At 60.4% G+C, this 45790-nt stretch carries 22 protein-coding genes, 1 tRNA gene and 2 pseudogenes; 9 read left to right on the top strand and 16 right to left on the bottom strand.

What is annotated here, in order from left to right; translation table 11 throughout:
* Nucleotides 1-1262: AarF/ABC1/UbiB kinase family protein (locus tag DQW77_RS14780; RefSeq protein WP_147094985.1), on the bottom strand; the 1262-nt coding region annotated here is incomplete at its 3' end.
* A gap of 182 nt (nt 1263-1444) precedes the next feature.
* Here DQW77_RS14780 and DQW77_RS14775 point away from each other — a divergent pair.
* Complete coding sequence (locus DQW77_RS14775; RefSeq protein WP_258523871.1) at nt 1445-2410, top strand: aldehyde dehydrogenase family protein; 966 nt, start codon at nt 1445-1447, stop codon at nt 2408-2410.
* Here DQW77_RS14775 and DQW77_RS14770 read toward each other — a convergent pair.
* A pseudogene (locus DQW77_RS14770) lies at nt 2335-2805 on the bottom strand (IS21 family transposase); the annotation flags it as partial. The gene DQW77_RS14775 and the pseudogene DQW77_RS14770 overlap by 76 nt on opposite strands.
* Before the next feature lie 451 nt (nt 2806-3256).
* A complete protein-coding gene (locus tag DQW77_RS14765; protein ID WP_113258997.1) occupies nt 3257-4333 on the bottom strand; it encodes a tyrosine-type recombinase/integrase in 1077 nt (358 codons plus the stop codon).
* An 846-nt stretch (nt 4334-5179) separates the two neighbouring features.
* On the opposite strand from DQW77_RS14765, the gene DQW77_RS14755 reads away from it, so the two are divergent.
* The gene (locus DQW77_RS14755; protein WP_181711287.1) at nt 5180-6160 is read left to right on the top strand and encodes a tyrosine-type recombinase/integrase; all 981 of its coding nucleotides are present in this window, start codon (nt 5180-5182) and stop codon (nt 6158-6160) included.
* Nucleotides 6161-7018: 858 nt separating this feature from the next.
* Complete coding sequence (locus DQW77_RS14745; protein WP_113258993.1) at nt 7019-8668, top strand: hypothetical protein; 1650 nt, start codon at nt 7019-7021, stop codon at nt 8666-8668.
* Between the two features lie 125 nt (nt 8669-8793).
* On the opposite strand, the pseudogene DQW77_RS18600 reads toward DQW77_RS14745, so the two are convergent.
* The 3 genes and pseudogenes from DQW77_RS18600 to DQW77_RS14730 all read right to left on the bottom strand — a co-directional run.
* A pseudogene (locus DQW77_RS18600) lies at nt 8794-8883 on the bottom strand (3-keto-5-aminohexanoate cleavage protein); the annotation flags it as partial.
* 37 nt (nt 8884-8920) lie between these two features.
* Nucleotides 8921-14233, bottom strand: a complete 5313-nt coding sequence (locus DQW77_RS14735) for a sacsin N-terminal ATP-binding-like domain-containing protein (RefSeq protein WP_113258992.1) — start codon at nt 14231-14233, stop codon at nt 8921-8923.
* Between the two features lie 211 nt (nt 14234-14444).
* On the bottom strand, nt 14445-15140 hold the full coding sequence (locus tag DQW77_RS14730; RefSeq protein ID WP_220124970.1) for a HEPN domain-containing protein: 696 nt from the start codon (nt 15138-15140) through the stop codon (nt 14445-14447).
* 390 nt (nt 15141-15530) lie between these two features.
* On the opposite strand from DQW77_RS14730, the gene DQW77_RS14725 reads away from it, so the two are divergent.
* Nucleotides 15531-18851 carry a TM0106 family RecB-like putative nuclease gene (locus DQW77_RS14725; protein WP_220124969.1) on the top strand — a complete coding sequence of 1107 codons (3321 nt, stop codon included), beginning with the start codon at nt 15531-15533 and terminating at the stop codon, nt 18849-18851.
* Nucleotides 18848-19258: a hypothetical protein gene (locus DQW77_RS14720; protein WP_147094984.1), complete on the top strand. Its 411-nt coding sequence runs from the start codon at nt 18848-18850 to the stop codon at nt 19256-19258. Before DQW77_RS14725 ends, DQW77_RS14720 begins: the two co-directional genes overlap by 4 nt.
* A 259-nt stretch (nt 19259-19517) precedes the next feature.
* On the opposite strand, the gene DQW77_RS14715 is transcribed toward DQW77_RS14720, so the two are convergent.
* The gene (locus DQW77_RS14715) at nt 19518-21968 is read right to left on the bottom strand and encodes a hypothetical protein (RefSeq protein ID WP_113258989.1); all 2451 of its coding nucleotides are present in this window, start codon (nt 21966-21968) and stop codon (nt 19518-19520) included.
* Complete coding sequence (locus tag DQW77_RS14710) at nt 21965-23461, bottom strand: hypothetical protein (RefSeq protein ID WP_113258988.1); 1497 nt, start codon at nt 23459-23461, stop codon at nt 21965-21967. Before DQW77_RS14710 ends, DQW77_RS14715 begins: the two co-directional genes overlap by 4 nt.
* 561 nt (nt 23462-24022) lie before the next feature.
* On the opposite strand from DQW77_RS14710, the gene DQW77_RS14705 reads away from it, so the two are divergent.
* From DQW77_RS14705 to DQW77_RS14695, 3 genes are all read left to right on the top strand, one after another.
* Nucleotides 24023-26302: an ATP-dependent RecD-like DNA helicase gene (locus tag DQW77_RS14705; protein ID WP_181711286.1), complete on the top strand. Its 2280-nt coding sequence runs from the start codon at nt 24023-24025 to the stop codon at nt 26300-26302.
* Nucleotides 26299-28230 (top strand): DUF7017 domain-containing protein, encoded by a 1932-nt coding sequence (locus DQW77_RS14700; protein ID WP_113258986.1) that lies wholly within the window; start codon nt 26299-26301, stop codon nt 28228-28230. The genes DQW77_RS14705 and DQW77_RS14700 overlap by 4 nt, the downstream gene beginning before the upstream one ends.
* 195 nt (nt 28231-28425) lie before the next feature.
* Nucleotides 28426-29286 carry a hypothetical protein gene (locus DQW77_RS14695; protein ID WP_113258985.1) on the top strand — a complete coding sequence of 287 codons (861 nt, stop codon included), beginning with the start codon at nt 28426-28428 and terminating at the stop codon, nt 29284-29286.
* Between the two features lie 42 nt (nt 29287-29328).
* Here DQW77_RS14695 and DQW77_RS14690 read toward each other — a convergent pair whose 3' ends face one another.
* The 7 genes from DQW77_RS14690 to DQW77_RS18065 form a co-directional block, all read right to left on the bottom strand.
* Nucleotides 29329-31947, bottom strand: a complete 2619-nt coding sequence (locus tag DQW77_RS14690; RefSeq protein WP_113258984.1) for an AAA family ATPase — start codon at nt 31945-31947, stop codon at nt 29329-29331.
* Nucleotides 31944-33074 (bottom strand): metallophosphoesterase, encoded by a 1131-nt coding sequence (locus DQW77_RS14685; protein ID WP_113258983.1) that lies wholly within the window; start codon nt 33072-33074, stop codon nt 31944-31946. Before DQW77_RS14685 ends, DQW77_RS14690 begins: the two co-directional genes overlap by 4 nt.
* 40 nt (nt 33075-33114) lie before the next feature.
* Nucleotides 33115-38235 carry an AAA domain-containing protein gene (locus DQW77_RS14680; protein ID WP_113258982.1) on the bottom strand — a complete coding sequence of 1707 codons (5121 nt, stop codon included), beginning with the start codon at nt 38233-38235 and terminating at the stop codon, nt 33115-33117.
* Between the two features lie 407 nt (nt 38236-38642).
* A complete protein-coding gene (locus DQW77_RS14675; RefSeq protein WP_113258981.1) occupies nt 38643-39047 on the bottom strand; it encodes a hypothetical protein in 405 nt (134 codons plus the stop codon).
* 355 nt (nt 39048-39402) lie between these two features.
* On the bottom strand, nt 39403-40920 hold the full coding sequence (locus DQW77_RS14670) for a tyrosine-type recombinase/integrase (RefSeq protein ID WP_181711285.1): 1518 nt from the start codon (nt 40918-40920) through the stop codon (nt 39403-39405).
* Between the two features lie 152 nt (nt 40921-41072).
* Nucleotides 41073-42953, bottom strand: a complete 1881-nt coding sequence (locus DQW77_RS14665; RefSeq protein ID WP_113258979.1) for a site-specific integrase — start codon at nt 42951-42953, stop codon at nt 41073-41075.
* A 255-nt stretch (nt 42954-43208) separates the two neighbouring features.
* A complete protein-coding gene (locus tag DQW77_RS18065) occupies nt 43209-43757 on the bottom strand; it encodes a hypothetical protein (RefSeq protein WP_147094982.1) in 549 nt (182 codons plus the stop codon).
* 282 nt (nt 43758-44039) lie between these two features.
* On the opposite strand from DQW77_RS18065, the gene DQW77_RS14655 reads away from it, so the two are divergent.
* A tRNA-Ser gene (locus tag DQW77_RS14655) sits at nt 44040-44129 on the top strand.
* Between the two features lie 340 nt (nt 44130-44469).
* Here the strand turns inward: DQW77_RS14655 and DQW77_RS14650 are convergent.
* Nucleotides 44470-45402, bottom strand: a complete 933-nt coding sequence (locus DQW77_RS14650) for a DDE-type integrase/transposase/recombinase (RefSeq protein ID WP_113258977.1) — start codon at nt 45400-45402, stop codon at nt 44470-44472.
* Nucleotides 45403-45790 lie beyond the last annotated feature (388 nt).

The following is a 45790-nucleotide window of genomic DNA, read 5'->3' as shown; positions in this document are numbered from 1 at the left end:
AGAAGGTAAATCCCCCCGATCTTGCGGTGCAGAAAGAGGGTTTCCGCCGGCGGTACATGGGTCAGATCACGCTCCGCTCCCAGCGCCATGCCGATATCACGCAGGCGCTCCGGAAGATCGGCGGTGCTGAAATCGAACGGGTCGGATCGGCGCAGCGGGGCCATGGCCGTCTCGAACATCGTTTGAATGATGGCCTGGTGCCGGGGGGCGGTTTGCGCGTTGAAGTACCCTGTCCGCTCCATCGCCGCACGCGTCTCTGCCGGGTCGTTTTCGAGCCCGGCATTCAGCAACCGGCGGAAATCCCGGGCCAGATCCGGCCGGATCTCCATGACCGCACCGAAGTCCAGCAAGACAACCGCATTGCGATCCGGGCAATACCCGTAATTGGCCAGGTTCGGGTCTGTCTGCATCAGCCTGAAAACAAACAACTCCTTCAGCACCAAGTCGATCAGGTGCCGAACGAAACCGTCGCGCCGATCCCGGGATGCGTTCATGAGCGCGTCCATCGGCTGGCTTCGGACAAACGACATCGCCAGTATTCTCGGAGTGCTCAGGTCCGGATGCAGGTCCGTCAGGCGGAAAGCCGAGGTTTCTGACAGAAGGCTGCGGAAACTGTTCAGGTTGCGTGCCTCTGCAGCATAATCGGCTTCCTGATGGAGCTGTTGTCTGGCCTTTTCAAGGAGCGGTGCCAGATCGGTGCCGCGGGGCACCACCCCGGGAACGCGCAACAGCATCCCCAGATTGTTGATGTCGCTGTCGATGCTGGCGCGCACGCCCGGATATTGCACCTTGATCGCCATCTCGTGACCGTCACGCGACTGCGCGCGATGCACCTGACCGATGGAGGCGGACGCGAACGGGCGCACATCGAAACGGTTGAACTCCCGGCGCCATCCCTTGCCCCATTCCTGGTCGAGCACGGTTCGCAATTGCGTGGGTGGCATGTGCGGCGCGTCGGACTGCAGAGCCGACAGTATGGACGTCATTTCAGGTGGCAGGATTATTCCGGCATCCATCGAAAGCATCTGGCCCAGCTTCATGGCGGCGCCGCGCATCCGTCCAAGATCCCGGGTGACGCGATGTGCCGTGCCTGGCGTCAGGAGGGTCTGCTGCAGGTTTGGCCGCGTGCCCCGGGCCACCTGCCGCACGCCTTGCGACACCGCACCGCCCAGAATGCCCGAGGTCATGCCGCCGATGCGCAACAACCGCCCGAGACCGCCCGCCGGTACCGGAAATTCCCTGTCGGACCCGTCGTCGCGCATTCCATCCCTCTCTTGACTTCAACCCATGCGGTCTTGTTCACAAGGGCTTTGGAGAGGATCAAGAATGCCTCAAACCCTGCCGCCTTTCCTCGGACACGATATGGAGCGCTTGTGCGGAATGTCATCTGCAGTATCCGTTTGATGAGTGGCGGACATGCACGGGTTGTCGCGTGGGCGCGTTGATGGACGGCAGTGGCGTTTATCAGGCCAGCCCGATAAAACGGAACAGGGCGACCAAGGCGGAGATGGCCGAGCGCGCTGCGTTCTTGATCGACTATGCAGAACGGCGCGGGCCGGTGACGGTTCGACAAGAGTTCTGCGCAGCAACCGTGGCCGGGCTGATCGAGAAATCGGAGAGCGGCTATAACAAGGTGCAAGCCCGGGTGCTGAAACTCCGACGCGAAGGCAAAATGCCGTATTGCGTCATTGCCGATGCGACCCGCTACATGCGCAAGCCGCGGATCTTCGACGGGGTCGAGGATGCGCTTCAAAGCACCGCACGGCTTTATCGCAAGGCTTTATGGTCCGACGCTCCAGAAGAGGTTGAAATCTGGATCGAGAAATCGGCGCTGGCCGGTGTCATCTACCCGGTGACGTCAAAATATGATGTGCCGCTCATGCCGACGGGCGGTTACACGTCCGAGACATTCGCGCACGAGGCCGTCGAGGTTCTGGGCGTGATCGCGGCGATGACGCCCTGGAACTCGCCGCTGCTGCTGCTGTCCTTCAAGCTGGCGCCGGCCCTGGCGGCGGGAAACACCTTCGTCGTCAAGCCATCCGAATTCACGTCCACGTCCACCCTTCGTTTTGCGGAACTGGTGGCCGAGGCGGGTTTTCCGCCCGGAGTGTCCAATGTGGTCACCGGCTACGGGGCCGAGGCCGGCGCGGCCTTGGTCCACCATCCTGACGTGGCCAAGGTAACCTTCACGGGCGGTGTCGATACCGGCAAGCGGGCCTATCAGGACGCCGCGAAGCAGATGAAGCCTTGCACGCTGGAACTGGGCGGCAAATCGCCCAATATCGTGTTCGGGGACGCGGATCTCGACAATGCCGTCAAAGGGGCCGTGGCCGGCAGGCGCACATGCGCCACCTTCACCGTCGTGGTCACGCCATCAATCAGAACAACCTCATGGCTCCAGTCGAACTGATAGGCTTCGCCCGGATCGAAGCTGAGCGGCACATAGGCCGCCGCCGAGGCTTCCTGCGTCGCCTTCGACCAACGCGCCGCATACCGCCGCACCGCATCGTAGCTGCCGTCATAGCCGCGGTTGCGAAGCTTTTCGTAAATCCGGACCAGGGTCAGCCGTTGGCGTTTGGGTTGCCGGGCGTTCTCGGCCAACATCTCATCCAGGTCGGACCGCCACGGGTCAATCTTGGGGCGAGGTTGGCTGGTTCGATCATAACTGAACTCGGTCGCGCCGGTCCGGATCACCTTGCGCACCGTGTTCCGCGATACCCGCAGCTCACGACAAACCTGCTTGATCGACTTCCCCTGGATAAAATGTGCCCGCCTGATCTTCGCAATTGTCTCCACAACCAACATCCCCGACTCGACCCCCTCAATCCGTCGAGGAAGCTTCTGAACAGAAATATCAGGAGGATCACTTTTGGACGCCGATTATCCCAATACTGGGGTCAATTTTGCATGCCGGTTCACACCCGTGCTGGCCGTCGACGCACCGATGAAACCGCGTGTGAACATCGCAGCCGCGCCAGTCGCGCCCGCGCAAGGGGCAGACCGGATACTGACCGCCAAGCCGCCACGGGAGTGTCTTGTCACCGCCTCCCAAGGCTGCGGAGGCTTCCGGTCGCGCACTCTAGGTTTTCGAAATTTCGCCTTGTAAAACTCCGGTTTGCCCGGCTATACGCGTCGGCGGAGACGTGGCCGAGCGGTCGAAGGCGCTCCCCTGCTAAGGCCGCGCACTCTTTGGGTAAGTCGCTGAAAAACAGCGACTTTTCCCCTCCCTTAATCCGGGATTCCCAAATTCTTCCCCTCATGGTTTGAAGTTCCAACCATGGGCGCGAAGCCGATCCGCGAGATCCCCGGGGATGCGTTTGCGGTATCGTCCTGCCATGCGGCCATCCCTCCAGCCGCCCCGTTGGATCAGGGCATGTTCCGAAGCAACCTGCGAGGCAAAGGCTGTCGCCCACGTATGTCTGAGTGAATAAAACACGACCGGCTCGGGATTTTCCTTGTCCGGGGTCAGTCCCGCAGCGTCACAGAGCTTGCGAAACTGGCGGATCGCGGTGCTCCCGCGCTTTCCGTCTGGAATGATTTCGCGCCCTGTGGTGCTCAGAAAAACCCGCCCTTCGGAAGGAAGATCTCCGATCAGTTGCCAAGCGCGGTCAGGCAGACGCACCATGCGCTGGCGGTACTTGGTCTTACCGGCCCCCACATGTTCGCCGCTGATCCAGATCTCGCCGGTCGCCCGATTGACATCGCTCGCCATGATGCAGAACATCTCTCCCGGTGTTACGCCTGAGCCGAGCCCTAATGCAATCATCTTCAACAAGCGTCGGTCAGGGTCCCTGACGCCGGACGGCGGATTTTTAGCCACGTAGATAAGCCGTTCAGCTTCCTCCGGGGTCAAGTAGCGCTCACGTACATTGTCGATCTGAGGTTCTGCCCTCAGGCCCTGCGCATTTCTTATCACTGCCAGCAATGGTGTTTTGATCTGCCGCCTTCTGGTCTGTGGTTGTACATCTGAGTTCGCGAGTTCAACGCCACATCGCTTGATCTCAAGGTAATCAATCTCGTCGATCTTTATGTGCGGCCCGTAATGACCGACGATCTTTTCAAGCTCGGTTTCGTGAACTCCGAACTCCGCAAGGTAGAGCTCTGCCGCGTCCTTGAGTGTCGGTGCGTCCGAGAGGGCCCGCGCCCAGGCGGCATCGTGCACAGCTTTTGCAATGCCTTCAGCTATTTTAATCGACGCTTTATCACAGACGTTTGTCGACTGACGGTACCTTTGCCCCTCGACGTAAAAGTCATAGCAGTACGACCCGCCATACCAGAACGGGTACCAGCAAGGTTCCCCTTTGATCTTTCGTGGTTGTTTGGGCTTTCGCATTTCATGGCATTCCTTAAATTGGAAATGTGTTTCTTGTAGAAGACGGGCTTTCGGCCTCGCCACTCACAGACCTCAAGCCAACCTGAATATGTCCTTCTGATAATTTGGAAATAGCGCTCGGATACTCCGAGATGCGCTGCAGCCTCTTTCAAAGAGAGAGGGCGTTCCGAAAGATCGTAGTCTTCAGTGTCGGTTTTGCGGACCATTCCTGGACTGTCCTGTTGCTGTGCCTTCCATGCGGTCCGAATGACCGCTGCCACTCGACGGGTTTGCGCCAGTTTGGACACGAGCCGCCGGGGGCCCTTTCCAAAAGCGTGACCAATTTCTGGATGTCAACAAAGAGTACTTGGGGGCGTATTCAGGCGAATATTTGACCAAAGCAGTCGGAAATAGACCTATAGGGCTATCTGATAGCCCTATAGGTCTATCATGTTGTTTCTTTTGTATTTTCTACTGACATGATTAGCTTCTGTCATTTTATGGCGGGAAATTCCCGACCCATTTGGCTGTCTTGGAAAAAGTTGCGGACGCAAAATTCCCGACCCTCCCAAGTTCTGACTTCTCACATTGGAAACTTCCAGAAATGTGACGCCTCGCCGGATACGCTGATGTGTTTTTCCCTACCGAAATTCCCGAAACAGAATGCCAAAGATTTTTCCGGAAAAATTCCTTCGTGACGTCGGGAATTGGCCAATTTCCCTTCCGCCAAGAAGATGAAGGAAGACGATCTTGAGAAGAGAAAATCCATGGATGCCGACCTGGTCATCCGAGAAAAAAGACTGGGTGATTGATTTTCGTGTGGACGGGAAAAGGATCAGAAGATGTCTCGGGATTCGGGACAGGACTTTGCGATCCGCGGCCGTGAAGAAAGCGCAGGACATCTATAAGGACGCATGGAAGAACGCGGGAAACTCCCAAGCGGAAAAAGACGTCACGACCTTCAAGGAAGCCGCTGAGCTTTACATCCAGCAAGGTGGAGAGGAACGGTTCCTGCCGAAGATCGTGAAACACTTCGGTCCGCACATCCGCGTCGATGAAATTTCCCATCTCGACATCGCACGAGCTGCTCGCGCCATCTATCCGGATGCGAAGCCGGAAACGGTCCGTCGACAGCTTCGCGTTCCGATCAAGGCCGTCCAGAATTTTGCCGCCGGCAACAGGCGGGAGAAGATTCCGGATACACGCCGCACGCGCTGGTTAACCCCCGAGGAAGCCGAGAGATTACTGGTCGCCGCGGCAAACCCGCAGGCCATCGGACTGCGCGACCCCAATTTCGAGACGTTGCGCAAGATCGCATTCATGCTGGGGAGCGGTGCCGGTCCGGGTGAGACCATGGCCGCCCTCGGGGAAAACTGGAATCCCGCCACGCGAGAATGGTGGCTGGAAGGGACCAAGACGGTCTTTCGCGCACGCTACGTCCTTCTGCCAACACGCGCCGTCGAATTGATCGGGAAAATCCCGGACAGTGGACCAGCGTTTCCCGCCCCGGACGGGCAGCCGTACACGTTCCAGAAAAACCGGGGTGGACAGATGGCCGCCGCCTTCAACAAGGTTCGTGATGCCGCCGGACTCGGAAACGACGTCACACCCTATGTTCTCAGGCACACACGACACTCCTGGATGTACGCGATGACAAAAGACTGGGGCGACCTGCTGGACCAAGGGGGCTGGAACCGGTCGGACACCGCCAACCGTTACCGCAAGATCACGCCGGATGACCTCGGTCATCGGCTGCTCGAACATGGATGGGATTTCCGGAGAAATCCCGGATTGCCCGTGCGCTTCGGAGAGAAGGTGTCTCTGCGATTTTCCCCCGGCTCTTCCTGAAATGTCCCGACCCCGCTGGGAAGTTTTCCGGGTGGGTGGCGGCGGGAATTTTCGCGGTCGTCACATCAGCCATACGCTCTCGTGTGATGGTTTCCCGGCGAAGAAAACGCCGCCGGAAAAGTATGGGATTTTCCCACCAAGTCGCTTCTTTTTTTCCGCCTTTGAGGCCGCAGAGTTCAATCGATGAAGGCCCGCGCTGAATGCCAAAGACAATCGAGGCTTAAACTGCAGTATGCGTCAGAATGTCGCGTACAAGAGTCATCTGCAGAACCGACACGGCTGTCGCCGAAAGCCCTTTGGGGAGCTCCGGAGTGATCATGATTCGCACTTGCGCTCGCCGGTTTGGAGCAGAAAAGACGAGTTGAGGGCGTTCCCGTCTGATGCCGAGACGCAGCATTGCCGTACATTGCGACTGCATGAGTTCAGGCCCGAGCATGAGGCTCTCAACAGGGGCACCTTTGGGCCGAAAGCGTCGAGCCGGGACTTCGAAGACGTCGACGCATGGCGGCAGTTCATCGCGTAGGTGGTCGCGCTTCACAACGCGCGTCATTGCGACAAGGTTGGGATGGAAAGGTCGCACCTCAAGCAGCTGCCTCGCCTGCGCTGCTGCGATTACGACGAGGTTGGTGTGCGCGTCACGTCTCCGGGCTGGTGCGTCTTGCGCAAGGTCTTCGGCCTCAGGCGCCTCGAACTTCATGAACCCGCTTATCCATGAGAAAATCATGTGAAAATGTAGTTCCTGAGGCACATCAGGGGATCTCTTCGAGGTATCGCCGGAGGTGTTTGCGGCCGAGGTTGTGGTAGACACCTACCGAGGCCTGCTGCAACTGGGCAATCACCGCCGGCAAGGAGGAAAATATGACAACGGTCGAACAGGAAATCTGTAACCTGATCTACGAGCAAGCTCCCGAATTTGGCGGACGTCCGAAAAAAGGCAATGGCGCAGGTGCGAACGCTGATCCGATGGAGGCTGAAGGAGATCTCCCCGGTCCCTCCGAAGAAACGCTTGCCCAAGCAATTGAGCGGCAGGAACGCAATGCCCACTTTGCCCTCGACCGCTTCGGCTTCGGCTCCATGTTCTGGCCCACCCTTCAGGATATGGCCGACCGCTACGACGGGCTGGGCACCCGCGAGCGGGTGCGACAGATCCTCGACAAGCTGGTTTTCCAGCGCATCGAGAACGATCAGCGGCCCGTCGCCCGGCAAATCGCGCAGCTCGTGCAGGCGCGTGCCTTCTGGGCGGAAGACGAGCTCCTCGAAGCCCTTAATGATGCTGGCCTCGTCGACAGCCTCGACTACTTCCAAGGTCTTCTCGAATACCTCCAACACCAAGACCTCTTGGCGGACTGGAAGGTCGTGAAACCCGACATGGCCGCGGTGACCCGCAAGACCTACCACGAGCACGGTCAGTGTTTCGTCGTCAGTCCGGAGCGAAAGAGCCACCTCAAGCGAACGATCAAACGCGCCCGCAAGATCGTCGGCCTAAATGGCCTGTGCCAGTTGTCGCACCTCGCCGTCGACCCGGAAACGAGCGCCGAGATCCTTGCGCTTCTCAAGGCCCATAACGACGCCTGGGTCACGTTTTCGAAAGGGGCCTTCTGGTATACCTTCGACGATCGCCACAGCACCCTCGTCAGCCACGCGCAGAAGATCTTCACCCTGGTCGATCATGTCGATCTCGAGGATCTCGCCACCCTGCTGCAGAACTCACTCTTCCATCGAAGCTCGAGGTTCAAGGAATACCCAGATGCCGAGATCGTGCGAGAGTGGATCGTCCGTTCGGACCGGTTTCGGTCGGATGGCAACGTCGTCTCGTTCCGCGGCGAAGCCACGGGTTTTTCCGACATCGAAGAGGACCTGATCAGCCTCCTTCGCGGTCAGGGCCCCACGGAAACAACACAGATTCGCAGAAAGCTCGAGGCGCGCGGGCATGGAACGGCGCTGCTCTCGAAGATCGTCTATTACTCACCGCTGGTCTATGTTGATCGCTCGCGCGGACGGAAGAACTTCCTCATCACTCTGGTCACCGACCTGCCCGGACAGCAGAGCACCGTCCCGGACGACTACTTCGCCTTCAAGGTGCGTCTCGACGCCCTCGCATCCACCGACAAGGATACGACTGGCACCGCACGCAAGGAACAGCGCATCCTGTCGGAATGGATCTTCCGAGATTCCACCCATATCCGGTGTGCAATCTGTGATCGGGAATTCGCACGCGGCTCCATCATCACCGCTCACAAAAAGAAGCGCGCCCACTGCACGGACACAGAGCGCCGCGATCCGAATATCGTGTTTCCGCTCTGTATCTTTGGATGCGACCACCTGTATGAGCGGGGCTTCATCCGGGTTGTCGAGGGTCATGTGACCGCCGGCCGCGCCCCGACGGGGCAGACCGAATACGACATCGTCCAAAAGCTCGTCGGACATCTGGTCGACGCGCGCTGGCGCGCCGGGCCGCCAGACTACTTCGACATGCGACCCGACGAGACCCACGACGACACGGTATGATTGCCGGTAAAATCCAGCATCCTGCGGTCCAAGGTTGAGGAGCAGTGCAATCAACCGGCGGATTTTAGGTTATGATTTGAAAGACCACACTGGATCTGAGACGAGGGCCGCAGCCCACCAGGGCTGCTGGGGAAGTTGTTGGAGCCCACCGAGAGCGAGGCCATGTCAGGTTTCAAGGGCAGCATACCGCCGCGGGCCTGCCCCGCGCCGGCCCGTGACATGGCACCGAAAGCAGAGCAGACGCTCACATCGTCATGCGATGTCAAATCTCAGCCGGGTTGCCCCGGTGCCGATCTCCTTGAAAAGACCCCGCCCGGCGGCGCTCAGAGGGTTCGGTAGCTCCATCACACGCCATCGCGAGGGATCGAACACGAAGGGAACATAAAGAATGCGGTATTTCCGATTGCCGTCAGAAGAACATTCGGCCGCTACGCGCATTTCGTTCTGCGAGAACTCAAACTCGAATGCATCGTCCAAGTTGGATTTTACCTCATAGCGCCATTCGACCTCTGCAGTATGGATGCGGAAATCATAGCCAAGGGTGTCGTCTCCCTCCCAGTCGATTTCGAGCAGGCTTCGGTTCTCTGAGACCCAGCAGCGGTCGTCATACCGTTTCTTGTGCTTTGCCTGCAGGAAGCGGCTGGCGAGATACTCGCTGGCGAAGCCCATGGCGGATCGGACGTCTTCGGTGACCCGGGTTGTCCTGCGACGACCGCCGACCTTGCCACCGCCGGTGGCTTTGCGCCGATCGCCTTCCGCCTGTTCCGCCAGGGTGAAGCGGCGACGTGAGCGGTTCAGCCAGTCGCTGTCGGACATGCAGCCATTGGCGAGGTCGACGAGCGACTTCGCAAAATCCTCTCTTCGCGTGTCCAGAAAGGTTCCCGCAAAGCTGATCGACCGCTTTTCCTTCTCCTGGCGTTCCTGGCGCCTGCGCTCGCGCTCGCGTTGGCCGTCAAGGTCGTCGGGTTTGAGCCCCAGCGCATCAGGGTCGACGGTGTGGGCCATGCCGCTCGGCCAAACGCCTGCCCGGTCCAGCACCGCGATCTCCGCGCCTTCCTCGACCGGGGTGAAGTCCAGCAGACCTTGTCGGCTCACTTCCTTAACCACGCTCAGAGGGCCACCCTTCCAAGGGGAGGGAGCCTCATTCTGGAAACACCATGCGCCGACAATACCGGCATTCGTTTCGACGAAGCGCTGCAACGTCTTTGTCGACGACTTGCGCACCTTTTCGAGCGGCTCCAGCTCCTTCTCGCGATCCGGACCGAGGCGTTGGTCGAGGATGGTATCGAACAGGGCGCTTACGTCCGCCTTGGCGAGATGTTCGCGGTCCAGGACCCAATCCTCCTGGAACTCGAGGAAGTCCAAATCACGCATCGATACGTAGCCGTCGAGCGATCGTCCGGCTTCGAAGTCGGACCAGAAGTGCCGCCGGATCCGGTCGAGTGCCTTGCCCGACAATTCTCTCTTCCAAGTGTCGAACAGGCGCCTGAGTTCGTCCGCGTTGGTCAGCACGGGGCGGCCGAGCGACGCCAGCATCCGATTGAGCTCACCGAAGTCGAGGTCGAGTCTCCGGCGCACGTCCGCCAGGTCAGGTTTCCCGAGTTCGTCGACCAGCTCTTCAGGGGTGCAGGGAATACGGTCACGGATGCTCTCCAACGACTCCACGACTTCGGAGCGAGACGGTGAATTGCCCAATATTTCGGAGAGGTTTTGGGCTGCCGCGAGATCGGTGATGCAAGCTACGATCGGGACAAAGCGTTCCATGATGAGCGTCTGGTCCGCCGTCATCGCGTGAGCATGATCTTGTACGAAGCTGACCTTGCACCCCAAGGCCCGGGCGAGATCCTCATCGCTCGGGCGCTGACTTGGATCCGATGTCGGACGACGTGTGGCGAGGCGAAGCATGAGGGTCTCGAACGAACGCAGGCGTCCGTCAAGGAGTGTAGAAAGCGTAGGAGCAGCTTCCGCCAGAACCGACCAGGACAGATCCTCCCAGCCGCCCACGACCAACGTGGGATGGTTTTCGTCAGGTAGAGCGTAGAAGCGCAGAGGCTCCTCCACGGCGATGCCCCCGACTGATAGCCTTATGCTCCTGCACCGGCGCAGTCGGACGCGCCGCAACCTCTCCGCCACCGTGTCACCGACGATCTGACGTTCGAACCCTTGGCCCAAAACCTCGTTCGACAGAACGGCTGCCTCGGCAAGCCATTCGAACCCACCAGCCACCAGAAGCGGGTCCGAGTTCGAGACGACCAGCGGAGCATCGTCGACCAGGACGCCCACCTGCGCTGCGTCGACCGGAAGGGTGTCAAAACCACCGCACTCGCGAAGTTTCGCGATCACTGAAGCGACAAACTCCGAGTCGGAATCCTTCTCCGAAAGCTCCAGGACCGCCTCTCCTGCTGCGAGAACCGCCTTGGTTTCCGGCAGGGAGGAGTCGCCGGCCACGAACACGCGCGGCGGAGCCTTGGGGTCTCCTTGAAGGACAGTGTTTCCGTTTGCAGTGACGACGAAGAGGCCAAGGTTGGCAGGAACGTCCGATTCGTTCGAGCAGATCTTTTCCCATACTTGCTGATAGGTCTTGCGAAAAGCCACCCGCTCCCGAGGCTGGAGCTTTGACGCATTCTTCGCCATAGCGGCCAGTTTGTAGGGTGCATGCTCCGGAGCGGACCAGTCGCGCAGTCCCAACATTGGCGAAAAAAGGACGGTAGAGAGGCTCTCGTTCTTTTCCACCATTTCGACCAACCTGTCCCTCGGCCGATCCACGTAGCGCGGTGGACGACTCCGCCCGTCGCTGCTCGCCCAGAGCTCGTCAGGACGGAGAAAACGCTCGTCGTCTCCGTCGACCGGAATCCATCGCGCCTTTGCCATGAACGCCGCAGCAGGTGTGAAGAGCTCGGTCTCGTTCCGGTCCGTTCCCGATCGCTCGTATCGGCCGAGGCGCCACTTCGCCCAACGAGTGTTGTCCTGCGCAGCTTGCGCCATCGCCAGCTCGGCCAGCCGACGCCGGGCTTCGGGCGGCATCCTGCTGTGCTCGATTTGCCCTGGAAACCGCCACAGCTCACCTTGTCGCGTATAGTCCGTGTAGGGGTTGGGTAGGTCGATCTCGGCATTCGCCGCGACCCAGTGCGCATTGCGTCCCGCCTTGTCATGACGGATCTCGAGGAAGGCGCTCCAAGTGTCGGCGGGAGTTCCGCCGTTCGGTGCGGTCTGATCGACCAGGAGGGGCAGGCCGTCTTCAACGCCGGCGACCTTCAGGAAGTCCACCCAGTCCTTCTTCGACGAGGTCGACTTCGGGATCCAGGCGGCCTCGGAACACAGAAGCATTCGGGCGGCCGCTTCGCAGTCCGGCGACACTGCCGACGCCTCTGTGAGGTAGGTCGTGACATTCCGTCCCTGGGGGGTCCAACCTTCCGAGAAGCGCGCCTCGCTGGCTGGCTTCCATCCGCCAGCCGTCTCGACGTGAAGATCGGCCTTGGCCAGGACCTTGTCGGCTCTGGAGCCTTCCGCTCGCCAGACTTCGAACGCCCACTTGAGCGCAGCCTCCCGCCGCTTCGGAGCGGGCCTGTCACCGAACGTCTTGGAAATCTCCGCCAGCACTTCCAAGGCGTCGTATCGTTTCACCAGGCCGGCCTTGGTGAAATCCCTCACGACCTCGGAGGACATTGGCACGGCGTCGTCTATGATTGAGAACTTGCTCGCCAACGCCTTCGGCGGAAGCGGAGCCCCCTCCGTCTTTCTGCCACGGCCGGTGACCTCGCGCACGAAGACCGGTGTCGCTGTCCCGGTCCCCATTGCAGCTTCGATGCCGCCGTCGCGCATTCGCAAGACCTTTTTGCCGCCAAGTTCAGCGAGTTCGTGGACCGACGGCAGCGCCTTGCAGCACTCCGCGTAGAAAGTTCCCCAAGTCCGGGCAGAGGAGCGGTCGTCAAAAAGCGAGGCAGCGACGGCCTCGAGCCATCCTGCCAAGTCCTCCGCGTTGGGCATGGCCCTGAGCGGGATCGTATCAAGCATGCCGCAAAGTCGTTCGAGCCGGCGTGCGCCGAGGCCCGGATCAGCGAGATCGGATATGCCGGCTTTGATGAGGCGCGACATGCGTAGCAGGCGGTAGCCCTTTTCGTTCCAGACGTAGGCGGCTTGAAGAGAACACCACCTGTCTTCCCGTCCGGCCTCGGGGACGACTTCGAGTTCTGACCAGTCGAGTCCCCGGTACTCGCAGACGCGAACGAGGCGCGTCATGTCTGCCGGGTCCCAGGCTGCCAGATCGAAGACGGCGTTCCGGACGTCTGGGTCGAAGATCGTCTTCAGTTCGAGCGCTGACCGCACGGCCGTGTCGGCGAGTTCGTCGAGAAGGAAGGCGTTGAGGGGAAGATCGAAGTTGGCGCGTCGCCGATCGATCGACGCGTAGAATGGGGCGTCGACATGCCCCGCAAGTGGCGACGCCATCTCGGCGGACATGGGTAGAAAGTTGTATATCCTGCCGGGTTCGGCTTCCGCGGCATTCAATGGGATCGCGACTGAGACCTTGGGGTCACCCTGCCAGTCGCGCCAGCGGGCGAGTTGCGGTTCGTTGGCGATACTCTCTTCAATGGCGTCTTCCAGCCGTTTGCGATTGACTGACTTGTGTGCCACCACGTAACGGCGGCGGCCGGGGCCGATCGACACTACCTCGTAGTGAATGTCCGAAGCCTCGACCGGCGCCGGCCTGCCCACGACCTTTCGAGTGAGCCTTTTCCGAGAGACGTGGCCACCTTCGTGTATTTCCACCGCAACCTTCTCGAGGCGTTCGAGAAACAACAGCAACGGGACTTCGGCCTGCGCCAGCGCGGCTGTCTGCGAGCGCGCCAAGGAGACTGCCGCCTGTCCCTCCAGCGGCAGGTGCACCACGGTGGCGAAACCATCTTTCGCGAAACTGGCGATGTCATCGGACTGCGTATCGATCGGCATCGCAGCGAGGTATCGCGGAAGGTCGCGAGCTACCTTGGCAGCCAACTCGGGCGATGTCACACGCTTCGCCGCTTGTTCGATCTCGTCACGTTGCGCGAAACGGAAGCAGAAACCATCAAACGCTTCCGAACGCTTGGCCTCTGCCTGTGAGTAGATCCTCACGTCGTCGGTTAGCGTTTCGACAGAACGAAAACCTAACCCCTTGTTTCCAATACCTTCCCCTACAGACTTGCTCGACAACCCGATGTTCCGGATCGCGTCAACGTTGCTCCAATCGAAGCCTTTGCCCGCGTTCGCGACATAGAGATCCGCACGATCATCGTTCTGCACGACAAGTTTAAGCAGGATGGAGCCGCGGTTTCCTTCGATGTGCGCGTCATGCGCATTCTGAAATAGCTCGAATAAGACGCGATCACCATATTCGCCGCTGATCGCATCTCCAACACCACGCAGGCTCTCGTATGGCCGGATACCTTCTTTCGCCGCCGCCGCGTGCTCCAACTGATCGGTGAGAAGAGTTTCAAGCCGCTCGGAAGGCGTCATTTCATCATGACCCGACTCTTTGGACAGGAACGAACTGGACCGCCCGATTGCTTGTGGTGCCAAGTCTTCACCCATTATTTTGAAAACTTTCCGGGTTTTCTTGAATTCATCCTATCTCACCAAATTTGGAAAGGTCGAGAAACGAGCTGAAAGCGTTAGAGCCAAGGCGGTCGATCTGTCGATGCTTGTAAGCTTGGCACCTCGACTTCGGAGCCGGCGGCAGCGTGCAAAAAGGCCAGAATGCTCTGCTCGGGCAAGTCGACCAGAATATACAGCGCGCGGACCATTAGTACCGCCCTCTTGCTGTTGCATGGTCATCATTGACAACGGGGTAATAGGGGCGTCCCCAGCCTTCGGCGGGGTTGTCCATCATCAGGTCGACAAAGACGGGAAGCAGAAAGCTCAGGATCTCCGCCCCATCCGTGACCTGGCCTCGGTTGACGCTGCCGTTCCAGGTGGCGCCGCCATGCATGATCTGGTTTCGCAGGACATAGAGCCGGTCAAAGACGCAGGTCAGCACGGCGGTCGTGTCGCGCCGCGTGACGGCATCACCGAAGAAACGGGCCGAATTTTGAAACCGGAGCTCCCAATCCTCGTGTCCAGCGATGCCGTTTTGGTGTGACCAGAACGGACTAAAGACATAGCGGTTCTGCATCAGCAGGCGGATCGGACCCGAGAACCGGGTCCAGATAGCGTTGTAGATGCGGTGATCCGCATCGAGGCGGATAAGGCGGGCAAAGAAGTCTTCAAAATCCTCCCGCGCGGTGCCAAATGACCGTCCGCCCAAATCGCTCTCGTCGGCATAGGCAGCGTTGAAGGCGATCCAGAGAAATATGAACCGGGCATCAGGGTCTTCGGATTCCCTCTCCGCCCGGCCGATCCAGGATATTGCGCGATGCACACGCAGGCCCATATACTGCTCGAAGCCCTCGCGAAGGGCGCGTTGTTTCGACTTCAGGTAGTCGAAAGACAGGTCTGGCATAGCTTCCTCCAATTCCACGGGTAACGTCGAAACATGTCAATCTGGCAATTTTGCGGATTATCCCTGTTTTCTCATGGCAGTATTCCGAAGTCGCGCCGACCCGGGTGAACGAGGTCACGCAGGCCGGCGGGTTCTCGATGCTGGAAAATGTCTCCTCGAGTGCGGCGGTCATTCTCTGTGCCGCGCGGCGCGTTACCTGGAACCGATCGTGTATTTCGTCCAGCGTGACACCTCCATGTCGTGCAGGCGCGATTTTGGCGAGTTCAATCAGATCCTGGGCTTTCGTGAATGACATCTTTGACCATGACCGTTTTTGAAGTTTACCTGAGTTATGCTGAATACGGGGCCGAAAATCGAGCGAATCGTGTGTGAAATGGAGGTGCGGATTCTGTGCAATTGATTGATGGAAGGTTCCTGTTTTCCGCATCTGACCTGATGCGGTTCGCCGGCTGTACGAATGCGACGTTTCTCGATCTCGCGCGGCTTGAGGGCCATGGCCCGGCGCCGCGGGAGGATGACGAGGAGGCGAAGCTTCTGCAGGAGATGGGAGACGTGCACGAGGCGGCGCATCTCGAAGGCCTGAAGGCATCGGGACGGCACGTCGTGGAAGTGCCGCGCAAGGGTCTGTCGCTGGATAGCGGGCTGGCGGAAACCAGGAAAGCGCTGGCCACCGGAGCCGATGTCATTTTCCAGGCTGCGCTCCATGGCGGCTCATGGGGCGGATGGTGCGACTTCCTTGAACGGGTAGATCGGCCCTCGGACCTGGGCGACTGGAGCTACGAGGTCACTGACACCAAGCTCAAGCGCAAACCCGATCCGAAGCATCTTCTCCAGCTGGTGCTCTACTCTGACTTGCTCGCCGATCTCCAAGGTGTCACTCCCGCCGCCGCACATGTCGAGCTTGGCAACGGCGAACGGGCGAGTTTCAGGCTGGCCGACTATTCAGCATACGCTCGGCGCGCACGGCTGCGGCTGGAGGAATTCGTCCGCACACGGCCGGAAACTTGGCCTCAGCGGTGCGCTGCCTGCACCCTCTGTCGGTGGCAGGATCACTGTCAGTCCGTGTGGGACCAGACCGACAGTCTTTACAACGTCGCGGGTATCAGCACGGGCCAGATCGCGAAACTGGAAGCCGAAGGCGTCGGCACCATGGAGGCGCTGGCCTCGCGCGACGAGCCGGTGCGGCGCATGGCGACGGCGACGCTGGAAAAGCTCGTCGCGCAGGCGCGGCTCCAGCACGCCCGCAAGGAAGGCGCGCCTTCCTTCGAGCTCAGGGTATCGTCGCCCGGCAAGGGGTTCGACCTTCTGCCGCAGCCGCAATCCGGCGACGTGTTCTACGACATCGAAGGCGACCCCTACTATGAGGGCGGGCTGGAATACCTCCACGGGCTTTGGGCCGATGGCGCCTTCACCGGTTTCTGGGCCCACGATCACGCGCAGGAGGCGCAGGCACTTTCTGATCTCTTCGCTTGGTTCCGGGACCGCTTGGCGGCCTTTCCGCAGGCCCGCATCTATCACTACGCCGCCTACGAGGTGACGGCGCTCAAGCGGCTGACGGCGAAATACGGGATCGGCGAGGCCTTTCTCGACCGACTGCTTCGGGAGCATCGGTTCGTGGACCTCTACGCCGTGGTGCGCGGCGGGCTGCTGGCGTCGGAGAGGAACTACTCTATCAAGTCCATGGAGGCCTTCTATCGGGGCAAGCGGGAGGGCGACGTCACGACTTCCGGCGGCTCGGTGGTGGCCTACGAGGAGTGGCGCCGGACAGGCGACGACGCGATCCTCGAAGAAATCCGCGCCTATAACGAGGTCGATTGTGTCTCGACGGAGGAACTGCGCGACTGGCTGGTCTCGATCCGGCCGGAGGGGCCCTGGCCCTCGCTGACCGACGAGAGCGCCGGCGAGAAAGAGGCGGAGGCGGACGAGCGGACCGCGGCCCTCCGCGCGCAGCTGGCTGCGTCGGGTCTGCCGGAGGACCGCCGGAGACTGCTTTTCGACCTGGCGCAATATCATTGGCGCGAGGACAAACCCGTCTACTGGTCGATCCATGACAGCATCGCGAAGGAGGAGGACGAGCTCGTCGAGAGCGTCGATGCCGTGGGTGGGCTGATTCGGGCGGGCGAGCCCGTGATGATCAAGCAGTCTGTCGGTCAGCGCTTCACGTTCCCGCAGCAGGAGACGCGACTGAAGGAGGGTGCCCGGCCGGCGGTCGGCTATGACGAAGACGGGTTCATCGCGACGGCGACTTTACATGACTTCGACGTCGCCAAAGGAACCCTGACGCTGAAGATCGGAAAGGCGAAGGTCGGCCTTTTGGGAAGCGTGACGGCGTTGCATCCGGAAACGCCCCTGAACACCAAGCCGATACAAGACGCGATCAACGCGGTGATCGACGATCAATGCGGGCCCAAGGTGCTGCGCGCCGCCGACGCCCTTCTGACACGCCCCGCACCCCGTTTTCGGAGCGGGCCGCGCGCGGACGTTCTGAATGGCCGCGACCCGGTGGAGGGCACGATCAGCGCGGTGATGGACATGGATGGAACAGTCCTGCCCATCCAAGGACCGCCCGGCACCGGCAAGACTTACGTTACCGCCCGGGCCATCCTCGCCCTTGTCCGGGCGGGCAGGAAGGTCGCCGTGGCGTCGACCAGTCACGAGGCGGTTAAGAACGTCCTGATGGGTATCCTCGATGCGCACGAGTGGGACGATCCCGACTTCACAATCGTCCACAAGCTGGGCGATGACAGCTATCCGGAGGAGTGTCCCATCCGGCGGACGGACAAGAATGACGAGGACCTGTTCCGCGGGGCGGACGTGGTCGGCGGCACCGCCTGGCTGTTTTCGCGCGAGGGATTGCGGGGGCATTTCGACCACATCTTCGTGGATGAGGCGGGCCAGGTGGGACTGGCCAACATGCTGGCCATGTCGACCTGCGCCGAGAATGTCGTCCTGGTCGGAGACCCGCGCCAGTTGCCACAGGTCCAGCAGGGCGCGCATCCGGCTCCGGCCGACTTGTCCTGTCTCGACTGGATGCAGGGCGGCGATGCCGCGATCCGGTCCGACCGGGGGATCTTCCTGCCCGTCACGCGGCGGATGCATCCGGACGTGTGCCGGTTCATCTCGGACCAGATCTACGAAGGGCGGCTCGAGAGCCACGCGGATACTGGGCGACAACTTGTCGATGGGGTGCCGAAATGGCCCGCCACCGGCGCCCATCTGATGCCTGTCGAGCACGAGGGCAACTCGCAATCCTCGCCGGAGGAGGTGGAGGCGATCCGTGCCGCCGCGGCGGATCTGCTGACGGGCACCTGGACTGATCGGGAGGGCCATACCCGTCCAATGACCGAGGCCGATGTCATCGTCGTTGCGCCCTACAACCTCCAGGTCAACGCCCTGCGCCGGGCCCTGCCGACGGGGATTCGCGTCGGAACGGTCGACAAATTCCAGGGACAGGAAGCGCCGGTCTGCCTCGTCTCCATGACCGCCTCTTCCGGCGAGGAGATGCCGCGTGGCATGGAGTTTCTTTTGTCGCGGGAGAGGATCAATGTCGCTGTCTCGCGCGCGAAGGGGCTGGCGCTGGTCTTCGCTTCCCCGCGTCTGCTGGATACGACATGCACGAACGTCGAGCAGATGGCTTTGGTGAACCTGCTCTGCGCGCTTGCTGAACGGCGGGCAACGCAAATTCCAAGCGAGACGGAGGAATGTTCATGACGCAGGTGAAATCGCTGGCTGAGCGGCTCGCCACCATGCCGCCAAACAAGCGATGGGAGATCGCGCGACGAGCAACGCAATGGGTCGATGACGGCGGACCCAATGCCGAACGAGGGGCCGAGGCTCTGGAGGAAATCGCCCGTTTCGAACGTGAACTTTATGCTCATCGACGTATCACCATCGGTGCGCTCTCCTGGGAGCCGCATGAGGGACAGCTGCTGATGCGCGGTTTCGAAGGAAACGAGGAGGTTGCTGGAATCGAATACACAGCCACCCATACCGCAAGCCGCAAAAAGGTATTCCGCCTCACCGTTCTCGGCCAGCGCCACCCCGAAATGTTCCATCGCGTAGAAGAAGCTCGCGCGACCGCCGACGAACTTTACCGCGAAAAAACCTCGAGAAAATGATCCGAAGCCTCGCGCAGCCTGCTGCGGATTTCCCTCGCTTGCTCATTGGCACCGATCCAGATCAGTTGGCCCAAGAGAGGTTGAGCGGCCACCTCACGCCAGAAAGGGCGCCCTCATTCGTTCCCGCTGCGTATCGCGTGCACAGCCGGGCATAGCGAACGAAGTTGCTCGGAGAAGCCTGCGAGGCCGTTTCCTTGTAAAGCCTACGATGCAACGGACATCCGCCAAGCGGTTCGACATTTCCGGCAATTGGCTTGGGTCATGACTCCGTCCCGCTTCTCTTGGCGGGCGAGATCTCTTCGTAACGAGCCTCGGCGTTCTCGCGCGCTGCGCCGTAGCGCATCATTGCCTCCTCCAGGCGCGACCTTGCCTCCTCATGGGCACCGATGGCGGCGGTGACACGTCGCGTGATCTCCGCGCACAAGGTTTCATGGGCGGAAGCGATGCCGGGGGTCGTCACGACAGCGGCCGCCTCGTGTGCCAGGGTGGCCCCGAAGATCATCGCACCCATGCAGTCGAGCTGCTCAGGAAGCGGCGGTTCATTTTCGAACCGACCGTCGGGCCATGCCCTGTTCATCGCATCCAGCAATCGGCCAAGCATCCGGATCCAGCCGTCGCCCGAACGCGTACTGAGCGCCGGAACCGGGTATTTTGGAATGGGTGCCCTGCCCACCGGTGCACCGTCGGCGATAATGGCCAGGATTGCCAGGCGCAGGATCATTGCAGCGCCAGGGTCCATCGGGTCGAGGGCCTTCTCGGAGAGCTCCTCGCGGAGCGCGTTGATGTGCTTTTCAAGGGCCTTTTCCAGTTTTGCCGGGTTCGCTCCGGCGTGCCTTTTCGGCGGCGGTCTTGCGGGGCCCGCCAGGTTGGTCTGCCCCTGTTTGTTGCCAGGTTTGTTCGGATCGTCCTGGTCCCGGTCCCGGTCGTCATTCTCCGTGTCGGCGGTCTCGCGGGTTTCGTCGTCAGTCTCATCCTCGACTTGGTCGTCATTGTTGGAGACAAGATCCGTCGAGATATCCGGCTCTTCTTCCTGTGCCGGTATCTCGAGACCCAGTCCGAGGATCTGGTTGATGTAGCGATAGGTGTCCCCCAAGGGGCCGAAGCGGACGTCTTCCTCCTCCATGGCCTTGAGGTCGTCCTCGATGGCGTTGAATTCCGCCTCGGTGAGTTGCGTGCCGGGCTTGCTTTCTACGGAAGGGCCACCGCCCCGGCCGCCACCGCCGGAACCGTGCCGCATGCCCTCCTGACGTGAAGCGTGCTCGGCCGCGTGCATACTGCGGATCTTCAAGGCGAGGTCGAGCATTTCCGTGCCGAGGTCGTGCTGCTCCCGGAAGGCGTCCAGCAGTTTCTGGTAATCCCGGCGTGAATGAGACTGGCTCGCTTGCGCAAGCCTGTCGATGGAGGCTACCGGCACGAGGGCGCTTGTTTCGGTCCCGGAAAAGCGGATACGACCGCGCAAAGGCGGCGCGTCTGCGCAGGAGATATCCGCGCCCCACGTCTCGCCGATCTGCCGCGGCTTGATCTCTTCGAGAAATTCGCCACCGCGGCCCTCGAGCCGAATGCGGCAGTCCGCCGGCGCACAGCCAGGGGGTGGCGACCAGGTTAGCCGGGACTGTTTTAGCAACAGCCCGCCGCCGTCCCGCGGCGCCGGGGGATCATCCGATCCCTTTTCAGGTGACGGAACGGGCGGCGAAAGCGCCTCGACGACAAACTGCGTCGAAAGACAGACAGACAGACCGAGACGTTCGAGTGCCGTCCCGGCGGGCTCGGTGCGGGCCAGGCAAGCTTCGGCGTTGCCGTAGCCACCCCGGCGACCGTAGAGACCGGCAGTGGAGGCGTTGGCCGAGCCGGTGAGAACATAATCGGCCTCGCGCCCGCAGGCGATGATCAGCTTGGCGTGCAGGCGTCGTTCTTCACGATCTTCCAGGTCGGTAATAGCGTGCAGGCTGGCATCTGCGAGCGTCATGAAGGCGTCCGGGTCGAGGTCGTGATAGTCGGGGTCGACGACAAGGGCGAGATCCGGCCCGCCCAGGCTCTCCCTCAACCTGACGACCGCGGAGAGCGACTTGTCCCAGAACGGCGACACGATAACCAGCCTGTCGATCGTGTCGCCTTGCGTGAAAGCTGCATACTGCTCGCCCACGCCCGTCGCCGCTTCTTCGGTAAGGAAGGCGAGCCGGTTGCCCTCGGGATCGGTGACCTCACGGGCCGGGTCCACACCCCTTAACCAAGCTACATCGGCGACGGCCCGTCGGAGGAGCCGCCGCATCGCACGGTCATCGGGCGCGCAGTGCGCCCGGAAATAGGCCAGGGCTGCCGCGAAGAGCGGCGCGGCCCATCCTTGATCCCGGTCGATATCCAGACCACATATTGCCTCCAGGTTCCCGGCGATCCCGCCGCTGGTGAGGTTCGACGACCCGACGATGAGCCGACCACGGGTTTGGCCGAGCTGCAGCACGATCTTGGAGTGAAACGCCCGGTCCACCTTGCGCTTGGCGAGGTGGTAGGTCTGGCCGGCCAGCCTCGGGGGATCGAACTCCTCGAACTGGCTGTTGATGCGGTCCTGGTCGGCGATCACGCCGATCGAACGCGACCCACCCATTCGGAGGCCGGGGTAGACCACGTTATCGAAAACATCCGGGGCAAACTCGAAACTGGTGAGAAGCGTCGCGTGGAAGCCCTTTTCCCGGAACATCCTGTCATATCTCATGCTGCCTCCATTTCGGCCCGACCGATATCGGTCAACTGCCCACCTTGGAGAAGCCCGGCATCGTCCATGAAACGCAGCGCCGTGGCCAGGCGCGGTCCCGAGCCCGATACCCAGAGGGACTCGCGAAAGAGCAGGCGCCCGTCCTCGAACTCGAACAGGTAGGTGTATCGCCCGTCGCGCAGCTTCCTCGAGGCGATCGTCAGGTGACGACGCAGAACGAACTGGCTGCAGAATGCGGCGATGGCCTCGGCTGCGGGGCGATCATTTTCCGCCTCGATCCACTGAAGCAGTGTGGCGACGGTCTGCCGCTCAGGAAGAGGCTTGTAATCGGCAAGAAGCGGCGTCGGATCGGCACCCCAGATGCGCCAGAGACGGGCAAGCGGGGCAAGGATGTCATCGAGGGAGGGTGTGCTGTCCAGAACACGTGCCTGGATATCTTCAAGGCTGCTATTCCCATTCTCGGTATCGAGCCGGGCGAGATATCCGCCGAGGGTTTCCGCATCCGAGGCAGGGGAGGCGACAATAGCTGCGAGCTCGGGGAGCCTGTAACCGGCTGGTTGGTCCGTAAGGTATTCGAGCGCTGTCCGCAAGAGCAGTTCGCACACGAGGCGCGCGGTGTCGCCCGCCTGGAAGTGCCGCCAGGACGCGTGGGTCTCGAAGAGCGGAGAGCCGGGGTCCGGATCCGTTTCCATCCAGTGCCAGCGCAGGCGCTCCTGGTCGAGCTTTCTGTCTGTCTCTCGGGTGGCTTCCTGCAGGATGAGCCGCAGCGTGTCGCGCCGGGCAATGTGGTCCGGACGGGGGATGGTCCGACCCATGAGAAGATCTAGCAGCGCCGCAGCCTCCTCGGGCGCGTCCTTGAGCGCGCTGGGCCGCATCACGGAGATCTGGCGCAGGGTGTCCCGGTCAACCCGACCGGACTTGGCGGCCGAAAGAAAGGCCGGCCCGGCGGCGCCGATTGAGGCGGCAAAGACATCGGCCAGGGCTCGGCCCTGCTCGGTGGGGACGACGAACTTTCTGCTGGAGTGGGTGGCCAGAAGGCCTATCTCGCGCATCTGCGGCGCGTAGACCTGGGAGAAGTCCCCGCCCTTGCGCCGGATGTAGCGATCCTTCGGGTCCGTGTTTCGATCCGTGGCGCGCTGGAAGTCGATGACGTCTTTGTCCCAAGACAGTGTGCTGATGGCATAGTCGCGCCCGGAAATCCCGACTTCCCCGGAGCTTTCGGCCGGGTGGTCCGGGTTGTAGAGGCTGGCAAGCGCATAGAGCGCCTCGGCGCGCCGGGCACGGTCGTCGTAATCGTCGCGGGAGTCCGTGGGGTTGTCATTTGCATAGCTGCTGAGCCACCAGGCATGAAAACAGTAATACCGCGGACGGGTTGTGACTGTACTGAAGCCCGACAGGAGCCGGCGATAGAGAGATTCCACCGGTGCGCGCATCGCGAGCGGATCCTGTCCGCGTCTTTCACCGATGCTCGTCCAGGTCGTCGTTCCATCCATTGCCCCATGTACCTCCCCGGATAACCTGCAAAACCCGGGCGACAGGATCAATGGAGATCGTGGCAGAAGAAGGGCGAAGACCCCGTGTTGTTCCCAGACGAGAAGGAATTCCGTGGCCTTTTTTTGCGGCAAAGCCGCCGGTCGTCTTTCTCCGTCGCCCCGCGGTTTAGGTATCCACCATTCATGAAATGTCTGTGAGTGGCGGCAAGAAGCTCAGCCCGCTGCTTCTCTGATCGTTTATGGTCGCTTCGGCACCCTACCTGTCGAAGCATCGCTCACGGCCCAAGCCAGCCTTTCAAAAGTCCATGATTGTCGCAGTGCCATTTTCCGAAGCGGCCCTGCGTGCGCACCGCAGCATTCCCATTCTCAACTCCGTCCTGAACTACTAACCGCGTTCGGGTTACTTGTCACGCAGACCGTGGGAAAAGTCGTTTCGAGAAAGCGAATCTCGGCCATCAGCAGGTGTGAGCAATAAAGTAGGGTTGATGCTTCGCTTTCTGCATGATTGGCTAATGATTGAGGTAACTTAAGCGCCAAGGCCTTCGTCTCGTAAAAGCATTGGTGACGAAAGGAACGGCACAGGGCGAAATGCAATCATACACCAATTTATTGACCCGTGACGGCCTGACAAGTTCAGCTGAATACCTGTTCGAACTTCTCCGCGATTACGATCTGACGCCCGGGCAGTCCGAAGTAGTTATCCATCTGGGTAACTTTCTCGACAGCGACACTCACGACGTGTTCGTCCTCAAGGGGCATGCGGGCACCGGCAAGACCTTCCTGATCGATGCCCTCATCAAGTTGCTGCGAGCTCAGCACCGGACATACGCTCTTTCGGCTCCAACGGGCCGAGCGGCCAGAGTTATCCAGGAAAAAACCCAAGCCGACGCCTCAACCATCCACGGCATGATCTACAACTTCGACAAGATCGAAGAGCACAAGACCGAGGGCGTGGAAGGCTCCGAGACATACAAGCTCATCGTCAGCTTATCGGTGAACGAGTCACCAGCGGACACTGTCTTCATCACAGACGAGGCTTCTCTGATCTCCGATCAATACTCGGAAGCGGAATTCTTTCAGTTCGGTTCAGGTTACGTGCTGCGTGACCTGATGCATTTCGTCAACTTCGACAACAACAAGCATCGAAAGAAGCTGATCCTCATTGGTGACGATGCCCAGCTGCCGCCTGTCGGCATGTCGTTCTCGCCAGCCCTCTCTACCGATTACCTCAAGGAAAATTTCGGCGTTCGAGTGTTCGACTATGAACTTTCCGATGTCGTTCGTCAGAAAGCCGACAGCGGCATTCTCAGGAACGTCCAACCACTGCGGGAAAGCCTGAAGAGCGGTGTCTTCAACAAGCTGGCATTCGACACCAAGCTGGCAGACGTCGATCGTATCGGCACAGACCAAGTCGTCTCGACTTTCCTTGAGGCATCCGGAAACCGCGTAAACAACACTTCCGTCGTCATTACGCGGTCGAACGCCGAGGCCGGCATGTTCAACCGCTCCATCCGGGAACGTCTGTTTCCTGGGCAGCCCGCAGCCGCCCCGGGCGACAAACTCATGGTAGTGAAGAACACGAAGGTCTCAGGCATCCGCATTGCGAACGGGGACTTCGCGGTTGTCCGGTCCATCTCAGATGATCGCAAGGTCCGCTGGGTCACCCTTCGCCGAAAGAACGAGGAAACCGGGGTCGTCGAAGAGATCCCCGTAGAGCTGTCGTTCAGGGAGGCAGAGCTCGGATTGCGTCTGATCGATGGGTCGGCGGTCTTCGTCACCACGAACATCCTCGAAAACCTTCTCTACGAGGACCGACCTCAACTCAGCTCGGACGAGAACAAGGCACTCTACGTCGATTTTTGCCAGAGGTATGCCGACCTCAGGAAGGACCCACAGGCGTTCCGACAGGTACTGATGGATGACCCATTCTTCAATGCGCTGCGGGTCAAGTTCGGTTACGCTATCACCTGCCACAAAGCACAGGGCAGCGAGTGGGATACCGCCATCGTCAGCTGCACCTCTTTAGGCAATCCCTTGGCGGCCGACAACTTTCGCTGGCTCTACACGGCATGCACGCGCGCAAAGTCACGCCTCTTCCTTCTTGATCCACCAAGTATCGAGGTAGGCTCTGGCATCAAGACCGCGGGTCTCGCTCCAGGTTTTCTCGGCGCACCGACCTCTCCCTCGAATGTCGAGGTGACCTCGGCACCAAAGGCCGCCGCAGCACTCGAGCCCGATAGGAAAGCGCCCAGCGATCCAAGCCAACCGGCGCCGGCTGATTTTCGCGAGGTCATCCGCCAGCGGATCGAGGCCTTCCTTGCTGGAGCTGCTATCGAGATCGAAGGCATCGAGCACAATCAATACCAGGAGGCCTATTTCTTCCGCTGTGGCGAAAGCCAGGCGAGGATCAACATCTGCTATAACAGCAAGCTCAAGATCACCAGCGTCATCGCTCCGCAATCCGGCGAGCTGACCGATAAGCTGATGGCGTCGCTCTCCGGCATGGTTGGCGAAAGCTGCGCAGCCCCCATGAACTCAACGCCTGCAGTCGCAGCGGCCAGCGGTATTCGGGCGCCGGGTTTCGCACACCCGTTCCTCGAGGAGTTTCACCACAAGCTTTCGAGCCGAATGCAGGCTCACGCGATTGATATCGTGGGGCTGGAGCAGAAGCAGTGGTTCCAGCGGTACAGCTTCCAGCGCCTTGGAGAGCAGGCTGCCGTCGACATCTACTACAAAAGCAACCATGTCTTCAGCAAGTGCCAGCCGGTCGGACATGTTCGCGAACCATCCGCTCTCCTGCGCGACGTGATCGAAATCCTTACAGTCGAGATGAGCGCATGAGCGAAACGAAGGAGATCTTCCGGCTCCGTAAGGCGGGAGAGGTCGATCAGGCCTACACGCTGGCAAAAGAGGCGATGGCGGGCCCCGATACCGATGACTGGGATGTTCGGGCCCTAAGCTGGTGTCTTGTCGATCTTCTCAAGCGTGCCGCCCGCCAGAACGACAGGGCGCGCCTTTCAACTTTTGCCGGCGAGCTCGAGGCCCTGCCCTTGCCAGCAGGGGACGATATCCTCGAGAATCAGCGTCGGTTCGCGCTCTCTCTCGCGGAGAAAGGACGACACGAGATCCTTTCCGCACGGAACCACAGCAAGGCAGGGCGTTACGAGCAAGCCTGCCGTCTCTACCACGATCTTCTTGCAAGGGATGCGCTCTACCCAGCCGATCACCCAGGCTACGGCTGGGATCTATATCGCTGGACGAAGGACATTCTGTCCGCATCCGAAACCCCGGCACCGGCCGCAATTGGGCAAGCCCGTCGCAATCTCAACATCTACATGAAGCTCAGCGTCGATCGACCATCACCGCTCCACAGCTGCATGCTGAAAATCGCCTGGCAACTTGCCTCGGGTAATCATCTCGACCTGCCGGCTTTTGTTGGTTTGTGGGGCCTCGAAAACCTGCTCCCTGATGATTACGACCGCTTCACGACAACCGACGGCAAGACGCTGCCAGCACTTGCGGAAAAGGTTGTGCAGCGCGCGGCCAAAGATGCCGCAGCGGCGGGTAATCCTCGCGCCATCACCGCGCTCATGCCGCATCTCGAAGCGATGATGGTGCGCTATCCCGATAACGTCTGGTTCCGTCAGAACCTGGTCAAGTTTCTCACTTCGCTTGGCCGCCAGGATGAAGCACGCGAGCAAGCGATCCTATTCGCCAGGGAGAAGTCGCAGGAGTTCTGGGCCTGGGACCTGCTGGGCGACCTTCAGGTCGATCCGAACCTCCGGGTTGCGTGCTACTGCAAGGGTTTGCTGTGTCCCTCCGAAGAGGGTTTCGTGGGGCGTCTGCGTCTCAAGCTCGCGCGAGAGTTGAGTACCCAAGGGTATCCAGCCGAGGCTCGGGGCGAAATCGAGACGGTTCTCACGCATCGTGTGAAATCAGGATACCGCGTTCCCCGCGAGGCGGAAGAGCTCATGGCGGCGCCGTGGTATATGGGAGCTACAGCCGCGCCTCCGAGCAAGAAATTCTACCTCCGGTTTGCCGGTCGCGCAGAGGAGATTCTTTTCGAAGACATCGACTGGATTGATGCGTGCGTCGGCGACAGCTTCACGATCGAGCGCGAAAAACGAAAAACCCTCCGACGACTATACATCGCGGACAAGCCGATGACGCGAGAGATCACCGTTCCCGAGCGCGCGTTGGGGCTGAAAAATCTAAAGCCCGGACAGCCGGTCCGGATCAAGGCTGATCTCGGTGCCTCCATCAGCGACCGCACAAAGCTTTACTCGGCCGCTTTGCGCGATGACGGAGTATTTCACGACACCCTCCATGAGATCGTAGGCGTTGTAGATCACGTGAACTTCCCGAAAGGGGTTCTTCATGTCATTGCGGGCCGCGAGATAGATGGCGTGATTGACCTTTCGGAAATCAACGCTTCGATAGGCGATCACATCGCCTTGCGGGTTGCCCGCTATAGCACGCGAAAAGGGGTTCGGACCCGTGTGGTCACCGCCACCCCCACCGATGTGGAGGTGGACGAAACTGTCTGTCGACGCTTCCGGACCACCGTGCGGATCAGCAATGGCATGGGGTTCACCGATGACGGGATCTTCATTCCGCCTGACATCGTTCGCTCCCATGACATGCAGGACGACGAACTCGTGTCCGGCCGGGCCGTCATCAACTTCAACAAGAAGAAACGCAGCTGGGGCTGGAAGGCTCTGACGATTGACGCCCTTCAAGACACAGGCGTGGTTCATGGGCGGGAGTGATTACAAAGTCCGACATGCTTATACTCGGTCGGTGACCCCGAGCTGAGAACGGCGGTTGTCTATTCGTCCGTGAATCTCGTTCGTTGCACTATCCGCTCTCAAGTCGGGTCGGCCTCCAATCGATGACGCAGTAAGTAACCCTTGCAGGTCAGACCCCGCAAACACGAAGATTAAGACACGATAAAAAGGCAAACAATGATGGACGCAAGCCTCGCCAAGGGTCATGCAACTGCTTTTCTGCAAGAACAGCCAGACCACATCTCAATCCTGGAATGGATTGAAAGCCCCCAACCGGCGCAAGCATTTAAGAAATTCGCATTGTCTTCTCAGATGGAGAAAGAGGGGCGCGTCCTTGAAGCTATTTCACCACTAATCTGCCCACCTTTTACTGAGGTATTCATACCCCACCCATGGAGTGAATTACTCAAGTCAGTTGGTGCCCAGCTGATAAGTGCAGCGCCGGAAAGCGAAGTATTTCATCCAGATAACATCGATGAGCTGTGGTACGATGAAAAGTCGGTTTTTCTGAATAATCTTCTATATACGGCCACTTCGGAGAAAGTGGAGTCCTCTTTGCTCACAGTCGCAAACATGAGCCATCATACGATCAGAAGGATGCTTGAGCGCAGCATCGCCGATGACAAATCCCTGGATTATATCGTGAGGGTCTCGATGGCTGTTGCCCGTGATCTTGCGCAGATCTTTGGCTTGACATCGTTGGAGCAACACGGAGCCTATGAATTCATTATTCCTTTCATGGGTGGCGCATTCTTCGCTGAGACAAGGAATGTCTCGCCAGGAATAAATAAATCCTATCAAGGGGACCGGTGGGTGTTCTCGCTCCGCACTTTCTACAGTGCAAGCATGTTGAAACCTGATCACCTTGAGCGCATGGCCGGTATGAGTATAGAAAAAGACGGATCCATGCGGCTTCGCTGGCTGGGGCAAACTCGGGAGATGCAGCGCGGTTTGTTGAAGCAAGCCGACGTCAACCACCTTAAAAGCTGGCTGCAAGCAAATGCGAGGCCATCAAGGAAGAAGTCTGCCGTTTCTTGAGATAAAGCGCGTGAGTTGTAGTTGAGAATTTCATGTAAAACCTCAGTATGCAGCCTCTCTCGTTTCTGGTTCGGTCAGACGTAGTGCTTTGCCGCCCAGATCCCGGAATGCACGCTGGCGGCAGGTCAAGACGATGATCTGCAGATCGCCCGCCTGCCGGTGCAAGGCGTCGAACATCCGCTCGATCCGGTCGTCATCCGTGAAGACAAGGGCATCATCGAGGATTACCGGCGCAACCCGCCCCGCGGTGGCCAGCATCCGGGCGAAGGCCAGCCGCACCAGCAGGGCCACCTGCTCCTGCGTGCCGCCGGACAGGATATTGATTGGTTCTTCCTGACCATCTCGGATCAGTGCGTCGGGCAGCAGCGACTCCTCGCCCCAGGTGAGCTCGGCTTCGGGCCAAAGCAGCTGCAGGAGCGGCTTCAATTCTCGGGCGATGGGAGTGAAGTACCGCTCGCGCGCTTCGGTGCGGGCCGCCTCCAGCGCCGTCTCCAGCCGCTGCAGCACCTCCACCTCGTGCGCAATTCGGGCCAAGTTGGCCTCGGCCGCACCGAGCGCTTCTTCGGTCTCGGCCAGCAATTCCTCGACTGCGTCGCCCGAGGAACGGCTGATCCGTTCGTCGAGCCGGGCGAGAAGCGGTTTCAGGCGGGCGATCTCGTCGCGTGCGCCCTGATCAACCGAGACGGCCCGGTTTAGCGCTGCCTCGGTGCCGGGAAGGTCAGGGGCCTCGCTTGCCTTTTCGGCATGCACTGTCTCGGCGGCGGTGAGCGCTTCGGCCGCTTGCGCGGCCTCGAAGGCCAGCGCCTCTTCGGTGCTCCCGCCGTACTTCGCCAACGCATCTTCAGCCCGCTTCAGGCGGTCCCTGAGAGAGGTGAGCGTGGTTTCGGCGCGGGTGGCGGCTTCGCGGGCGTCGGACACGCGGTCAGACGCGGTGTCGCGGGCAATGCGGGCCTGGTCATGGGCCGCGCGGGCAGCCTCGAGCGCGGCTTCGGCATCTTCGGGGTCGGGAGCTTCGGCGTCCTCCTCCTCCTGCGGGATTTTCGCCAGCGCCTCGCGTAGCGGGTCGATCCCGTCGGGAGCAAGGCTTTGCAGAACGGCTTTCGCCTCGCCCGCCTTGCGCTCGGCCTCAGTGCGGGCGGCGGCGGCGGAGCGAGCGGCGTCGTGATCTTCGGCGCCGATGGCGTCAAGCGCCTTGCGCAGGGCGGCGGCCGCGGCCTCGACCGTGCTTTCGTCATGGCCCGCGTCGCCGGGGTGGACCTCGAGCTCACCGATGTCGGCGATGGTGAGCCGGGTGGCGCGGGGCAGGGGGACGGGTTGGCCGTCGGGCAAGGACGTCTCGCCCGCGCGGATCGCGCCGGCCCGGCCTTCGGTATATCGGGCGATGACCTGTGTTGCCGTGGAGTCGCGCGCGGCGATGGCCGTGGCATGAGCGGCGGCGAGGCTTTCGATCTGTTTCAGAGTCATTGCATCTGGGCCCGAGCGCGCGGCCGCCGTGGCGGTCTCCATCGCGCTGCGGGCCTTTTCCGCCTCGGTGATGCGTTGCTCCAGTTCCCGCCGCCGGTCGGCCCCGTCGCGGGCGGCCCGGGCGCGCAGGGCGAGGGTGCGAGCGGCCTCGGCTGATTTCAGGGTCTTCTGCGCGAGGTCCAGATCGCGCTCGGTGGCTTCCTTCGCCGCGCGCGCAGTCTCCAGTGTCGTCTTCTTGTTTGCGGCCGCCATCTCTGCCGCCGCTGCCGCCTCGGTGGCGCCGGTTTCTTCCTTGAGTGCCTCGCGGAACCCATCGAGCCGGGCGCGTGCGTGTTCGGCGGTCAGCCGCGCCATGTCGAGTTTGCGCGCCTCGGCGTCGAGCTCCTCGGCGTGGCGTTCGGCAGCTGTATGAGCAGCGCGAGCGGCCTCGAGCTTCTTCCGCCGGCCCTCGGCCGCCGCAGGGTCTTCTAACTCGCGCAGGTCTCGGCGGGCCCGCTTGCGTTCGGCAAGCGCGCCATGCAGGTCGTCCGCCGTCGCGGCCAGGGCGTCGCGCTGTTCGGTCAGCTCTTCCACTCGATCCAGAGCTGCCTTCCAAGGCCCCCCTTTTTTCGCAGTCCGGTTCTTGCCGGTCGCCAGGATGTCCAGCTCCTCGCGGCCGCGGGCGAGGGCGCTGTCCATCCGCCGCCCGCCAGTCATTGCCTCTACCTCTTCGCCGACCGACGACATGAGGTCGCGCCGGGCCTCGAGCGCGGCCTTCTGTTCCTTCGTCGAGCCGCCGGTCAGTTCGGTCATGCCCTGCCGCACCCAGATCAGGCCCGAGGGGCCGCCGGCATCCCCGCCCAGCAGGTCGGCGATCCACGCCTCCGCCTCATCAGCCTGGGCGATCAACTTGCCGTCGCGGTGGACCGTCGCTGCGGGCTTCTGCAGCCACCGTTTTGTCACGGTGAAGCGTCTGCCGTCAGCCTCGATCTCGATTGTCACCTGCGGGGCACCGCCGACATGGGGGCGCAGGGCCGTGACCTCCTTGTCGCGGGAGCCGTGGGGCTTGAAGAACAGCGCCTGGATCGCGTCGAACAGCGTCGATTTGCCCTGCTCGTTGGGCTCGCTGAGGACGTTCAGCCCGTCGCCGATCTCGCCGACGCGCACCGGGTCAGTGAAGCGGCGGACATTGTCGAGGGTGATGGAGCGGATCTTCATTCCGAGGCCTCCCGGACATAGGCGTAAAGACGGGCGAGCGCGTCGGCGGCGACGTCGCGATCCTGCTGCGAGAGGGCATCGGATTCGGCGTCCTCCTTCAGCATGTTGGCCGCCAGCCGCAGCGCGCCGCCCCGGTCGATCTCGTCGAGATCGGCGGAGTCATACTGCGTGCCCAGTGCATCGGTCACCAGGTTGAAATGGGCGAATTCGGGCGCGCAGTCTGTCGCGGCGCGCTCCAGGTCGGCCCGGTCGGGCAGCCCGACCCAGCCCGTCGCCGCTACTCGCATCAGGATATCGCGCCGCCCGGATGGCGGCAGGACGTCGTTCAGCGCGGCGGCTGCATCCTGCCGTGGGTGCAAGGGCAGCTCGACCTCTTGCCAGAGGAAGGTGCCGGTCTCGATCTCTTCCACCTCGGGAATGGCGCCTGGCCCCTCGATTCCTACGCAGAGGCAGACGCCCCGGCGGCTATGCTTGAAGCGGTCCTGCTCGGGTGTGCCGGAATAGTGTACCCGTTCCGACACAGCCATCCGCCCGTGCCAGTCTCCCAGCGCGAGGTAATCGAGCCTTGCGCTCCGGTCGCGGTCGGGGGCGATGGCCTCGCCCGTATCGGTGAAGTCGGTCACGCCACCATGCGCCAGCCCAATCCGCATCCGGCCCTCGTCGCTGGTCATGGTCACCAGCGGCTCGGACGGATCACTCGCACCGGAGCGGAAGGCAATGGGGCAGGGCAAGAGCGTCGCCACCTCGTCAAGATCATGCGGCGATGTATCCAAAAGGGCCACCAAGTTGCCCGGCGCATCGCGGCAGATCGCCTCCCAGAGAGGCTCGGCATCTCTAAGGTTGTCGTGGTTGCCCGGCAGCAGCCACCACGTCACGTCGGGTGCCTCGGCCATGGCGGCGAGCGCCTGTCGGATAACTGTAGCCGAAGGAGTGGCGGTATCGAACGTGTCGCCCGCCAACAGCACATGCCCGGCCCCTCGGTCGCGCGCCGCCGATGCCAGCCGGGCGATCGCGCCGTGCCGGGCTTCCATCAGGCGACCGCGGATATTGCCGTCAGCCGGTTCCGGGATGTTGGCGAATTTCCGGCCGATATGAAGGTCGGAGGAATGAATGAATCGAAATGTCACTTTGGCTCCTTAAAAGTGATTCCCCCGGTCGTCAGGCAATTCAATCTACTGAAAGGACTCGAACTTCCCTGAGGTAGGCGCCGGCGTGGTATTCGACCGTATCCCCGGTGCGTGCATCGAGAAGGGCCTGCCCAAGCGGTGTGTGGGTGCCAATATAGCCGTTTTCCGGGTCGTGCGCACTGTCGACAAGAGTGATGTGCATCTTGCCACCGCCATTGGCGATTTTTTCCAGCTTGACGGTGCTTCCCGGACCAATGATCTTTTGTTTACGGTCAGCATCCGGGTCGTCAAGCGGGAAGCACATCTGGTCTACTTCCGACATAGGGTGGAGTTCGACTGACGATGGCACGGGCTTTTCCTCGGCCGGGTTCGTCGGGCTCGGTTCAGTAGCCTTTCCCGGGGGCGTATAAGGGTCGGGTTGCGTTGGCTCTCCGGGCTGCGCGGCCCTTGCCATGGATCCGGTTTCGGGCTCATGGTCATGATCCGGGTCGACCTCGGGCCAATCGGGGTCGTCGGCGTTTTCGCCGTCATTCGAGGCGTTTTCAGCTGAGACCGTGATGGTTTCGGTGAACCGCTCGTCGATCTCTCCGGCACCGATGGGGGTGATCTGCATCCGATCGAGGGTTTCCAAGAGGTTTTGCCACCAGAACTCGCGGTTCGCTTTCCACTGACTGCCGAATACACGCCAGAAAACCCACCCGGCCCGTTCCAGAGCGGCCTGGCGAGCCATATCGCGATCCCAGACATCAGGCCCGTGGTAGCGGTCACCGTCGAGCTCGATGGCGAGCCGCCGATCCTCGTTGCCCTCGACCACGAGATCGATAAAGAAACCGCCGGCCGGCACTTGCGGGCGCACGCGGTAATTGGAGTCCAGAAGCCGTTGAAGCACCTCACGCTCAAAGCCGCTGTCGCACCGGTCCAGAAGGGTCTCCACCTCGCTGCCCATCATCCCGCGCCCATCGGGCATCGGGTTCTGGAAATGCTCGAGGATCGCGGCTTTGATGTCGCCTGGAGACAGGTCTTCGAGCTCAACCGAGCGAACGAGGTAAAGCCGGTCCTTCGCGCGGCTCATAGCGACGTTAATGCGCTGTTGGTCGGCCTTTGTCGTCTGCGAACGCACGGTTTTCGGAGTAGCCACCATGGACAGGAAGACAATTGATCGTTCCTGACCCTGCATGGTGCGCGCGTCGCCGTAAATGATGTGACGTTTCTCTATGACCTCGGGCCCGACCCTGGGGTCCTCGACAAGCATGCGTCCTATCTTCTCGGCCTGTTCGGCCCCGATCAGCGAGATAACCCCGATGTCGCGCCCGTCATGGGTAGGATCAGCCACCAACCGAGCGATTTCGTCGACAATCCATCGCGCCTCATGTGCGTTGGTTTTTCCCTGTCGTGTGGCGTCGGGGATATAGACGTCGCAGAGTGGTGGATCGAACCGCTCGGATGCCTTGGGAACCCTAAGGGGGACAAGCGCATTGCTATAGAACCGTGTGGAGAACTGGATGATGGGTGCAACGCACCGGAAGTGCTCCCGGAGCATGACATGGCTGTCGGGATGCATCCGCTTGGTGATCTCGAAAATGGACGAGTTTTCGTCGATAAGGCCGGCGTTGGGCAACCCGGTCAGGTGCTCGGCGCGCAGGGCATTGATTTTCTGGGTCTGTATGCCGACGGCTGAAGGGCTGACCTGTTCTTCGTCGCCGACAACCAGAACTTTCTTGCCGCGGGCCAGCGCGGCCAATGCAGTGATGTCGCTCTGGGAGGCCTCGTCGAGGATGACAAGGTCGAAGTCCCCGAACTCGGCCGGGAGCTGTTCGGGAATCTTGTATTCGGGCATGATCCAGACCGGCGCGGCCGAGGACGCCTTGCGGGCCGCAAGGCGCGCTTCCCGGATGTAGCGCGGTGCCTTCTTGCCCTTGCCGGTGCCAATTTTGGACACAGCTTGGGTGAAGGCCTCCAAGGCCTGCCGGATAGAGGGCGTCATTCGTGCCCGCAGACCGAGCAGTGTGCGAATGCGGATCAGCTCCTCGAAATGCTTGCGCCTCCGCTTCATCGCTTCGGCCTTTGCCTCTCGGTGCTTGTCGCCGTTGCCGAGTTCGATGATCTTATCGACCTGAGCTGACATCTGTGCCCAAGACCAAGCATCGCGCCACGTCTCCGGGATCAGGTCGGGGGCATCCAGCGGCGCATCCTGCAGGCGCGACGCCCAGTAGGGCGCGCCGGCTTCGGCCAAGCTGTCGAGATCATTTCCGAGAGCCTTGAGGCGGGACATTACCTTCGCGAGGCGGTCGAGTTCCGCGGTAATCTCGCCTCGCAGCTTCACGATCTGGCCGCCATCGACTTCACCCTTGCCGATGGCGTCAGCCAGGGAGGCGATTGCTTTCTCGACCGGCAGCTTGGCGTTTCGCGAGAGTTTCTGAATGCGAGTCAGCGCTTCCGGGGCCTCGTAGTCGTCTGGCAGGTTACCCTCCAGCGCGAAAATGGCTGGGTAAAGGTCGTGGGTCTTTCTGATCTGCGCGAAGTCGAGGCCGTAAGGGAAGAGCGGCTTGAGTGCGTCACAGGATGTCTCGATCCGTTCTGCGGCCCTGATGGCCGCCCGGATCCTGGCCTTAAGGGTGTCGAGATAAACCGCGATTTCCCAGGAGGGATGGGGAGGTTCGCCGATAAATCGCATGTCGATGAAGGGCCGGAGCACATCGACGATCTGGCTTCGGTTTTTCTGAAGCCGACATGCCTGGTGTACCGTTTTCCACTCCTTGGCCGAGGACGGCTCGCGACCATCGACACGGACGCTGGCGATGGCCTGTTTCATTGCGCCATTGAAGAAGGAGAAGGGTACCGGTTTTTGGCCCGCGGCTCCACGTTGTGCGGCCTGTTCAACTTCTTCGACCGGGATGGTGTGCTTGGGGTACCGGACGGTTGCGATATTCGCGAGATCGGCGTAGGTTTCGAGATATGAAAGGGTTTTGCTCAGCGCGCCGCACGTGATTGATGTATCGGGGTCGCTCGCGTTGGTGGCAAATGTCCGAGCCTGTTCATCCAGACTATCCAGTAGTGTGGAGAGATCCCGCAACTCGCCGAGAATGGCGCGTCCCTGCTGGTCCGCGCCAGCAGTATCCCGCGCCATGGTCGGCGCTGTCGAATAATCAGGGATCTCGCGCCTGTGCCGGGCCCTTTCGGTATCATGAGCGGCAATGAGATCCGCCGTTCCGGGCAAGTCTTCCGGCGCAGGAAGGTCTGCTCCAGCATAGACAATATCTCCTGCCAGGTCGGGAAGATCCGATTGAAGTCGGGTGAGTGTATCGTCCAGCTGGGCCGGCGGCGCTTTCGATGGACGATCGGTGAACCAATCGAAATCCCCGGCGGCCGCAGAAAGGATCTCGACCATCTCCATTGGAGTATGCTTGTCACCGTTCCATTCGATCGGAGCGAGGTTGACCCGCGCGATCTGCGAGAGTTGCTCATCCGCCTTTTGAGCATCGGCATCGCAAGCCACGATATCGCTTTCCAGGCGGGATTTGAGTGCCAGCGCGTCGTTCTCGTTCAGGCCGACTACCTCGTTGGACAACTCCGTTACGGCTTCCTGGAGTTGCTGGGCGCTTTCGCGGTCGGTTCCGACCGAGGCAATAACCAGCGGCTGAAGGGAGAGGGGAAGCTTTTCACGGACGGCGGCGATCGCCTCTGGCGTACGTGCGGTGACGAGGACACGCTTTCCAAGGGACATCTGGTGGCTAATGATATTCGCGATGGAATGCGTCTTTCCAGTGCCCGGAGGGCCCGAAACACAGACCACGTGCAGATCCCTGTCGTCGATCATGTCCGAGATATTGCCCTGCTCTTCGTTGAAAGGCAGGGGGAAGAAATGCACGCGGGGTGGCTCGGTTCCGGTGCCCTGCGCATCCTTGGGCGTCGCGGAAGGTTCATGGATGCCGTCGCCACCATCCGATGTACCTGTCGGGGCTGTCCATGTATTCTTGATGCCGCCGAGAACGGCGCTGTCGATCCCCCAGGCAGAGGTATAAGCGGCTGGTGTGTCAGGCGGCGTGACGGCGTAACCGCGAATGGCGTCCGGGATATCCGTTTCCGTATCGCCAACACGCTTGCGTAGCGCTTCAAGGTCTTCGGCTCGGGCTTCATTCGACCGGGCGCGCCCGAAAATCGTCCAACAGGAAGTGATGCGAAGGTCTTCGCCGATATTTTCGAGGCGCTCGCCTGCATTCCACTGCTCTCGATCGATATGCGTGCCGGTACTTGAAAGCTGCGCGGCTGATGTCGCGAGAAGCGGCTCCCAGGCGGTTGTGAAGGGCGAAAATTCTACTTCTCCGAGAAGAATTTGCTCTAATCGCTCCTGGAGATTGCGCTGGAGCTTGGCGGCCCCGTCGATTTCGAGCTCGAGGTAGGGTTTGAGGGAGAGGCGCGGTGCGAGGTCCCGTGGATGGATGACGATCGCACCACCATCTTCGACCTCAATATCGACCAGTTGCTCAATGATCGGCATATCCACGCGATCGATCTTGTGCTTCCAGCGTCCGATACCGATCCCCCAAACGAGCTCGGGCGGCGTTCCTTCGGACGTGTGGATCTCTGAGTTGATCCGGAAAAGATCATTGTAGAGGGATATGCTCTTGCGAACCGGTTCCTCTGCCTTGGCCCATTCAGCCCAGGGGCCGGACAGGTATTGTTCAAAATCGCGGCGCATTTCCGGGCAATCCTTGGCCAGGATGATCGCCCTGACACGATTGTCGACGGTTACGCCCTTTTCGACGATTGCATGGACATTGTCCGGCTGCACGAGCTCGCCTTCCACAAGGTCGGAGGCTTCCTCAATAGTAACCTCGACGGACACGGCATCTTTGAGTTGCGGCGCTTTGGATGGATCAGTCGGACTGGTGACAAGGAAGGTAGCAACATGTTCGGCGGGTTCGGGTGGTCTTGTTTCGCGCTGGCGCGCAATCCGGATCCATGCCCCGTCGTCGCAGTCGACCTGTACGCCTGGCAGGCCAACAATATCATTCTCGTGAAAAACACCAAGGCCTGCACCCATGGTCATCTGAACCTTGGCGCGTGCCGTGAGGACGCCTTGTGCAAAACCGAGAAGACCCTGGAGGCCTTTGCGGTCCGCATCATCCTCTAAATGGTTATTTTCCGTTTCGTTTTTCAAAGCCGCTCCAATTATTAAGCGATCTGCCTTTCAACTTTACCGGGCGAGTATCGGATTGGTACACATCCGTAGGTCCGGATTCCAGTGCTCATCGCAGGTGTTCGCAGGGAAAATTGGCCAAATTTCTGTATTTTCTGCTTTTACTGGGCCTTGGAAGAAAACAACCCTGCCCGGGTCCAACAATGATTGCGTTTATGGTTTCTTGTGCTCGTAAAACGCCGTGAGCAAATCATTCAGTCGCGCACCATAAGGGCCGTCAGCTACTGCATAGGATAGAGTCGAAAGGACCATTCTTTTCGCCTCCGAAACTGGAGAATGCGTCACCCGACTTCTATTTGAACGATGCTGTTTTCTGCTCATTCGTCTTTATACCGGAGCCCGTATCGACGGGCTCCGGAGTGTATTTCTCAGCTCAACGCCCAATCGAGCGTTGAAATGATGTCCTTCAACCGTGCGCATACCCAGCTCACGCGTGTATCGAAGTCCCGATGGGACGATGAAATGTGATCTGTATTGACGGATACGGCAGCCATTTCATCCAGCGCTGGAACAAGGGTCCGGCGCACATCGAGCAGAAGCTGCGTGACGTTCCAATCCGTACAGTCGGGCTCGAGGTGCAGTCCTGAGAGCCCATCGATTACACCAGCGGTGCGAACGTAGCCTGCCTCGTTTAGAACCTGGACAAGCGTCTCGCGTTCCTGATCCAGATAAAGACCGAGACGGTCTATCGCCAACGACAGTGCATCTACGTCGCCGCACGCATCAATATCGTCGGAAGACCATCCGAAGTGAATGGGAAGGATCGAGTTCATATATGACTCCATTATTGGAGTTAATCCGGGCAATGATCATTGCCGATGGTCGCGTCGGGTTGAACGACAAGGCCGTTGCGACCGTCAGAGTATGGTGTCTCCCAATCGTCCTGTTTCCTTTCAAAATGGATGTTGGCCAGAAGCATCGGGCACGAAGCGAAAATTGGAATTCGTTCTGAAATTTCTTGGCGTGGATCAAAAAACCACTCGACGCCAAAAAATTTGAGAACCCGCAACAGCGTTTCTCTTGAAACTGGTTTCGCCTTTGGGCCCGACGCGTCAAAGCATCGGGCCAGGCAAACGCTATTTGCAAAGGCAGAGCTCTACATCGCGTCGATATAGGCCTGAGATAAATTCAGGCTGCGGTGGCCTGATCTGCCAAGTCCCTCAATGCCCGCGCAGCTTCGCGCAAGCGAATTTTCCGGGCGAGAAACTCGTAGGCTTCCTGCGAAAGAGGGTTCTTGTGTTGAAGCATCGCGGCGATCACCTCGCGGTCTGCTCCGCGGGCCACCAATGTATCAGCCCATATTGTTCGAAGGACGTGGGGCCCATGTCCGCTGTGACGCGCCACCAGTGTGCTGAGAGCGTCCAGCGAATAGGCCTCACCTGCTCTTTTGGGTGACTCAAGAAAAGGCGCACCGGAGCGTTCGCGATATACGCGCCATAAAGACCTCGGCTCCGTGCCCTGCAGCAGGCAGGCGTCGAGAAAAGGCGACACCTCTTCAGGCAAAACCAAAGGCTCGACCCGTGTACCTGACTTCTTCGTCCAACCGAGATCAAGCATCCAGCTCTTAGCGTTCCGAGACAATTGATCGCCAATGATAAGGCGGCACAGGTCGCCGCGCCGTAACGGGAAGACCAACAGGATTCCGAGAACGCCCGCAACGGTCAGGAGTCCTCTTCGAACTTGTACGTTCGTAGTATTGTTCGCCCGATCGATGAGTTGATGTGCGCGGCGGAAATAGTCCTCGAGGGACATCGGACGTTCACACAGCGCCCGTTCCTTTGCCTTGGGATCGCCATTCTTATCCGCCAGAGCCCAAAACCGATTTGTAAAACGACTCCATTTCCGGCGCTCCTCTATGTCTTGAATAAATGGCCCAAGCTGCGCGCAGTACGTGGCGACGCTACGGCGACACCAGCCTTTTTCGCCGTTTGTCTGCTCCCAATGCTCCAGGCGGTTCAGTGCGTGGTCGGCAAAGATATCGAGCGCGCTCTTATCAAAGCTGATCGCGCGCCCCTTTGAGGCAAGCAGATCATGATGCAGAATCAGGCTTTTCCGGTGATTTCCGACAGTTGAGGCACTCCATTCGGTCGCCGGGTACCGGGAAGTAAGGTCATTCAGAAGCGCCTCTACCTCCGCGATCACCCGCTTTTGGGAAGACGGCTGAGATGGACTTGGTGGCCAGACCCGTGAATACAGATCAGTCTGTGCGCGCCGGAGCACGACAAGGTGGGGATGACCATGGGTCAACATTTCCATGCCGACGCATAGACGCGAAAGCCGCTGATATCGGGTGCGTTCTGCGATCATCTCAGTGAGATACAGATGGGGCAAGGGGGCGGCAGGCAAGGCTCCAAGTCGATCGATGCAACGCAGGTAGCCGTCGACTTCTTTCAGAAAGCGGCGCCTCTCTGATACATGTAAATCCTTGGCGAGGTGTCGCATGTCTGTTGGCCACCACCGGGCAGCGATGATGTCGCTCACAGATCGTTTGTCGATTTCGTTTTCGTACAGCCAATCACGCAGGTCCTTGTCGGGACCAGACGTGCCCAAGTCGTAGAGGACACGCATATATTGCCGTGTCACATCGACGGTCAGTGAGGTGCCCAAAAAACGGCGAAAAGCCTTCCAACCGTCAAGATCGAACACGACGGGACGTCCCGGGAATTCGTCCCGGGACCACGTGCAATACATCCGAACGGTGCGGAGAATTCGCCAGCGCATGGGCTTAGAGGCAGTCTTCAGCCGTGTCTCAAGAACCGGCTGAAAGTCGACGGGCCACTCTGCGGGTATTGTGCTCGTCATACACCCAATCTCCTGTAGATCTCGGCCTGCGCCTCCATGACATCCCGAAGCCGGCGGGCCCGGTCGACAAACAGGTAGGCATTCCGGACAGTGTTTTCTTTGTCGCCGAGCAACTCGGCGATTTGGCAAACGGGCACACCATTGGCATAGAGATGGCTGGCAACGATGTGACGGCACATATGCGGCGTCACGTTGAGCCCAATCTCAGAGGTATAGTTTCGCCAAATACGCCGTAGGGTCTCAACATGTAGGCCGCAGAACAAGGCGTTTGGTTGCCTGTATTTCGCGTGGCTCGGCTTGTGCTTTAGGATAAGCGGGTGGGCTTTCCTGAGATACCAGTCCATGACTGCCCTGGGATCTATCGTCCGGGTTTTGAGCAAGGGGACGCCCTCGGCGAAGTAACCGTTCTTGACGATATGACCGGGTACAAGAATGGATAGCTCATTCTGACCCCGTGCCCGCTCAGAAAAAATCACGTGCGGCTTGGAGCCGCCAGTTAATAGTTTTTGACGGGTAGCCAAACGAAGAGGATATCGCGTGCTGATCACCGTGTGGACGGCCATGATCGCCAGATCCAGAGCTCGGTGTTGGGTCTTGTTCAATCCCGGTTCATCGGAGTTCTTCAATACGTCGAACCGTTCGATCAAAGGCCTTGCCTCGTCGAAGAAGACCTTTGGCATTGAGAAAAACCGACGTTGAAAATTCTCGTCATCGATAAAGCGCAGACAGGTTTCTCGCTTGAAAGCCGCATTTACGCTTTCCTCCTCGACGCGGCGACGCAATGATCTGGCATCGAAGAGCGAAGGCACGCATTTGCCGCTATAGTTGGGGCACAGGTCACTAAGAAATTGGATCGCTGATTGGGCGTAAGCCCGCCGGACGTCCGGCTGGCATATCGGTCCAAGCCCGCCTTCGGCGCAAACCTCCACGACATCGGCCAGCACTTCAGGGCGAGTGAACGCCTCGCGATCCAAGGGCCTGTCCGGTGCGGCCAAGCCCAATTCGACCGTACCATGCCAATACCAGCGTACGGCTGTCGCGATGTTTTCTGCGCGATCTTCACCGATACCATCTGTTTCGATGCTTCGGTTTTCCGTTCCGTATTCAAGGGTTTGTTCTCCGCGTCGTCGCCGGTCGAGGTAATCCTGCAGATGAGCCTCTAACTCCGGATGCAACGGAGGCGTAGAGCGCTGATGAGGCGCCGTTAGGTGTCTAAGTGGGCCGATAGGTTTGATAGGGAGGAGGCAGTTGGGCACACGGTCGTCGTCACGCAACTTATCCAAACGCTTGGTGCCGCGCCTCACAGCATCCTTGATGTTTGGGAGGAGATCACGCGCGAAACCTTCGATCTGTAGGCTGGTCAATTCGCGTAGGGACATACCACGCAGGCGGCATTCCCGTGCCAAGATATTGAGGGGTTGCCGCTCATAGGTGTTCAGAAGCACTGGCCCTTCGCTGCGACCAACGACATGGTCGATCAAAGCGGCCCAGTCATCGTCAATCGAACGAAGCACATTGATCGCAGCCCGGCGTCCCGAAGCGACGTCGAAGAAAGAGGAAAGATTGCTGGCCCACACTTTGACCGACGTGAGGTTTTTGAAACCGCACCCCCTCGGGATGCGCCCGGTCCTCTTGATCTCGGCATAGATACGTTTCGGCTCGTCTGGGTCGCAAAGGATGAGTTCCTCGGCGTCCGCGATGCCCATTGCATTGTAGACCTTCAGGGCCTTGTTCACCGATCCCCGGATTTTGAGGCGCCGGGTTTCGGCCCAATTTTCGTCGAAGACACCGGCGGAAAACCGGGTTTTTGCGGTGGCAAGATCCATCCGGACTGTGTCTCGAGTGTTAATGTTGCTGGGATGGTGCATGACAGTCATTTGATTCTTCCTTCGAAAATCTTTTCGGGCAGGTGCGCTATCCGCGCCGCCCTCACGACTGGGGCGCGTGCGTGTGCGCAATGACGCGCAATGTGCGCAAATCGGTGTTTGGGGGAGAGGTCTGACACGGACGCCCTGTTGGGCCTTTGACCCAAGTCCAACAGAGCGTTTGTGTCATTGTGTTATGATTCGGCACAAAGTGCGTGGATCGCACTTTTCGCGTCATCAACACCGCAATTCTCTCTGAGAACGGTGTCATTTTTGTTTGCTCAGGAGCATCTCGTGGCAGTAAAGCGCGGATGCCAGATCGCGCCGGAACCGGTGTTGTTTACCGATGCGTATGGAGACGAGGCGCCCTTCGCGGGCGTGCCGCCTATAAGTGCCTAAATGCAACTTTGACAAGCGATTGTCGTCCTCACGCTTGCTCTCTGGCGTGAGGAGGTCCGCGAGAAGGACCAGCCGCTCGTCATCCGAGCAAAGTGCCCAGGCCTTCAGGGGGTCGCTTACGCCTTCGACAGCCAGTAGGTCGGTGAGCGGGACGGTGAGGTCGCGCGTTTTCCCGGGATTGAGGCCAAAGTCGCGCAATACGCGCCGAACCGTGTCAGCACCGACGGACCACCTTCTTGAAATATTCTTCTTCGTAAACTCTGGTATCGGATACTGTGCAAGCGCACGCGCAATCTCACGCGTTTCTGCCGCGCTTCGGCTTGGAGCAGCATTGTCTTCTCTTGAAGCGCCGTCACAGGATCGGTTTTTGCTTGCTGAACGCTTTTGAATCTGGTCGCGGGTGGCTTCGGATTTCATGGGTCAATCTCCTTCGTAGCCAGGAGATCGGTTCACTTCGTCGAGCCCAAAAACGGAGTTTAGAGGAAGTGCAACGCAGCCACGCAGGCCTGAATGGAGGGGCCGGCCGAGTTGCCTAAGGCACTTTTGCCGAAAGGGGAAATGACCAGATCTTGCCCACTTCCGGTTCCGCGTCGTTCCTTTCCATGCCATTTCAAGGGTTTGGACGGGTCTGCGACGGACCGCCAAGTGTTTGAATTTTTGCCTTGTAAATCCATCGCTTGTGCGGATATACGCGTCGGCGGAGACGTGGCCGAGTGGTCGAAGGCGCTCCCCTGCTAAGGGAGTAGGCGGGAAACCGTCTCGAGGGTTCGAATCCCTTCGTCTCCGCCATCAACCCCTTGATATTAAAGGAAAAGCCCCGACTTTCCGCCGGGGCCTTTCGATAATCTGGGGAGCGTGCGCGTGCACTATGTGTGCATGTCGGCCCATTTCTTGAGTCGCAGGATGGCGCGTAAATCAAAGTCGCAAGGGTTGGATTTATAGGCTGAGCGTTGCCCCTGTTTTAGCGCAGCGGATGGCTCGTGGCGGTTATGCTGAGCAAGCTCGTTCCCCATACAGGGATCTTAGCTGTCTACGAACAGTCCGCCGTCATCACCCATCATCCTCTTTATGCGCCCGCGCCGTCCAGAGTTGTACCGGGGCACGGTTCTGAGACAGCGCGTTGCTCTGGTTAGGCCGCCATCTTAACCCCCGTGGCGGCTTCGGGTTCAAGGGCTTTTTGTTCAGCCCTGATCTGATCGGGTGTCTTGTACCCGTGGCGCTGCCGGAGCCATGAGGCGTTGTGCTCCGCCGCAAAGGCGGCCAGCGCCTGCCTGAGCTCCTCTACCGTCGTGAAGTGGCGCACCCAGAGCAGTTGCTCCTTGAGCGTGCGAATGGCGCGTTCGGCCACGCCGTTGCCCTCGGGCTGTCGAACGAAGGCGGGCGAGCTGATGATGCCGAAGCATTCGATCTCGCTCTGGAAGTCGTCGGCCATGTAGTTCGAGCCTTGATCGTGGCGCAGGGTCAGGCCCTTGGCAACGCCCGGCCCCACGCCGCCGAAGTGGCGGGTGACGCCTTGGCGGACCGGCTCCAGGGCCTGCCACCGGCTTGCGCTCGACGAGGCATGGGTGCCGATGAACTCGCCCGAGCAATGATCGATCGCGATGAACACATAGGCGCGCCCCTCACCAGTGGTGACCGTCTGGGTCATGTCTGTGCCCCAGACCTCGTCCACCTTGTCGGTGACGATGGTGCCCGCATGGGGATGTGCGTCGCGCTGGACAGGTCGCTGCGGCGCGAGCAAGTTGTTCTCGTTCATGACCCGCCGCACCCGGCGCGCGGCGGTGCGCACGCCCTTGGCCCGCAGCCGCGCCCAGACCTTGCGATACCCCTCGCCGGAAAAGGGCGAGGCAGTGATCACGGCCTGGGTGTGGATCAGCAGCTCGGCGTCGCTGCACGCGCCCTGCGGCCCACGCCGCTTCGGCGGACGCCCCGCATTGGCGGCCGCGGCACCATCGGTCGCAGCACGATACCGGTAGACCGTCGCCCGGGGCACGCCCCAGATCCTGCAGACGCGGGACATCCCAAAGCGGCGATGCGTGGAGATCGAATGCGTCTGGCTCATTTCTTCGCCTGCCTCCGGCCTTTTCGGCCTTCATTCGATCCCCCGGATCGAATGATCGCTGCGCGATCGGCCTCAAAGCCTCCGCCGGGCCAAAGGGCGGCCACCCTCCAGCTTGTCGATCCTGGCGTAGAGCAACTCCTTGTCCATGGTGATCTCGCCCACCTTGGCCTTCAGCCGCGCGATCTCGTCATCACGCGCGTCGCGCTCGCGCTCCTTGAGCGCGCTTTCCGCACCCTTCAGGACCTTGTCACGCCACTCCGTTGTGAATCGGCATGCAAAAGTGACCCACTTGGGTGGGTATGATCATCTAAAACTGACCCACCTGCATTGTTAACATCCGTGCGCTTTGGCACGGAGGAAGAGCAGGTGTTACTGATGGAAACGTCAA

Source organism: Roseovarius sp. TE539 (assembly GCF_003298505.1).
Taxonomy (GTDB): domain Bacteria; phylum Pseudomonadota; class Alphaproteobacteria; order Rhodobacterales; family Rhodobacteraceae; genus Roseovarius.
This window is presented reverse-complemented; position numbering and strand designations above follow the sequence as displayed.

What these genes read in the sequence shown, in the direction of transcription:
- DQW77_RS14745 (WP_113258993.1), top strand. Translation starts at nt 7,019, where the DNA reads ATGACAACGGTCGAACAGGAAATCTGTAACCTGATCTACGAGCAAGCT.
- DQW77_RS14720 (WP_147094984.1), top strand. Translation starts at nt 18,848, where the DNA reads ATGACGCAGGTGAAATCGCTGGCTGAGCGGCTCGCCACCATGCCGCCA.
- DQW77_RS14775 (WP_258523871.1), top strand. Translation starts at nt 1,445, where the DNA reads ATGGACGGCAGTGGCGTTTATCAGGCCAGCCCGATAAAACGGAACAGG.
- DQW77_RS14700 (WP_113258986.1), top strand. Translation starts at nt 26,299, where the DNA reads ATGAGCGAAACGAAGGAGATCTTCCGGCTCCGTAAGGCGGGAGAGGTC.
- DQW77_RS14675 (WP_113258981.1), bottom strand. Translation starts at nt 39,047, where the DNA reads ATGAACTCGATCCTTCCCATTCACTTCGGATGGTCTTCCGACGATATT.
- DQW77_RS14710 (WP_113258988.1), bottom strand. Translation starts at nt 23,461, where the DNA reads ATGGATGGAACGACGACCTGGACGAGCATCGGTGAAAGACGCGGACAG.
- DQW77_RS14715 (WP_113258989.1), bottom strand. Translation starts at nt 21,968, where the DNA reads ATGAGATATGACAGGATGTTCCGGGAAAAGGGCTTCCACGCGACGCTT.
- DQW77_RS14730 (WP_220124970.1), bottom strand. Translation starts at nt 15,140, where the DNA reads ATGCCAGACCTGTCTTTCGACTACCTGAAGTCGAAACAACGCGCCCTT.
- DQW77_RS14735 (WP_113258992.1), bottom strand. Translation starts at nt 14,233, where the DNA reads ATGGGTGAAGACTTGGCACCACAAGCAATCGGGCGGTCCAGTTCGTTC.
- DQW77_RS14650 (WP_113258977.1), bottom strand. Translation starts at nt 45,402, where the DNA reads ATGAGCCAGACGCATTCGATCTCCACGCATCGCCGCTTTGGGATGTCC.
- DQW77_RS14665 (WP_113258979.1), bottom strand. Translation starts at nt 42,953, where the DNA reads ATGACTGTCATGCACCATCCCAGCAACATTAACACTCGAGACACAGTC.
- DQW77_RS14690 (WP_113258984.1), bottom strand. Translation starts at nt 31,947, where the DNA reads ATGAAGATCCGCTCCATCACCCTCGACAATGTCCGCCGCTTCACTGAC.
- DQW77_RS14695 (WP_113258985.1), top strand. Translation starts at nt 28,426, where the DNA reads ATGATGGACGCAAGCCTCGCCAAGGGTCATGCAACTGCTTTTCTGCAA.
- DQW77_RS18065 (WP_147094982.1), bottom strand. Translation starts at nt 43,757, where the DNA reads ATGAAATCCGAAGCCACCCGCGACCAGATTCAAAAGCGTTCAGCAAGC.
- DQW77_RS14765 (WP_113258997.1), bottom strand. Translation starts at nt 4,333, where the DNA reads ATGCGAAAGCCCAAACAACCACGAAAGATCAAAGGGGAACCTTGCTGG.